52 protein-coding genes and 3 pseudogenes (1 of these 55 running past the window's edge) are annotated in these 55,691 nt (G+C 66.4%); 37 read left to right on the plus strand and 18 right to left on the minus strand.

The genetic code is table 11. The annotated features are described in order from the left end of the window. Positions 1-109, plus strand: a 109-nt coding sequence (locus AC5P8U_RS17355) for an IS3 family transposase (protein ID WP_308140878.1), incomplete at its 5' end; no start/stop codon positions are given. 132 nt (positions 110-241) lie between these two features. Here the strand turns inward: AC5P8U_RS17355 and AC5P8U_RS17360 are convergent. Continuing rightward, positions 242-1,762 carry a thioredoxin family protein gene (locus AC5P8U_RS17360; protein ID WP_447896959.1) on the minus strand — a complete coding sequence of 507 codons (1,521 nt, stop codon included), beginning with the start codon at positions 1,760-1,762 and terminating at the stop codon, positions 242-244. 120 nt (positions 1,763-1,882) lie between these two features. After that, entirely contained in the window at positions 1,883-2,332 is a 450-nt protein-coding gene (locus AC5P8U_RS17365; RefSeq protein WP_188240903.1) for a GNAT family N-acetyltransferase, read from the minus strand. A 66-nt stretch (positions 2,333-2,398) separates the two neighbouring features. Here AC5P8U_RS17365 and AC5P8U_RS17370 point away from each other — a divergent pair, with 66 nt between their 5' ends. The 10 genes from AC5P8U_RS17370 to AC5P8U_RS17415 all read left to right on the plus strand — a co-directional run bounded on the left by AC5P8U_RS17370 (position 2,399) and on the right by AC5P8U_RS17415 (position 14,046). Then, complete coding sequence (locus AC5P8U_RS17370) at positions 2,399-3,334, plus strand: TIGR03571 family LLM class oxidoreductase (RefSeq protein ID WP_088496088.1); 936 nt, start codon at positions 2,399-2,401, stop codon at positions 3,332-3,334. A 125-nt stretch (positions 3,335-3,459) separates the two neighbouring features. Further along, positions 3,460-3,771, plus strand: coding sequence for a DUF3817 domain-containing protein (locus AC5P8U_RS17375; protein WP_032129991.1), 312 nt, complete (start codon positions 3,460-3,462; stop codon positions 3,769-3,771). A gap of 154 nt (positions 3,772-3,925) precedes the next feature. Beyond that, positions 3,926-5,122, plus strand: coding sequence for an MFS transporter (locus tag AC5P8U_RS17380; RefSeq protein WP_072167531.1), 1,197 nt, complete (start codon positions 3,926-3,928; stop codon positions 5,120-5,122). Beyond that, positions 5,119-6,312 carry an isochorismate synthase gene (locus AC5P8U_RS17385; RefSeq protein WP_072167532.1) on the plus strand — a complete coding sequence of 398 codons (1,194 nt, stop codon included), beginning with the start codon at positions 5,119-5,121 and terminating at the stop codon, positions 6,310-6,312. Before AC5P8U_RS17380 ends, AC5P8U_RS17385 begins: the two co-directional genes overlap by 4 nt. Then, positions 6,309-7,961: a (2,3-dihydroxybenzoyl)adenylate synthase gene (locus tag AC5P8U_RS17390; RefSeq protein ID WP_447896935.1), complete on the plus strand. Its 1,653-nt coding sequence runs from the start codon at positions 6,309-6,311 to the stop codon at positions 7,959-7,961. The genes AC5P8U_RS17385 and AC5P8U_RS17390 overlap by 4 nt, the downstream gene beginning before the upstream one ends. Then, the gene (locus AC5P8U_RS17395; RefSeq protein ID WP_151355294.1) at positions 7,961-8,593 is read left to right on the plus strand and encodes an isochorismatase family protein; all 633 of its coding nucleotides are present in this window, start codon (positions 7,961-7,963) and stop codon (positions 8,591-8,593) included. Before AC5P8U_RS17390 ends, AC5P8U_RS17395 begins: the two co-directional genes overlap by 1 nt. Further along, a complete protein-coding gene (locus AC5P8U_RS17400; protein ID WP_019659922.1) occupies positions 8,593-8,850 on the plus strand; it encodes a phosphopantetheine-binding protein in 258 nt (85 codons plus the stop codon). Before AC5P8U_RS17395 ends, AC5P8U_RS17400 begins: the two co-directional genes overlap by 1 nt. Beyond that, positions 8,847-12,737, plus strand: coding sequence for an enterobactin synthase subunit F (locus AC5P8U_RS17405; RefSeq protein ID WP_495214240.1), 3,891 nt, complete (start codon positions 8,847-8,849; stop codon positions 12,735-12,737). Before AC5P8U_RS17400 ends, AC5P8U_RS17405 begins: the two co-directional genes overlap by 4 nt. After that, positions 12,728-13,486: a 2,3-dihydro-2,3-dihydroxybenzoate dehydrogenase gene (locus tag AC5P8U_RS17410; RefSeq protein ID WP_088496086.1), complete on the plus strand. Its 759-nt coding sequence runs from the start codon at positions 12,728-12,730 to the stop codon at positions 13,484-13,486. Before AC5P8U_RS17405 ends, AC5P8U_RS17410 begins: the two co-directional genes overlap by 10 nt. A gap of 113 nt (positions 13,487-13,599) precedes the next feature. After that, complete coding sequence (locus AC5P8U_RS17415; protein WP_088496085.1) at positions 13,600-14,046, plus strand: REP-associated tyrosine transposase; 447 nt, start codon at positions 13,600-13,602, stop codon at positions 14,044-14,046. 398 nt (positions 14,047-14,444) lie between these two features. Here AC5P8U_RS17415 and AC5P8U_RS17420 read toward each other — a convergent pair whose 3' ends face one another. The 4 genes from AC5P8U_RS17420 to AC5P8U_RS17435 are packed head-to-tail and all read right to left on the minus strand — an operon-like array spanning position 14,445 to position 18,366. Beyond that, positions 14,445-14,813 (minus strand): DUF2894 domain-containing protein, encoded by a 369-nt coding sequence (locus tag AC5P8U_RS17420; protein WP_088496084.1) that lies wholly within the window; start codon positions 14,811-14,813, stop codon positions 14,445-14,447. Next, positions 14,803-15,441, minus strand: coding sequence for an OmpA family protein (locus AC5P8U_RS17425; protein WP_072167539.1), 639 nt, complete (start codon positions 15,439-15,441; stop codon positions 14,803-14,805). The genes AC5P8U_RS17420 and AC5P8U_RS17425 overlap by 11 nt, the downstream gene beginning before the upstream one ends. Then, entirely contained in the window at positions 15,438-17,702 is a 2,265-nt protein-coding gene (locus AC5P8U_RS17430; protein WP_088496083.1) for a DUF802 domain-containing protein, read from the minus strand. Before AC5P8U_RS17430 ends, AC5P8U_RS17425 begins: the two co-directional genes overlap by 4 nt. A gap of 10 nt (positions 17,703-17,712) precedes the next feature. Further along, the gene (locus AC5P8U_RS17435; RefSeq protein WP_438914533.1) at positions 17,713-18,366 is read right to left on the minus strand and encodes a DUF3348 family protein; all 654 of its coding nucleotides are present in this window, start codon (positions 18,364-18,366) and stop codon (positions 17,713-17,715) included. A gap of 146 nt (positions 18,367-18,512) precedes the next feature. Here AC5P8U_RS17435 and AC5P8U_RS17440 point away from each other — a divergent pair, with 146 nt between their 5' ends. Next, positions 18,513-19,436: a M14 family metallopeptidase gene (locus AC5P8U_RS17440; RefSeq protein WP_439426954.1), complete on the plus strand. Its 924-nt coding sequence runs from the start codon at positions 18,513-18,515 to the stop codon at positions 19,434-19,436. Positions 19,437-19,486: 50 nt separating this feature from the next. On the opposite strand, the gene AC5P8U_RS17445 is transcribed toward AC5P8U_RS17440, so the two are convergent. The 3 genes from AC5P8U_RS17445 to AC5P8U_RS17455 form a co-directional block, all read right to left on the minus strand. After that, positions 19,487-19,879 (minus strand): diacylglycerol kinase, encoded by a 393-nt coding sequence (locus AC5P8U_RS17445; RefSeq protein WP_439426953.1) that lies wholly within the window; start codon positions 19,877-19,879, stop codon positions 19,487-19,489. 82 nt (positions 19,880-19,961) lie between these two features. Then, positions 19,962-20,588 carry a hypothetical protein gene (locus AC5P8U_RS17450; RefSeq protein WP_439426952.1) on the minus strand — a complete coding sequence of 209 codons (627 nt, stop codon included), beginning with the start codon at positions 20,586-20,588 and terminating at the stop codon, positions 19,962-19,964. Positions 20,589-20,707: 119 nt separating this feature from the next. Beyond that, complete coding sequence (locus tag AC5P8U_RS17455; RefSeq protein WP_447896936.1) at positions 20,708-21,340, minus strand: YbbD-related protein; 633 nt, start codon at positions 21,338-21,340, stop codon at positions 20,708-20,710. A gap of 348 nt (positions 21,341-21,688) precedes the next feature. On the opposite strand from AC5P8U_RS17455, the gene AC5P8U_RS17460 reads away from it, so the two are divergent. Then, entirely contained in the window at positions 21,689-22,006 is a 318-nt protein-coding gene (locus AC5P8U_RS17460; protein WP_439426950.1) for a hypothetical protein, read from the plus strand. Between the two features lie 50 nt (positions 22,007-22,056). Here AC5P8U_RS17460 and AC5P8U_RS17465 read toward each other — a convergent pair whose 3' ends face one another. The 5 genes from AC5P8U_RS17465 to AC5P8U_RS17485 form a co-directional block, all read right to left on the minus strand. Then, on the minus strand, positions 22,057-22,404 hold the full coding sequence (locus AC5P8U_RS17465; RefSeq protein ID WP_021204235.1) for an RcnB family protein: 348 nt from the start codon (positions 22,402-22,404) through the stop codon (positions 22,057-22,059). Between the two features lie 134 nt (positions 22,405-22,538). Then, positions 22,539-23,975 carry an efflux transporter outer membrane subunit gene (locus AC5P8U_RS17470; RefSeq protein WP_447896937.1) on the minus strand — a complete coding sequence of 479 codons (1,437 nt, stop codon included), beginning with the start codon at positions 23,973-23,975 and terminating at the stop codon, positions 22,539-22,541. Continuing rightward, a complete protein-coding gene (locus AC5P8U_RS17475) occupies positions 23,972-24,856 on the minus strand; it encodes an HlyD family secretion protein (protein WP_334271361.1) in 885 nt (294 codons plus the stop codon). The genes AC5P8U_RS17470 and AC5P8U_RS17475 overlap by 4 nt, the downstream gene beginning before the upstream one ends. A 1-nt stretch (position 24,857) precedes the next feature. Then, positions 24,858-25,067 carry a DUF1656 domain-containing protein gene (locus AC5P8U_RS17480; RefSeq protein ID WP_005416886.1) on the minus strand — a complete coding sequence of 70 codons (210 nt, stop codon included), beginning with the start codon at positions 25,065-25,067 and terminating at the stop codon, positions 24,858-24,860. Between the two features lie 4 nt (positions 25,068-25,071). Next, entirely contained in the window at positions 25,072-27,042 is a 1,971-nt protein-coding gene (locus tag AC5P8U_RS17485; RefSeq protein ID WP_447896938.1) for an FUSC family protein, read from the minus strand. Positions 27,043-27,112: 70 nt separating this feature from the next. Between AC5P8U_RS17485 and AC5P8U_RS17490 the strand changes: the two genes are divergently transcribed. Beyond that, positions 27,113-27,907: an AraC family transcriptional regulator gene (locus AC5P8U_RS17490; protein WP_072167551.1), complete on the plus strand. Its 795-nt coding sequence runs from the start codon at positions 27,113-27,115 to the stop codon at positions 27,905-27,907. A 35-nt stretch (positions 27,908-27,942) separates the two neighbouring features. Here AC5P8U_RS17490 and AC5P8U_RS17495 read toward each other — a convergent pair. Next, a pseudogene (locus tag AC5P8U_RS17495) lies at positions 27,943-28,071 on the minus strand (alpha/beta fold hydrolase); the annotation flags it as partial. 278 nt (positions 28,072-28,349) lie between these two features. On the opposite strand from AC5P8U_RS17495, the gene AC5P8U_RS17500 reads away from it, so the two are divergent. From AC5P8U_RS17500 to AC5P8U_RS17540, 9 genes and pseudogenes are all read left to right on the plus strand, one after another. Further along, entirely contained in the window at positions 28,350-33,098 is a 4,749-nt protein-coding gene (locus AC5P8U_RS17500; protein ID WP_495214241.1) for an RHS repeat-associated core domain-containing protein, read from the plus strand. 10 nt (positions 33,099-33,108) lie between these two features. After that, positions 33,109-33,324 carry a hypothetical protein gene (locus tag AC5P8U_RS17505; RefSeq protein WP_326421582.1) on the plus strand — a complete coding sequence of 72 codons (216 nt, stop codon included), beginning with the start codon at positions 33,109-33,111 and terminating at the stop codon, positions 33,322-33,324. Between the two features lie 1,508 nt (positions 33,325-34,832). After that, a pseudogene (locus tag AC5P8U_RS17510) lies at positions 34,833-35,418 on the plus strand (RHS repeat-associated core domain-containing protein); the annotation flags it as partial. Positions 35,419-35,726: 308 nt separating this feature from the next. Then, the gene (locus tag AC5P8U_RS17515) at positions 35,727-36,011 is read left to right on the plus strand and encodes a hypothetical protein (protein ID WP_447896940.1); all 285 of its coding nucleotides are present in this window, start codon (positions 35,727-35,729) and stop codon (positions 36,009-36,011) included. Between the two features lie 39 nt (positions 36,012-36,050). Continuing rightward, positions 36,051-36,499 (plus strand): annotated as a pseudogene (locus AC5P8U_RS17520) (RHS repeat-associated core domain-containing protein); the annotation flags it as partial. Positions 36,500-36,675: 176 nt separating this feature from the next. After that, positions 36,676-37,116 (plus strand): YbbD-related protein, encoded by a 441-nt coding sequence (locus tag AC5P8U_RS17525; RefSeq protein WP_439426946.1) that lies wholly within the window; start codon positions 36,676-36,678, stop codon positions 37,114-37,116. A 312-nt stretch (positions 37,117-37,428) separates the two neighbouring features. Then, positions 37,429-37,758, plus strand: a complete 330-nt coding sequence (locus AC5P8U_RS17530; protein ID WP_111008031.1) for a hypothetical protein — start codon at positions 37,429-37,431, stop codon at positions 37,756-37,758. A 487-nt stretch (positions 37,759-38,245) separates the two neighbouring features. After that, positions 38,246-38,635 carry a hypothetical protein gene (locus AC5P8U_RS17535; RefSeq protein WP_447896941.1) on the plus strand — a complete coding sequence of 130 codons (390 nt, stop codon included), beginning with the start codon at positions 38,246-38,248 and terminating at the stop codon, positions 38,633-38,635. A gap of 244 nt (positions 38,636-38,879) precedes the next feature. Further along, positions 38,880-39,266, plus strand: a complete 387-nt coding sequence (locus tag AC5P8U_RS17540; protein WP_072167584.1) for a hypothetical protein — start codon at positions 38,880-38,882, stop codon at positions 39,264-39,266. 19 nt (positions 39,267-39,285) lie between these two features. On the opposite strand, the gene AC5P8U_RS17545 is transcribed toward AC5P8U_RS17540, so the two are convergent. Continuing rightward, complete coding sequence (locus AC5P8U_RS17545; protein ID WP_111008033.1) at positions 39,286-39,660, minus strand: hypothetical protein; 375 nt, start codon at positions 39,658-39,660, stop codon at positions 39,286-39,288. A gap of 566 nt (positions 39,661-40,226) precedes the next feature. Here AC5P8U_RS17545 and moaA point away from each other — a divergent pair. The 11 genes from moaA to AC5P8U_RS17600 all read left to right on the plus strand — a co-directional run bounded on the left by moaA (position 40,227) and on the right by AC5P8U_RS17600 (position 48,197). Further along, a complete protein-coding gene (gene moaA, locus AC5P8U_RS17550; RefSeq protein ID WP_111008034.1) occupies positions 40,227-41,207 on the plus strand; it encodes a GTP 3',8-cyclase MoaA in 981 nt (326 codons plus the stop codon). Positions 41,208-41,215: 8 nt separating this feature from the next. Next, positions 41,216-42,211, plus strand: a complete 996-nt coding sequence (gene moaCB, locus AC5P8U_RS17555; protein ID WP_447896942.1) for a bifunctional molybdenum cofactor biosynthesis protein MoaC/MoaB — start codon at positions 41,216-41,218, stop codon at positions 42,209-42,211. Further along, positions 42,211-43,464 carry a molybdopterin molybdotransferase MoeA gene (locus AC5P8U_RS17560; RefSeq protein WP_447896944.1) on the plus strand — a complete coding sequence of 418 codons (1,254 nt, stop codon included), beginning with the start codon at positions 42,211-42,213 and terminating at the stop codon, positions 43,462-43,464. Before moaCB ends, AC5P8U_RS17560 begins: the two co-directional genes overlap by 1 nt. Continuing rightward, positions 43,464-43,724 (plus strand): MoaD/ThiS family protein, encoded by a 261-nt coding sequence (locus AC5P8U_RS17565; protein WP_111008037.1) that lies wholly within the window; start codon positions 43,464-43,466, stop codon positions 43,722-43,724. The genes AC5P8U_RS17560 and AC5P8U_RS17565 overlap by 1 nt, the downstream gene beginning before the upstream one ends. Positions 43,725-43,727: 3 nt before the next feature. Continuing rightward, on the plus strand, positions 43,728-44,228 hold the full coding sequence (locus AC5P8U_RS17570; protein WP_111008038.1) for a molybdenum cofactor biosynthesis protein MoaE: 501 nt from the start codon (positions 43,728-43,730) through the stop codon (positions 44,226-44,228). Positions 44,229-44,335: 107 nt separating this feature from the next. Then, positions 44,336-44,878, plus strand: a complete 543-nt coding sequence (mobA, locus tag AC5P8U_RS17575) for a molybdenum cofactor guanylyltransferase (protein ID WP_111008039.1) — start codon at positions 44,336-44,338, stop codon at positions 44,876-44,878. Continuing rightward, positions 44,875-45,240: a hypothetical protein gene (locus AC5P8U_RS17580; RefSeq protein WP_111008040.1), complete on the plus strand. Its 366-nt coding sequence runs from the start codon at positions 44,875-44,877 to the stop codon at positions 45,238-45,240. The genes mobA and AC5P8U_RS17580 overlap by 4 nt, the downstream gene beginning before the upstream one ends. Positions 45,241-45,308: 68 nt before the next feature. Next, positions 45,309-46,085, plus strand: a complete 777-nt coding sequence (locus AC5P8U_RS17585; protein WP_065196412.1) for a helix-turn-helix domain-containing protein — start codon at positions 45,309-45,311, stop codon at positions 46,083-46,085. 23 nt (positions 46,086-46,108) lie between these two features. After that, on the plus strand, positions 46,109-46,852 hold the full coding sequence (gene modA, locus AC5P8U_RS17590) for a molybdate ABC transporter substrate-binding protein (protein ID WP_334271369.1): 744 nt from the start codon (positions 46,109-46,111) through the stop codon (positions 46,850-46,852). Between the two features lie 3 nt (positions 46,853-46,855). Further along, complete coding sequence (gene modB / locus AC5P8U_RS17595) at positions 46,856-47,539, plus strand: molybdate ABC transporter permease subunit (protein ID WP_065177657.1); 684 nt, start codon at positions 46,856-46,858, stop codon at positions 47,537-47,539. Further along, positions 47,529-48,197 (plus strand): sulfate/molybdate ABC transporter ATP-binding protein, encoded by a 669-nt coding sequence (locus AC5P8U_RS17600; RefSeq protein ID WP_111008043.1) that lies wholly within the window; start codon positions 47,529-47,531, stop codon positions 48,195-48,197. Before modB ends, AC5P8U_RS17600 begins: the two co-directional genes overlap by 11 nt. A gap of 93 nt (positions 48,198-48,290) precedes the next feature. Here the strand turns inward: AC5P8U_RS17600 and AC5P8U_RS17605 are convergent, their stop codons facing one another. Both AC5P8U_RS17605 and AC5P8U_RS17610 read right to left on the minus strand, forming a co-directional pair. Further along, the gene (locus AC5P8U_RS17605) at positions 48,291-49,820 is read right to left on the minus strand and encodes a diflavin oxidoreductase (protein WP_447896945.1); all 1,530 of its coding nucleotides are present in this window, start codon (positions 49,818-49,820) and stop codon (positions 48,291-48,293) included. Further along, on the minus strand, positions 49,817-50,245 hold the full coding sequence (locus tag AC5P8U_RS17610) for a PAS domain-containing protein (protein WP_069138376.1): 429 nt from the start codon (positions 50,243-50,245) through the stop codon (positions 49,817-49,819). The genes AC5P8U_RS17605 and AC5P8U_RS17610 overlap by 4 nt, the downstream gene beginning before the upstream one ends. 441 nt (positions 50,246-50,686) lie before the next feature. Here AC5P8U_RS17610 and glgA point away from each other — a divergent pair, with 441 nt between their 5' ends. The 3 genes in view from glgA to treZ are tightly spaced (each overlapping or abutting the next) and all read left to right on the plus strand, a layout consistent with a single transcriptional unit that may run on beyond the window. Continuing rightward, complete coding sequence (glgA, locus tag AC5P8U_RS17615) at positions 50,687-52,213, plus strand: glycogen synthase GlgA (protein WP_080352941.1); 1,527 nt, start codon at positions 50,687-50,689, stop codon at positions 52,211-52,213. Further along, a complete protein-coding gene (locus AC5P8U_RS17620; protein ID WP_447896946.1) occupies positions 52,210-54,444 on the plus strand; it encodes a 1,4-alpha-glucan branching enzyme in 2,235 nt (744 codons plus the stop codon). Before glgA ends, AC5P8U_RS17620 begins: the two co-directional genes overlap by 4 nt. Further along, a protein-coding gene (gene treZ / locus AC5P8U_RS17625; protein ID WP_072167572.1) for a malto-oligosyltrehalose trehalohydrolase crosses the window boundary here: on the plus strand, positions 54,441-55,691 show its 5' portion. 468 nt of this gene lie beyond the right edge of the window; the window shows 1,251 of its 1,719 coding nt (coding positions 1-1,251); its start codon is at positions 54,441-54,443; the stop codon falls past the right edge of the window. The genes AC5P8U_RS17620 and treZ overlap by 4 nt, the downstream gene beginning before the upstream one ends.

A 55,691-nucleotide genomic window follows, 5' to 3' on the forward strand; every position in this document is an offset into this window, starting at 1 on the left:
GGCCGGGCTGGTGGAGTACATCAAGTACTACAACCAAGAGCGAATCAGATTGAAATTGAAGGGGCTAAGCCCGGTAAAGTACCGGGAACAGGCCCAAGCAGCCGCCTGACCCCACCGTCCAAGTCTCGGGGGTCACTTCAAGGATGGGTTTACGGCGTGTCCCGGCCAGCCCCTCCCCCCGCCACAACCGGTATCAACAAAGGCGCCGGCAGGCGAACCAGCCGCCCGCGTTTTCATCAACTCAACTCAACCAGTCCTTGCACGCGCCATCCACCTGTTCACCGCACGCCTGCTGCATCCTCTGCTGCAACCGCGCCAGCGTCTCGGCACCCTGGTGCTTGCCGCTCCACGCCTTCAGCTGCCCGGCCAGGCGCTCGAAACGCTGGCGGGTGCGCTGGTGGTAACCCGACGGCTGCGCCTCCAGTTCGGCGATCAGCGAGGCGGTGGCCTGCTCGATGCGCGGCGCGTCGTTCGGCGCCAGCTTCAGCAACCCTTCCACGTACAGCACGCCCCATTGCACGCGGGTGGCCGGGCCCTGCGCACCGTCGTAGGCACGCTTCAACCACTCCAGCGCACCGGCAGTGTCGCCGCGCTGCTCGGCCAGTTCGGCCAGCTCGGGCATGTAGTAGTAGGGCTGCTCGCTGCGCTTCAGCTCCGCCAGCAACAACGCCTCGGCACCGGCGTCGTCACCGACCTGGCGCAGTGCGTAGACCGCGCTGCTGATCGTGGCCTGGCGTGCATGCGCATCAGTGGCGGTGGCGTCGGCCGCGGCCACGCGCTGCTTGACCCGATCAACCAGCGGCGCGGGCAGTGCGCCCTTCGGCTGCTGCTGGCGGGCCAGCGATACTTCCGTCAGTGCGCGCGACAATGCGTCGTCGGCGCGGTCGCCGCGCTCGGCATCTGCGCGCTCCAGCGCGACCAGCAGCTGCTGCCCCAGCGTGTTGCGGGTGGCTGGGCCGGCGCTGGCCTGCTGGACCAACTGTGCGCCTGCATAGCCCAGCAACTCACGGTTGCGGCGGACTTCGGCCGGCTGCGCCAGCACGGCCTGCAGCAGCTCGCGTACTTCGGTAGGCGAGCTGGCGGGCGTGTCGGCGGTGGCCAGGGCCAGCAGGGCGAAGCGGCGTTGCAGCGCCGCGTCGGGTGCGGCCTTGGACAGCTGGCGCAGTACATCCTGGCCCCTGCGCCCGCCAGCCAGACGGTTGGCGTCGACTTCCCAGCCGTAGTCGCCCAGTACCTGCCAGTCTTCGGCGGCCAATTTTTCCGGCGTGGCCAGTGCCGTCGCCAGGGTGGCGGCGATGGCGCTGCGGCGCCCGGCCGCGACGGTCAATGCCCGGGTCAGTTCGGCGGCGTCGTTGCCACCGGCCACGCGGGTAAGTTCATTGCGCTGTGGGTCCAGCACGATCAGGGTCGGGTAGCCGCGCACCCCGAAGCGTTCGCCCCAGGCCTGCGCACCTTCCTCGTCGCCATCCAGGTAGACCGGCACGAACTTGCCGGTCAAGGCGATGAAGGCCGGGTCCTTGAACAGGCCGGCCTTGAGCTGGTTGCACGGCGGGCACCAGACCGCGCCCCAGTACAGCAGCACCGGCTTGCCGCTGTCGGCGGCTTCGGCGAAGGCATCATCGACGTCACCCTGGCGCCACGCGATTCCCTTGGCCGGCGCAGGTGCCTCGGCGGAGTTGGCGGTGGAAACCGGGGCCGGGGTGCAGGCGCTCAGCGCCGAAGCCAGCAGCAACATGGAAAGCGCGACGCGCATCGGCAGCATCTCGAAGGGCAAGGTGACAGGGCATTGTAGGAACGCGCAGGGAACCCGCTGATTCAGTTTGCTTATGACGGGCATGCGGCGAGGCATGACGCCCCCCGGGCATTGCCGGGGGCCGTGCCTTCAGGCGGCCGCCCGCACCATCTGCTGGTAGACCAGTCCGTTGAACTCGCCGGCCTCACCGTCAACCACGAAGCCATAGCGCAGATAGGTGGGCACAGCATTGAGCGATGCGCGTACGGTCAGGACCGGCTCGCGTACCTGCGGCAGCACCGCCTCGAACAGTGCATGGCCGATGCCCTGTCCCTGGCAGGCGGGATCGACGAACAGCATCGCCAGGTGGCGGCCTTCCTTCAACTCGACCACGCCGACGATACGGCCGTCCTGCTCGGCCACCAGGAGATGGTTGTCGCCGTCCAGGCGTTCACCGAACGCATCGGCGGCGGCGACATTGCCGAACGTGGCGATGCCGGCTGCGCTGAGCGAGGGCGCCACCGCCGCAGTGAACGCGGCCAGGCACACCGCGCTGATCGCGGGCAGGTCATCGACGCGGGCAGGGCGGATCGTCGGCATGCAGTGTTCTTCCCGTGGCGGGCTGCGCGCCCTCGCTGCCCCGTGCCTGCACGCTAAGCTGCAGGCATGAGTGATTTCAATCCCGCGCACGCTGCGTTGTTTCCACGGCAGGGCTTGAGCCTGGGCCTGATGACGCCGGTGGCGTCGCAGGGGCTGGCCGATCCGCATGAGGCGCGGCGCATCGCGCGGTTGGCCGACGATCTTGGTTTCGCCGCGCTATGGGCGCGCGATGTGCCGCTGATGGTGCCGCAGGGGCCGGACGCGACAGCAAGTGCGCTGGACGATCCGTTCCTGTGGCTGGGCATGCTGGCCGCTGCGACCGAGCGCATCGTGGTCGGCAGCGCGGCCATCGTGCTGCCATTGCGGCAGCCGCTGCAGGTGGCGAAGTCGGCGTTGAGCCTGGACCGGATCAGCGGCGGGCGGTTCGTGCTGGGGCTGGGTTCGGGTGATCGCCCGGAAGAATTCGCTGCGTTCGGCGAGGATCTGGAGGGCAGGGCGGCGACCTTCCGTGAGCGCTGGACGTTGCTGCGCGCGGCGCTGTCACCGGAGACCGATGAGCGGACCGCCGTACTGCAGGCGACCGGTGGCTTCGACGTACTTCCGGCGCCGGCAACCCGCGTTCCGATGCTGGTGGTGGGTACCGCACGGCAGAGCCTGCAGTGGATCGCGCGCGAGGCCGAAGGCTGGGTCACCTATCATCGTGAGGAGGCCGCGCAGGAGGGGCGCATCGGCCTGTGGCAGCAGGCGCTGGCGCAGCGCGGCGGACCAGGCAAGCCATTCGTGCAGTCGATGCTGCTGGATCTGCAGGCGGATCCGCAGGCGCCCCCCGAGCCGCTGCCGCTGGGCCTGAAGGTCGGCCGCGATGGCCTGCGTGACTATCTGCTGCGCGTGCATGGGCAGGGCGTGGCGCATGTAATGTTCAATCTGGTCGACAACGGGCGGCCGATGGACGCGGTGCTGCGTGAGATCGGGGAGCAGGTTCTGCCGCATATGCTCGGGTAGGTGTCTACCTTGGTGGACACGCTCCAGCAGTCGAGCACGGCTCGACTCTACATGGGGTTCGCATCTGCGTATCATTCGCATTTGATACCCCGATGCCGGAGCCCCGTGTGACCCAACGTTCCCCCATGCACCCGACCGGACGCCTGTTCGCCGCGGTCGCCTTCATCGAGGCCGTGACCTGGGCCGGCCTGCTCATCGGCATGTGGATGAAATACGGCCCGATGGCCAACGTGGCGCTGGTGAAGCTGTTCGGGCCGCTGCACGGCGTGGCCTTCCTGGTCTATGTGGCGGTGACGCTGTTTGCGGCGGTGCGCCTGCGCTGGCCGTGGTGGGCCAGTGCCCTGGCCCTGCTGGCAGCGATCCCGCCGCTGGTGACGCTGCCGTTGGAGTGGTGGTTCAAGCGCCGTGGCCTGCTCGGCTTGCGTGCAATGCGCTGAACCCACTGTTGCGGGCCCATTCAAGAGAATGGGTATCAAATGCAAATACGAGCCGTTATCATTTAAGGGTGGCATCTGGCCCTTAGCAGGGTCGGTGCCGGGTGGGGCGCGCAGGCGCGTCCGGCCAATCCTTCCCTGTTACGGCTGGTGTTTCATGCACGCACGTCCCGTCGTTCCCGGCTTGCCGGCGCTGGTGTTGGCTGCCCTGATCGGCACCATGGCGATGATGTCCTTCGTCGCCGTGATCGGCCCGGTGGTCCGCATGCTCGGTTTGTCCGAGTGGCATGCCGGGCTGTCAGTCACCGCCGCAGGCGTGTTGTGGATGCTGGCCGCGCGCCCCTGGGGCAAGCTCAGCGACCGCATCGGCCGCAAGCGTGTGCTGATGCTGGCGATGAGTGCCTACACCGTGGTCTACATCGCGCTGGCGGTGTTCATCGACGTGGCCCTGCAGGCAGTGCCGCCGGTGCTGGTGTCAGTGCTGGTGCTGGTTGCTGCGCGCGGCCTGATCGGCCTTTTCTACGCAGCGGTGCCTCCTACCGCAGCTGCGCTGATCGCCGACAAGGCGCCGACTGGGCAACGTGCGAAGTTCCTCGCCCGCCTGGGCAGCGCCAACGCACTGGGCATGGTGCTGGGCCCGGCTGCCGCGGGTTGGCTGGCCTATACGAACCTGTCGCTGGCGCTGTATGTAGCCGCACTGTTGCCACTGCTGGCGTTGGCGCTGCTGGCCTGGCGACTGCCGGCCACACCGCCTGTGATGGGCGTTTCCGCCCAGCGCCGCGCGCCGATGAGGTGCCTCGACCCGCGCCTGCGCCTGCCGCAGCTGGCGGCGTTCACCGCCATGGTCTCGGTGACCATCGCGCAGGTGACGGTGGGCTTTTTCGCGATTGATCGGCTGGGACTGGATGCGGCGGCCGGTGCGCGCATGGCCGGCATCGCGCTGACGGCGGTCGGCGTTGGCCTGATCCTGGCGCAGGCGCTGGTGATGAAGCTGGAGGTTCATCCGCGGCGCTGGATCGTCCTCGGCGCCGTGATCTCAGGCATCGGCTTTGCTTCGGTGGCGGGCGTGCAGCAGGCCTGGCAACTGCCTGCGGCCTACGCACTGGCTGCATTCGGCATGGGCTTCGTATTCCCTTCGTTCCAGGCGTTGGCCGCCGACGCGGTGGAGGCGCACGAGCAGGGCGCCGCCGCCGGTACTGTCGCTGCCGCGCAGGGACTGGGCATGGTGGCCGGGCCGATGCTCGGCACGCTGGTGTATCGCGGCGGGCCCAGCCTGCCATACCTCCTGGTCGGCGCGTTGCTGCTGTTGCTGTGCGCGCTGGCTGCAGCGCATCGGATGAAGGAGACCCCATGAACGATTCCCTGATGCAGGGCGCGTGGCCGGAGGCCGCGCCCGCGCCGCAGGAGAGCAGCGACGACGCGTCGCTGTTCCTCCTGCGGCACGCTGGCCAGCACGTGCACGCACGCGGTTGCCGCGCCACGCTGCCGGCCGGTGCGCTGGCGACGTTGGCAGAGCGCGTTGCGTCCTTCTTCGAGCAGCAGCGCGGTGGGCCGGGCCTGCTGGTCGGCGCAGTCCCTTTCGAACCCCGTGCGGACGACGCGTTGTACCAGCCCGAGCGCCTGCTGCCGGCCCTGCCGTTGCAGCCACAGGCCGCGCCAGCGCTGGAGGGTGCCCTGCAGGCCGAGCCTTCGGCGCAGGCGTACGCGGCGTCGGTGGCTGCGGCGGTGCAGGCATTGCGCGCGCCCGAACTGGACCTCCAGAAGGTGGTGCTGGCGCGCAGCCTGCTGGCACGCACGCGGCAGTCACTTTCCCCGGAGGTTCTGCTGGCCCGCCTGGGCGCGGATCCTTCGGTGGCGACCTACGCGGTGCCGTTGCCGGTGGCGCCGGGTCAGGCGCCAGCCTGGCTGGTGGGGGCAACCCCGGAATTGCTGCTGCGCAAGCGCGGCGCCGAGCTGTTGTCGCACCCGCTGGCGGGCTCCGCGCGGCGCAGCACCAATGCTGCCGAGGACGAGCAGGCCGCGCAGGCGCTGCTGGCCTCGACCAAGGACCACGACGAGCACCGCCATGTGGTCGAGGCCATCGTCGACGGCCTGGCGCCGTACTGCAGCCACATCGATGCACAGCCGCGGCCGGCGCTGCATGCCACCGCCAGCATGTGGCATCTGGGTACCCGCATCCATGCCACCCTGAAGGATCCGCAGACATCGGCGGCCGAGCTGCTGGCGCAGCTGCATCCCACGCCGGCCGTCTGCGGTACGCCGCGGTTGGCGGCGCTGCAGCGCATACGCGAACTGGAACCGGTACCGCGCGGCTTCTATGCCGGCGCCGTGGGCTGGTTGGACGCGCAGGGTGACGGCGACTGGTATGTGGCAATCCGCTGCGCACGCCTGCAGGGAATGCAGCTGCGCCTGTTCGCCGGCGCCGGCATCGTTGCCGACTCGCAGCCCGAGGCCGAGGTGGCCGAGACCGCTGCGAAGTTCGCTGCCCTGCTGAATGCGTTGGGTGTCCATGAATCCGCGCCTGCGATCGAGCCTGCCGCATGACTACCTCCACTGACGCTTCCCGCCTGGCACTGCAGCAGGTGTGGCCGGATGACCTGATCGCGCGCTATCGCGAGGCCGGTCATTGGCGTGGCGAGACCTTTCCGGCGTTCCTGCGCGAACGTGCAGAACGCTATGCCGATGACATCGCGGTGGTCGCCGGCGACGTGCGCCTGAGCTATGCGCAGCTGTGGCACGAGGCCGGGCGGATCGGTGCAGGCCTGCTGGCGCTGGGCCTGCAGCCTGGCGAACGGGTGCTGGTGCAGCTGGGCAACACCGCAGGCTTCATCACCACGGTCTGCGGCCTGTTCCGGGCCGGCCTGGTGCCGGTGTACGCGCTGCCGGCGCACCGCATCACCGAGCTGGCGCACTTCGCCAACAAGGCCGAAGCCAGTGCCTACATCACCACGGCACTGCACGATGGCTTCGATCATCGCGGGCTGGCGCGGGCACTACAGGCCGAGGCCCCGGCAGTGCGCCATGTGGTGATCGACGGCGATGCGGCGGAGTTCATCGCGCTGGAAGCGCTGCAGGGTGACCGCAGCCAGCTGCCGCCCGATCCGGACCCGCAGTCGGTGGCGTTCCTGCAGATTTCCGGTGGGAGCACCGGGCTGTCCAAGCTGATTCCACGCACGCATGACGACTACATCTATTCGTTCCGTGCCAGCAATGAAATCTGCGGCATCGACCGCGACAGCGTCTACCTGGTCGCGCTGCCGGCCGCGCACAATTTCCCGATGAGCTCGCCCGGCTTCTTCGGCGCGTTGTATGCCGGTGCCCGCGTGGTGCTCAGCCCCGGCCCCGGGCCGGACGCCGCATTCCCGCTGATCGCCCGCGAAAAGGTGACCTGCTGCGGCCTGGTGCCGCCGCTGGCGCTGCTGTGGGCGCAGGCCGCCGCCACCAGCAAGTATGACCTGTCGAGCCTGCAGGTGCTGCAGGTGGGCGGTGCCAAACTGGTGCCGGAAGCCGCACGGCGAGTGATCGACGGCCTTGGCTGCACGCTGCAGCAGGTGTTTGGCATGGCCGAAGGCCTGGTCAACTACACGCGGCTGGATGATCCGGAGGACCTGATCGTGGCTTGCCAGGGTCGGCCGATCAGTCCGGACGACGAAGTGCGCGTGGTCGATGACCATGACCAGCCGGTGGCCGAAGGCGAGGTGGGGCATCTGCTCACCCGTGGCCCGTACACCATCCGTGGCTACCACAACGATGCGGTGGCCAATGCGCGCTCGTTCACCGATGACGGCTTCTACCGTACCGGTGACCGCGTGCAGCAGCTGCCCGGGGGCTACCTGGTGGTACAGGGGCGTGCGGGTGACCACATCAACCGGGCGGGCGAGAAAATCTCTGCTGAAGAGATAGAGGACCACCTGCTGGCACATCCGGGCGTGTTCGATGCGGCCGTGGTCTCGATTCCCGACGAGTACCTGGGCGAGCGCAGCTGCGCCTTTGTGATCCCGCAGGGCGAACCGTTCAAGGCGCCGGCACTGAAGGCCTGGATGCGCGGGCGCGGCCTGGCGGCGTTCAAGGTGCCCGACCAGATCGTGTTCGTCGACAGTTTCAATACCACGGCGGTCGGCAAGATCAGCCGCCGCGAATTGCGCGCGCAGCTGCGTGCGCGTCATCTGCAACAGACAGGAGGAACGCGCTGATGGCGCTGCCCCGTATCACCGACTATCCCTTGCCGACCGCCGCCGAACTACCGCAGGCGCGTGGCCCGTGGCGCCCGCAGCGCGATCGTGTGGCTTTGCTGGTGCACGACATGCAACGCTACTTCCTGGCGGCATTCGACGCCGGCAGCACGCCCTTGCGGCCGGCGGTGGACAACATCGTGCGCCTGCTGGCGCACTGCCGCGCGCAGGGCATTCCGGTGTTCTACACCGCCCAGCACGGTGACCAGGACCGTCGCGACCGCGGCCTTCAGGCCGACCTGTGGGGACCGGGCATGCGTCGCAGCGCCGATCATGAGCCGATCATCGAGGCGCTGGCGCCGCAGCCGGGCGAGCATGTGCTGGTCAAGCATCGCTATAGCGCCTTCCAGCGCAGCAACCTGGAGACGCTGATGCGGGTACGTGGGCGTGATCAGCTGCTGGTGACCGGCGTGTACGCCCATATCGGCTGTACCGCGACCGTCGTCGAGGCCTTCCAGCGTGACATCGAGGCCTTCATCGCCGCCGATGCGGTGGCGGACTTCTCGCGTGCCGATCACGATCAGGCGCTGCACTGGATCGCGCGCACCTGTGGTGTGCCGTTGACCACCGATCAGCTGCTGGAGGTGCTGTGATGGCTGCCATGGGTGAGGCGCTGGATCTGGAGCGGATGCGCGCCGACGTGGCGCGCGTGCTGGAGTGCACGCCGGCCGAGATCGGGGACGACGACAACCTGATCGACCTGGATCTGGACTCGATGCGCATGCTTGGCCTGGTCCTGGCCTGGGGCAACACTGGCCTGCCGCTGGAGTTCTCGCAGTTGGCCGAGCACACCACGCTGCGCCAGTGGTGGGGTGTGGTGCAGCAACTGCAGGCCGCGCAGAACGCATGAACGCCGCAGCGCTGGCCACGCCGGTGGCGTTGACCGAGGCCCAGGCGGGGCTGTGGTTCGCACAGCGGCTGGCACCGGACAATCCGTCATTCAATACCGCGCACGCGGTATGGATCGACGGCCCGCTGGACGTGGCCGCGTTCGTCGCAGCCGCAGACCAGGCTGCGCGCGAGGCCGAGGCTTTCGCATTGCGCTTTGCCGAAGGTGCCGATGGCCAGCCACTACAGTGGCATGACCCGGCACACGTGCCGTTGCTTTCGGTGCGCGATGTTTCTACCGAGGCGGATCCCGCCGCTGCGGCACGCAACCTGATGCACGCCGACCGGCTGAGCCCGGTCGATCCCGCCCGCGACCGGATCAGCCAGCAGGTACTGTTCGATCTGGGTGGCCTGCGCTGGGTCTGGTACCTGCGCGTGCATCATCTGGCGGCCGATGGCTACGGCATGGCGCTGTTCACTGATCGGGTGTGCGCGTTGTATGCCGGTCGTACCGGTGAGTCACTGCCGGGGCTGGCGGGCGTGCTGGCCGATGATGCCGCGTTTCGTGCCGATCCGCGCCGCGTGCAGGCCGGGCAGTGGTGGCGCGAGCACATGCAGGGCGCACCGGCAGGTGCAGGCCTGGCCGGCACGCTCGCGGCCAGTGACGACGCGCTGCGCTGGGTGCAGCCGCTCGATGCGGCATTCCGTGAGCTGTTGCTGCAGGCTTCGGTGCGTTGGCTGCAGCCCTGGCCGGATGTGCTGGTCGCGCTGGCGGCCGAGTACCTGCGGCGGATGAGTGGCGCCGATGAAGTGGTGCTGGGCGTGCCCTACATGGGGCGGTTGGGCAACGCGTCGGCGCGGGTGCCGGCGATGGTGATGAATGTGTTGCCGCTGCGCGTGGCGGCCGGCGAGGGCAGCGTCGAGGCCTTTGCCCGGGGCCTGGGTCGCCAGCTCAGTCAAGGCCGCAGGCACGGCCGCTACCGGGGCGAGCAGCTGCGCCGGGACCTGGGCCTGGTCGGCACGCAGCAGCGCCTGCATGGTCCATTGGTGAACGTGCAGCCGTTCTACAGGCCGCTGGCGCTGACCGACGTGCAGGCGACGCTGGAGGTGCTGTGCACCGGGCCGGTGGATGACCTGGCGCTGGGTTTCCGTGGCGATGGCCAGCACCTGCTGGATCTGGAGATCGAGGCCAATCCCGCGCTGTACAGTCGCGAGGATGTCGAGGCGCACGCGGTGAGGCTGCTGCATTTCGTGTCGGCGGCGCTGCAGGCTGACGATATCGAAACCGTACCCTTGGCGACGCCCATGGAGGCGCAACAGGTGCTGCAGGGTTTCAACGCCACCGCGCACGCGCTTCCTGAGACCACCTTGGTTGAATTGCTGCAGCAGGGCATGGATCGGGACCCGCACACGCCTGCGCTGGTGTTCGGCGATGCGACGCTGGATTACGCGACGCTGGAAGCGCGCAGCTTCGCGCTGGCGGCACAGCTGCGGGCAATGGATGTCGGCCCGGGCAGCGTGGTGGCGGTGGCATTGCCGCGCTCGCTGGAGCTGGTGATCGCGCTGGTCGCGGTGCTGCGTGCAGGCGCGGCCTATCTTCCGTTGGACCTCGCCCATCCCGACGAGCGGCTGGCGCGCATCTTCGCCTCGGCGCAGCCGGTGTGCGTTCTGGCTGCGGCGGAGATTTCGGCGCGCACGGCCGGCGTACCGGTGCTCGCGCCGGAGCAGTGGGCCGCGCTGAGCTTCGCTGCGCCCTGGGCCGATCCGGCGCCCAGCGATGCGGCCTATGTGATCTATACCTCCGGTTCGACCGGGGAACCGAAGGGCGTGGTCATCGAACACCACGCCATCGTCAACCGCCTGCTGTGGATGCGCGAGCACTACGGCATCCGCGCCGATGACCGCGTGCTGCAGAAGACCCCGGCCACCTTCGATGTGTCGGTCTGGGAGTTCTTCCTGCCGTTGCTATGCGGGGCAACGCTGGTGATTGCCGGGCCCGATGCGCATCGCGACCCCACCGAACTGGCGCGGCTGATCCGCGGGCATGGCATCACCACGGCGCATTTCGTGCCGTCGATGCTCGATGCCTTCCTCGCTGCACCGGCCTCCGAAGGCCTGCAGCTGCGACGGGTATTCACCAGTGGCGAGGCGCTGGACGCCGCGTTGCGCGACCGCTTCCACGCGCGCATGCACGCCGAGCTGCACAACCTGTATGGTCCGACCGAAGCCGCGGTGGACGTCAGCTACTGGCCGGCGTCGGCGCAGGATCGATCGCGGCCGGTGCCGATCGGCTTCCCGGTCTGGAATACCCGACTTTACGTGCTGGACGCGCGGATGCAGCCGGTGCCGGTCGGTGTGGCCGGTGACCTTTATCTGGGCGGTGTGCAGCTGGCGCGCGGCTATCTCGGTCGCGAGGACCTGACTGCCGAACGCTTCCTTGCCGATCCTTTCCTGGCGGGCGAGCGCATCTACCGCACCGGCGACATAGCGCGCTGGCGCAGCGATGGCGCGGTGGAGTACCTGGGCCGCAGCGACCATCAGGTGAAACTGCGCGGCCTGCGCATCGAGTTGGGCGAGATCGAGGCGGCTTTGCGCGAACTGCCGGGCATGGAGCGGGTGGAAGTGCTGCTGCGCCAGGATGCGCCCGGCGACGCGCGTCTGGTGGCGTATGTGCCGACTGCGCTTGCCGATGCCGTGATGCTGCGCAGCCAATTGGCCACGCGTGTGCCGGACTACATGGTGCCCTCGGCGTTTGTCGGCGTGGACCACTGGCCGGTGACCGCCAACGGCAAGCTCGACCGCAACGCGTTGCCGAAACCATCACAACATGAGGTCGCCGGATTGGCGCCGCGCACGCCGTTGGAACAGGAGCTGGCGTCGCTGTTTGCCCAGGCACTCGGGCGAGAAGCGCCGGTGGCGGTGGATGCGGATTTCTTCAGTCTCGGCGGTGACTCGCTGTCGGCGGTGCACCTGCTGCTGGCGATCGAACAGCGCTGGCGCTGCGATCTCGGTCTGGGGGCGTTGTTTGCCCAGCCCACCGTGGCCGCGCTGGCGGTTCGCATTGCCGAGCCACCCGCGCTGGCCGATCACGCACTGGGGCCGGTGATCGCGCTGGCCGCGACCGACGCTGCCGGGCCTACGCCGCTGTTCGTGCTGCACCCGGCCGGCGGCATCGCCTGGAACTACCGCACCCTGGCCCGGGCACTGCAGCCGGCACGCCCGGTATATGGCCTGCAGTCGCCGGCACTGGACGCGCGGCAGCCGCTGCCGAGCAGCATCGAGGCGATGGCCAGCGACTACGTACAGCGCGTGGTTGCATTGCAGCCAAAGGGGCCGGTACACCTGCTGGGCTGGTCGGTGGGTGGCATCCTCGCGCAGGCAATGGCGGTGCGACTGCATGAGATCGGGCGCGAGGTCGGCGAACTGGTACTGCTGGACGCCTATCCCAGCGAGTGCTGGCGGGCCGAGCCGGAACCCGATGCCATCGCCGCATTGCGGGCACTGCTGGCGATTGCCGGGCATGACCCGGATGCGCATCCGGAACTGGACAGCCGGGAGCGCATTCTCGCGTTCCTGCGTCGTGGTGGCAGTGCGCTGGGTAGCCTGCCGGATGTCGTGCTGGATGGCGTGGTGCGCGCCGTGACCGGCACCAATCGACTGATCCGTGAGCATATCCACCGGTCGTTCGATGGCACGCTGGTGCATGTGCGTGCGGGCCGGGATCACCAGGCGCGGCCACAGTTGCAGTCGGCGTTGTGGCGGGCACACGCGCGTAGGGTGCAGTCGTTGGAACTGCCGTTCCTGCATGCAGAACTGACCGGCCGCGATGCGGTGGCGCAGCTGGCGCCGTGGTTGTCGGCGCGGTTGCGCCAATGGGACGAGCAACAGGAGATCGCAACATGCAGTTGACCGGCTTTGAAGGCCGCGTGGCACTGGTCACCGGCGCTGCCGGCGGCATCGGCGAGGCACTGGTACGGTTACTGGCCGAGGCCGGTTGCACCGTGGTGGCGACCGATCGCGAGGCGCCTGTTACGGCAGATGTGCGTGTGCATACCTTCGCACTCGACGTGACCGACAGTGCCGCCGTGGACGGCTTGGTGGATCAGGTCGAGTCCAGCATCGGGCCGATCATGCTGGGCGCCAGCGTGGCCGGTGTGCTGCATGTGGGCGGCGTGACCGAGACCGGCGATGACGACTGGCGCCGGGTGTTCGCGGTGAACACCGACGGGGTGTTCCATGTCGGGCGTGCCCTGGCGCGGGTGATGTCGCCGCGCGGGCAGGGCGCGATGGTTACCGTCAGCTCGAATGCGGCCGGTGTGCCGAGGCATGGCATGGCCGCCTATGCGGCATCCAAGGCCGCCGCCACGATGTTCACCCGCTGCCTCGGGCTGGAGCTGGCGCCGTTGGGCATCCGCTGCAACATCGTCGCCCCGGGCTCGACGCTGACCCCGATGCAGACCGGCATGTGGCAGGACGAGCACGGCGCCGAACGGGTGATCGCCGGCAACCTGGAGACCTACAAGGCCGGCATTCCGCTGCGCAAGCTGGCCGCCCCCGAGGACATCGCGCACTCGGTGATGTTCCTGCTCTCCGAGCAGGCCGGGCACGTAGCGATGAGCGACCTGTACGTGGACGGTGGCGCCACCCTGCGCGGCTGAGGTCTGGTAGTGCCGGCCGCTGGCCGTCAACCTCATTCAACTTCAGACATCTCCCAACCCCCATCGAGGCTTGGCCTGACAGCCAACGCCCAATGATCGACCCACCATGGCGCATGAGCAGCCATCGCCTCCGCCTGGGCCGTCACTCGATCATCGGCCAGGCCTATGTCCTGACAACCACGACCCACCAGCGCCGCCGGCTCTTTGAAAGCGAAGCTGCAGCAGCATGTGTAATCGACCAGTTCCATTACATCGAACAGCGCGGGCTCGTACGGTCACACGCATGGGTCGTCATGCCGGATCACGTCCACTGGATGTTCGAGCTGCGTGCAGCTGACCTTCCCGACATCGCGCGCCGGATGAAGTCGTCGAGCGCGCTTGCCCTGAATCGCCTGGCGGGCCGTCGAAGCACGGTGTGGCAGCCCGGCTACTTCGATCATGCATTGAGGACCGAAGAGTCGCTGGCGCGGCAGGCGTTGTACATCCTGGGGAATCCGGTACGCGCCGGTCTCGCTGGACAGATTGGCGAGTATCCCTATGCGTGGTCGGCCTGGATGTGATGCCGGTCAGCGGCCGGCACTACCACAGCAGAACCGACGCGCAGCGTAGATCGCGTTCCGGCGCACAGAGCACCCTCGGTGGTAGTGCCGGCCGCTGGCCGGCAACCACATGACCCGCGCAGAGATGCGTAGCTGCCGGCCAGCGGCCGGCACCATCATTCAATGTTCAGCGCGACCATTCGCTGTTCAGCGCCGCCTGCGCGCGCTTCGGCCGTGGTCGGCCTGGATGTGATGCCGGCCAGCGGCCGGCACTACCACAGCAGAGCCGACGCGCAGCGCAGATCGCGTTCCGGCGCACAGAGCACCCTCGATGGTAGTGCCGGCCGCTGGCCGGCAACCACATGACCTGCGCAGAGATGCGTAGCTGCCGGCCGGCGACCGGCACTACCATTCAGTGTTCAGCGCGGCTTGCGCGTACGCTTTGGCTTTGTGGTATCACCGCCGCTGGCGGCGCTGTCCTGCAGCGCCTGCAGCCAGGACAAGGTGTCCACATAGTCGATGAAGTGGCGAAGGTAGCCGGGGCTGGCGGCCTGCATCATGTCGAGCATGCGTTGCACCAGTACCGCCGAGTTCAGCGGGCCGCCATCGGCCGGGGCCTCGGCGCGTAGCGAGCGGCGCACCTGCAGTTCGCTGCGCAGCTCCGACCATTCGCGCTGCACCTGTTGCAGCATCGGCACCTGCGGGTAATGCGGCAGCGAGCGCGACCCCGCATCGAGGTCACGCACCAATGCGCGCAGGCCTTCCAGGGCGGGCGGTTTACTTGCCATCCGCCGCCTTGGGCTTGGGAATCGGCGCGATTTCCACGCGGCGATTGCGCGCGCGGCCTTCCTCATTGGCGTTGGAACTGACCGGCTGCTCGCTGCCGAACGCGGCGGCGAACACGGCGTCGGCCGGTACGCCATCGGCGATCAGGGTGCGGGTCACGGTCAGCGAGCGCTGCGCGGACAGCTCCCAGTTGTCAGCAAAGCGGCGGTTGCCTTCGCGCACGGGCGCATCGTCGGTGAAGCCGCTGACCATCAGGATCTCTTCGCGGCTGCCCAGATAGGCGGCCAGCGGTGCGGCCAGGCTGCGCAGCAGCTCCTGGCCTTCCGGCTGCAGCTGGTCGGAGTTGAGCGCGAACAGCACGCTGCCGCTGATGCCGATGCGGCCATTCACCAGCGTCACGCGGCCGGCCGCCAGCGGTCCGGCCAACGCTTGCTCCAGCGTCTGCAGGCGCTTGGCCTCGGCCTGGCGCTGCTTCACTTCCTGCTCCAGCCGCTGCGACAGCTCCAGCTGCACCGCGACCACACCCACCAGGATCAGCACGAACGCACCCAGCAGCACCGACATCAGGTCGCCGAAGGCGGCCCAGATCGGCGCGTGCGAGCCGCCATCGACCTCCAGCTCGTCGCTCATGCGCTGCCGGCCTTGCCGCGGCGTGTGGCCAGCTGCTGCAGTTCTTCCATCACCTGCTTCTGCGACAGCAGGCTGAGGTCGACCACCTCGCGCGCCTGCGCTACGTAGTAAGCCAGTTGCTCATCGCTTCGGGCCAGCGAGGCATCCAGTGCACCACCGATCTGTTCCAGGCGGCCGGAAAGCTCGGTGGCGGCACTGCCGAACTGCGCGACCGCTTCACCGAAGGCGCCGGCCAGCTGGCCGACGTCACCCGCGCTGCCGGTAAGTGCTGCCGCAATGCCATCCAGCTTGCCGGTCTCGGCGGCGATATGATCGGTAAAGCGGTTGCCGACACGCTCCAGCAGCTCGGCCGAACCGCCAACCAGTGCGTCCACCGCGGTGCGCTGTTCGTGCGATGCGTGGTTGATCGCATCGAGCAGGGTCTGCACGGTGGCCAGCAGGCGGCCGCGCTCTTCCAGCATTGCGTTGTCGCGTACCAGGCTCTCGGACAGCGTGCTGCGCAGCTCGTTGATGACATCGGCGGCAGCCTTCGGCGCGGCCGCGGCGGTCTGCAGCAGGGTGGACACTTCGGCCAGCGTGGCACTGGCCTGCGCGCGACCGTTCTCGCCGATCTGCTGTGCGGTGGCCGCCAGCGCGTCGCAGACCCGTTGCTGCTGTGCAGCCAGGCGTTCGCCATTGGCCTGCAGGCGCTCGGCCAGCTCGGTGGAAACGTGCTGCAGGGCATCGCTCCAGCGCTGCAGGCGCTGTTCGTCACCGGCCTGCAGTTGCGCCTGCAGGGCGGCGTGGGCCTGCTGCAACTCGGCGCTGACCGCGTCCCAGCGTGCCTGGCGCTGCTGCTCGCGGCTGTCCAGGCTGGCCTGCAGTTGGGCATGCGCAGTCGCGGCGGCGGCCTGGGCGGCTTGCCACTGTTGCGAGCGCTGCTGTTCGTGGTCCTGCAGCAGCGACTGGCTGGCGCTGTGGCGCTGTTCCAGTGCCTGCAGCAGTGCCTGCGCGTGCTCGTCCAGCTGCTGGCCGGCCGCCAGCAGCGCCTGCTGCTGGCGCTCGATCAGCGCGCTGTTCAGTGCCTGCTGCTGCTCGATGGCGGCGCGCCAGGCCTCGGCGTTGCCGTTGGCATCGGCCTGCAGGCGCTCGCCGATGCGCGCGATCAACGCTTCGGCATGCGTGCCCTGGCCATCGCTGAAGGCCTGCAGGTGCTGGCGCAGATCACTCACCAGCGCCTGCTGCGCCTGGGACTGTTCACTCACCACCTTGGCCCAGCTGGCTTCGGTGGCGACCCGGCTGCGTTCGAAACCGTCGCTCAGGCCCGCCAGCTGCTGTTGCACGGCCCGCTCGACACGGGCATGCAACGCTTCGCCATGGTGAGCCAGACCGGCCAGGGTGGTCTCGGCCATCGGCTGCAGCGCGCCACCGATGGCCGCGGCACTGGCTTCGGCACCTTCGCGCAGCGACTGCTGCAGCGACAGGGCCAGGCGTTCCTGCAGCGCCTGGCTCTGCGTCAGGAACTCGGCCTGGCCTGCCAGCAGGCGCTCATTGGCGGCCGCACTGTGCTGTTCAAAGGTGCTGGTCATCGCCTGCAGGCGGTCGACCAGCGCCGGCAGCGCGGCGGACTGTGCCTGCAGCAGGCGCAGCGATTCGGCGCGCTGCCAGGCCTGCGAATACGGGTGCAGGTCGCCGGCAATGGCGCGGTCCAGCTGCTGCACGGCCTGCAGGCGGTCGCGGCGCAGCAGCGCGGCCAACAGGCCGAGCATGGCCGAGCTGGCCACGCCCGCGATCGAGGTACCGAAGGCCACCGCCAGGCCCTGCACCGGCGAGGCCAGCGAGCCGCGGATCGCGGCCATGTCGGTGGCGCTCTGCAGGGCCAGGCCAGTGCCGCGCAGGGTATCCATCATGCCCAGCAGGGTGCCGAGCATGCCGAGCAGCACCAGCAGGCCGACCAGGTACGGGGTCAGCACCGGCGCGGGCAGGGCAGTGCGCTCGCCTTCCACGCGCAGGCGCACGGCGTTGCGCAGGCCCACCGGCACGCGCTCCAGCCAGGGGGCGAGGCTTTCCTTCGCGCTGGACAGGTCATTCAGTGCGGCGCGCAGGCCGTTGCTGGCCTGGCGGTAGCGGTACAGCTCCACGCCGCCGGCGATGTAGCAGGCCGCGATGATTGCCGCCACCGCTGCACCCAGCGGATGCACCGAAACGTAGCCAATGCCGATCCAGCACACGGCCAGCAGGCCGACAAGGAAAACAACGACATGGAGAGCAGTTCTGGACATGGTGTTCCGGTCAGTGGGAGCGCAGGGCGTCTTGCAGCCCTTCGATCGGGTGGAAGCGCAGCTGCAGCTCGGCGAGCAGCAGCGTGCGCATGTCATGGCGGAAGGCCGCGCGCCAGCCGGGCTGGCCATGCACGCGTTCAAAACGGGCGCCGAGCACCGCCGGCGCGGTGGCCAGCAGGCTGTGCTCGCGCGGGGTGAGGGTCTGTTCCATCACCGCATCAACCTCGGCCAGTCGCGCCAGCTCCGGCGAGACCTGTACCAGCTGGTCGCGCAGGCGGCCGCGCAGGCGCCCGGTGGCGGTCTGGATGGCCTGCTGCAGCACCCGGTAGCGCTGGCGCAGCGAAGCGAAGTTGGGTGCGGCAGCGGCCTCGGCCAGGTCCAGCAGGCGCTCGGCCTCGGCGTCCTCGCGGATCGAGGCCAGCAGGCTGGCATAGGCCTGGGCGCAGTCGGCCAGTACATCCTCGGCCCCCTCGGCAGCTTCGCCGGGCTCGGGCAGGCGTCCGCCCAACGCGCCGGACAGGGCCACGGCACGGCTCCAGTCCACCCACTGGCCGAGGCGATCGGTCAGAGCGGGACTGCTGGCCGGCATCGCGCCGTCGCTGAGACGGGCGAGCAGGCGGAGGAACTCCGGTCCACCCAGGACCGGCTGCGCTGCGTTCGCCATCAAGGGGTGAGGGGCCAAAAACCGCTGATTTTACAGCCAGATGACCCCGGCTGGATGAAGGCGGGGCTTGGGTGGCGGTACCCGCAGGCGCGACAAGGCTTAGAATGTCCGGCTGCATCCACCCGTTCGACCCCTGGAGTACCCCCATGACTGTTGCGCAGTTCTACCCGATCGGCACCCCCGGACAGCCCTGGGGCAACGTGGAACGCGCACAGTGGCGGGCCCGCCAGCAGCGCCAGCGCAGCTACCACGATGACGTGGTGGCCGCCCTCGAACGCCTGGACGACAGCGTTTTCGACGTGATCCAGTACGGCCAGCTGGACTATGCGCCGGACCATTATCCGCTGTTCGCGGTGGTCAACCACGACTGGAACCCGGCGCTGCCGACCGCGCTGATCACCGGCGGCGTACATGGCTACGAGACCAGCGGCGTGCACGGCGCCCTGCAGTTCCTGGAACAGCAGGCCGAGCGTTACCTGGGTCGGCTGAACCTGATCGTGGCGCCGTGCGTCAGCCCGTGGGGCTACGAGCGCATCCAGCGCTGGAACCCGGATGCGATCGATCCGAACCGCAGCTTCCGTGACGGTGGCCAGATCGAGGAAGCGGCCGCCCTGATGCGCTGGGTGGCCGAGCGCAAGCCGAACCTGCTGGTGCACCTGGACCTGCACGAAACCACCGACAGCGACCTGCACGAGTTCGATCCGGCGCGTTGCGCCCGCGACGGCAAGCCGTTCGAGCGCGACACGATTCCCGATGGCTTCTATGTGATCGGCAACAGCGAAGACCCGCAGGCCGAGTTCCAGAAGGCCCTGATCGCCGCAGTGGCGCCCATCACCCACATCGCTCCGGCCGATGCCGACGGCAACCTGGTCGGCCTGCCGCTGCAGTCGCCGGGCGTGGTCTGGGGCGAGTCGCGTTCGATCGGCGCCTGCGCCGGCTTCACCGACGCACGCTTTGCCACCACCACCGAGGTCTACCCGGACAGCCCGCGCACCAACCCGCAGGAATGCAACGACGCCCAGGTGGCGGCGGTGTGCGCCGGCCTGGATTTCGCCCTGGCGGCGCAGTAGCGCATCAACACGAGGTAGCGCCGGGCCCTGCCCGGCGGGTCGGGCGTGCGCTAGCCCAGCAGGATCACGCCCCACACCGTACCGACCATCAGCAGCGCGGTGGTCTGTGCGGCGCTGCCCATGTCCTTGGCGTTCTCGGATAGTGGGTGGTGGTCAAGCGAGATGCGGTCGACCACCGCTTCGATGGCCGAGTTGAGCAGTTCCACCAGCAGGCTGATGAAGCAGGCCGCCAGCACCACGGCGCGTTCGACCCTGCTGATGTCCAGCAGGAACGCGGTGGCGATCAGCAGTGCATGCAGCAGCAACAGCTGCCGGAAGGCTGCTTCGCCACGGAAGGTGGCAATGAAGCCATCGCGCGAATGGATCAGCGTATGGAAGATACGGCGAAGCCCGGTCTTGCCGTGCGGGTACTTGCCGCTGTCCCTGGGGTGAAGTGGCTGCATGCCGGTCCTGCCATGAGTTGACCTCACGACAGGATGTGCAGGCAGGCGTCGGGAAGGCGTCGGACGCCCGTTGGATTTTCCTTCAGCCGCCTTGGCGCTGCGCCTGGATGGCCTGGTCGAGGGCGTCCAGCTCATCCGTCGGCGAGGCCAACCATGCCGGGTACGCCTCGGTCTCGACGAAGGCGGAGGATCGCAGCACGTCATCTAACGCCGGATTGTCCTTCTCCGCATGGCGCAGCAGGCCGGACATCAGCCCGCAGATGCGGACTGCGGCCTGGAAGGCGCCCTGCAATGAACCGGCCGGCTCGGTGACCGTGTTGAGGAAGGCCGCATAGGCCGGCCCATCGAAGACGAAGTCCTCGCGCCGCTGGAAGGCATCACCGTTGAGGTTGGCTTCGCCAGAGACGTGCCGCGAGAATCCCCAGGACCAGATGTCGAGGAAACGCAGGTCATCCAGCATCCGGCGCGCATCGTCATTCAGTGGAACGGCGCCGGACAGGGCGTGCTCCAGCGTGGCCGCCGCGAAGGGCTCGGTGCCCTCGTGGGCCAGGAAATCGCTCAGGCAGCGCAGGGCACCGGGATGATGCGGGTCCAGCTGCAGCGCCCGGTAGATCACCCGCGCACCTTCGACGTGACGGCCCTGGGCGATGAAGATGTTGAGGGCATGGTGCGCGAGCTGGTCGGCGCTGAGGTCGGCAATGCGGGTCATCGGGTCTGGCGGGCATGGACGAAAGGTGTGCGCCAGTCTGACAGATCGCTCAATCGGCCGGGCTGCGTGAATCGCGGATCGAATAGATCACCGAGAAGTCCTGGGGTGCCGCTCGCGCATCAGCGCGCGTAGGTTCGCCAGAAAAGCACGTGGTCTTCGGCCGTGTTGACGGCGACGAAGACGGATTTTCGGGATTCGGGCGCGCAGCGAAAGACGCGGTACGACGACTTGAGCGTCCCGTCGCCCGGCCACCAGTATCGATCGAACGCAACAGGATCGCTGCTACTGAATGTCGTTGCCTGGCAATCCGCCGGCAGCTGCAGTGATACCGCAGGGCGTTTGGTGAAGGCCAGCGCGCTGGTGTTCGAGTCGAGGTCATGTACCTCCCGCAGATCGGTCGCCGCTTGCGGCACCCAGCCGGGAATCCACCCCTTGTTCACCCTGTCGGAGTCAAGCGCCTCCTGCAGGGTGTCGAACGAACTGTCCATCACCATACCGCAGGCGCATAGCGCGATACAGAACGTCACGACAATGGCGCGCCTGGCCCATGCAACGGGGCTGGTCATCCTCGTCATGCTCTGCGGAAAGCAGCCTACCCACTTCTTAGGGCGGCAAGCGCTTGAGCCGCGCTTCCAGCCCCGGTCGTACGGCCGGTCGCAGGGTTCTGCATGGCGCTGCGCCTTGCGCGCGTACTGCTGCATGAACAGGCCGATCTCCTGCGCGATCCTGTCCTTCCGGCTCTTGCCTGCCATCGACGGGCGTCCCTGTGTTCATCCTGAATCATCGGTCGGCGCACGCCAGCACGGATGACGGGCGCCGCAACAGGCCGGTTTGACGTTGAGGAAGGTCTGCGCGGATGATGCGCGGGCGCGCGGCGCAGGAGGGGATCTGTCAATGGGGCAACTTGACGTGGTGGAGCATGCCGGTGTTCCCTTTACCCGCTATGCCAGCCGTGAATGCAGTGGTCTCTGTGCGCAGCGATGGTGGTATGAGAACCGGTTGGGCCTGGATACCGAAGCCTGGTCGGTGGAATTGGATGCTTCCGATCGCGTGCTCGCAACGTCGCGCTTGACGTCACCCTAGAAGACCGCGACGAACGCATGCGCATCCATCGACCTTTCGTCTTCATCGCAAGCCTGGCCCTGATGGCGTTGTGCGGACTGATGGGCGTACTGGTGCTCATCCATGGCTTCAACGAGCAGGGCCTGCGCTGTGGCAGGCTGTGCTCACTGGAGGTCTCCATTCGCCTGCTCTTCGGTGATCGGGGATTCGAAATACTGGTGGCGATGGGACTGTTTGCCACAGCGCTGATGTGCGCGTATATCGCACTGCGGGAGGGCATGCATGCCGGGCGGCCGCGGAGGCAGGTGCAGCGTCGGGGGCGCAAGCGCCGCCGACCGTCACAGCCCCGGTCGTGAGTATCCCTCCACGTGGCGTGCTGCCGCGCGGAGGGACACCGCAGGAGGTCTCAGCGATGCAGCGCGTCGATGATCAAGCCGGTCGCGATCTCCACCAACAGATACTCGGTGTCGGACTGGCGCACCCAGCGCTGGCCGCGACCCGGATTGCGCAGGTCGTAGCGCGCGTAGTCGTCTACCCAGTAGCGGCGGTCCACTTCGGCCCAGGGCAGGCGGTCGCCACGACGCCAGGCCTTCTTCTGCCAGCCCGGCGGCGGCGCATCGCGGTTGTGCGGGCCGCCTGCATGCGGCGGCGGGCCGTTGCCGCGGGCGTGGTGCGGCGGATCGGCGAAGGCGGGGGCCGCAGCCAACGCGGTGGCGGTGGTCAAGGCGATGGCAAGCAAACGTGTGGTCTTCATGGAGATGCCTCCGTCATGGCCGCGGCATGCGGCGCTGTGGCGGGAATATAGGGCAGGCAGCGTGAATGAATACGGGTGTGCGCGGCACTTTCCTGAACACACGGCGTGACGTGCAGTCGCCGCCCCGGAACGGATCACCGGGTCCCGTCCCGGGCCGGATCCGTTGCGCCCCAACCACCGCCCAGTGACAGGAACAGATCCATCTGGCGATCGACCCGGTCCGCGCGCGATGCGGCCAACGCGGACTCCGCATCTGCCAGTGCGGCCTGGGCCGAAAGCACATCGAGAAAATCGATCCTGCCGAAACGGTAGAGCTGCTGCGCCTGCCCCGCGGCCCGCGCTGCGTCCCCACGCGCCTGTGCCAGGCTGCGCTCGCGTTCGAGCTCCTGCGTGCAGGCAGAAAGCGCAGTCTCGGTCTGGCGCAGTGCCTGCAGCACCGCGCCGTCAAAGGAAGCAAGAGCGGTATCTGCATTGGCACCGGCCGCTGCGATGCGGGCCTTGGCCACGCGGCGGTTGGGCCAGTGCCATGACAGCAGCGGCCCGACGCTCGCCCCGAAACCGTTGGCGGAAAGCAGCTGCCCTCGCATGCCCGCCGTGCCCAGGGACGCGCCCAGGGTGACCTGCGGATAGAGTTCCGCGGTCTCTACGCCGATCATGGCCGTGGCCGCGGCAAGGCTCCGCTCGGCGGCACGTATGTCGGGGCGCCGCTGGAGCAGCTGCCAGCCCTCACCGACCGGCAGCGCCTGCTGCAGCTCAGGGGGCTGGGGGCAGGCTTCGGCCTCCCTGGGATAGTCTGCCGGGACCCTGCCCATCAGTGCGGCCAGTTCGAACAGTGCGGCCTGGCGTTCTGCCAGCAGGTGCGGTACCGCCGCCGCGCTGCGGTTGACCGCGGCTCCGGCACGGCTGACATCGAAGTCCGTTCCACGCCCGCCTGCAGCCAGGCGACGGGTTGCCTCCAGCGTGGCGCGCTGTATCGCCAGCACATGCCGGGTCGCAGCGAGCGTGTGATTGCTTGTGCAGATCTGGAGATAGGCACGGGTGACAGCTGCAGCGACGACCACGCGGACCTGGTCCCGTGCCGCAGCGATGGCCTCCGCGTCCGCGTTGGCGGCTTCGATGCCGCGGCGGATGCCACCTGCAAGATCCAGTGGATAGGAGAGGTGGAGGCCCAGCGCGTACGACTGCGGCGCGGCCGACGCCTGGGTGTAGCCACCGGCATGGACGAGCGTGCCGGATGCATCCACGTCCCCTTGCACGGCACCGCGCGCGCGGTACTCCAGCACGGTCGCGGTGGCGCGCCGAAGGTTGGCATCGGCGGCGCGCAGGTCGGTATTGGCCGCCAGTGCCTCGCGTACGTAGGCGTCAAGCTGAGGGTCGCCATACAGTTGCCACCATCGATCCGGTGGCGCGTCGTGGCTGAACGGTGCGTCCTGGCCTGAGACGAACGCCCGCGCAGCCCGTTGTGAAGCTGCGACGGCATTCGCAGGCAGGTGATAGTCGGGGCCGGAGACGCAGGCCGTCATCGGCAGCAGCAGGGCAAGCAGCCCACCGCGTAGTGTTCGCAAGCTCACTTGCAGGCTCCCTGTGCCGAGGGCGTGATGGTCACACTCGCAGTGCGACCGACGATCAGGCGGGTATCCGGCCGCGCATCATCAATGCGGATGCGTACCGGGATCCGCTGTGCCAGCCTCACCCAGGTGTAGGTCGGCGCCACCGCCGGCAGCAGGTTGTGGGTGCTTGAGCGCTGATCGTCGGCAATGCCGGCGGCGATGGTATCCACGTGCCCGCGCACGTCGTGGTCGTCGCCCATCAGCCGGGCCACGGCGGCATCGCCCTCGGTGATGCAGGCCAGCTTGGTTTCCTCGAAATAGCCCTCGATGCGCAGGCTGCGGGTGTCGATCAGCGCCAGCGCCTGTGCCCCCGGCTGCAGGTAGTCGCCCGCGTGCAGGTCCAGGTTGGTGACGATGCCATCGGTGGTCGCACGCACCTCGGTGCGTTGCACATTGAGCCGGGCAACGCGCTGTTCGGCCCGCGCCTGCGCCAGGGCGGCCAGCTCGGTATCGACCTTGGCGGCATTGCGTTCGCGGGTTTCCGAAGCGACCAGGTTGCCCAGTGCGTCGTCCCGCGTCGATTCGCGGCGGGCCAGTGCCAGCGTGGCGCGTGCGCTGCTGGCCGCTGCGTCGGCCTTCTCAAGTGCGGCAGCGAAGCGCGGCTGGTCCAGCACCAGCAGCAGCTGTCCGGCGCTCACCCGCTGGTTGTCGTGCACCAGCACCTGGGTGACCAATCCCCCCATGTCCGACGCAACGCGCACCACGTCGGCGCGCACCCGCCCATCGCGCGTCCACGGGCGTGTTTCGTAGCGATGCCAGATGGCCAGTGCAGCGACGACGGCAATTGCGAACACCACCAGGGTTGCGCTCCAGCGCCCGATGACAGCAAGCGTGTGTTTCATCTCATTTCTCGAACAGGGGCGCGAGCCGGATCATCAGCTCCGCCAGGATCACGAACAGGGACAGACCCACCAGTGGCCACGCGGCGAACAACCGGTACAGACCGAGGCTGGCGAGGAAACGTGAGGTCAGTACCGACAGCGCCAGCGCGGCGACGGCCACCGCAAGCAGGCCGGGAATCAGCACGCCGTCAATCGAAAGATCAGGAAGCATGAGGTCAGCGCCGGTGGGTGAACAAAGGTACGAGAAGGTCGCGGCGCAACCCGCAGAGCAGGTGCGACAGATGCTCCCGATCAGCCCCACTGCTGGTAACCACTGCTTCGCGCATTCGGTCCAGCACTTCCAGAAGATGGGTGTCGATACGGCGCGGCGGGTGGGCACGAACCCTGAAATGCTCGGCGATGCGTTCGATCAGCAGTGCATGAAGCGCCCGGACCTGCGGATTGTCCAGGCACCTTTCCAGTGCGCGAAGTTGGCTGGATGCACGTGCCGCACGAACATCCGCAAACAATGCCCGCAGGTCGTGTCCTGCGCTGGAACGGCCCTGCAGCCTGGGAGCGAGCAGCCCAATTCGATCCAGCATGCGGCTGAGCCAGGCGCGTGTCACATCACCTTGTCCGGCGGCGTGTCGTGCGATGTCCCGGCGGATCGAACGCTCCAGCCGAGCGCGGTTGCGGCCCGCATCGGCGGTCTGGAACAGCTGCATGCTGCACAGTGCCACCGTCGTACCGATGAACAATGCAACGCTGTTGTTGAGTGCGCCGACGATGTTGACCGTATTGGTCGCGCCCAGTCCCGCGATGAGCGGAAACGTCAGCACCACGCCCAGCGCAGCCATGATGAAGGGAGGCCGGGCCAGGAACGATCCGCACAGCAGCAGCGCAGGCGCCAGCGCGGCAATCAGGCCGACGAAATCGGACAGCGCGGGGAAGATCAGCAAACCGTAGAGCAGGCCGACGGCAACGCCGATCAATGACCCCACCAGATAGCGCATGACATGCGGCGCAGGCGCTTCGATCGTGCCGAACAGCACGCACGCCGTGCCGATGATGGACACCGCCGTGGCGCCCTCCGACCAGCCGGTGACGATCCACAGAACGCAGCTCAGCAGGATGCCGACGAACGCGCCCAGCGCGCTGCGCAGGGCAAGCTGATGATCCCGGTGAAGCGCCGCACCACGCGCATGTCGCGCAAGGCGAGCAGGTACATGCAGGCGCCAGTCGGGCCGGGCAGTGTGCAGTTGCGCCTGCAGCACGCGGCAGTCGGCGTGGGCCAGGTCGAGCTCGGCCTGTTGCGTGGCGAGGCTGGCCTGCAGCAGATCGCGCCAGCCGCTTGCATCCATTGTGCCGGCCTGCGGTGAACGCAGCCGAGCGATGGAATCTTCCACCGCGCTGGACAGCATCAGGACGTCCAGCATCCGGTCATGCAGGGCGCGCAGGATCTGCACTTGGGCCACGCCGTGGGCGCTGTCGAAGGGCAGGTGGATCGACAACACGTGCAGATCAAGCAGGTCGGCTGCCACTTTCGAGCGGTCCGTCACCAGCACCGTGTCCGATGCACCGGCGCGCATGTCCCGTGTCCATCGTTCCGCATCATCCAGCACGGCAGCAACCCGTGCGTGCACGCGCGACGAAACCCGGCGCGGCAGCACCAGCCCATGTACCAGCGTAGCCGCCAGGATGCCGATGGCGATTTCCTGCACCCGTGTGATGGCAATGGTGAACACGTCTGCCGGCACCATCACCGCCGGAAACCCGATCAGGCTGGTGGTATAGCCGGCCAGCAGGAACGCATAGGCACGCGGCGTGCGGTCGAGCATCGCCAGGTACAGGCACAGCGCCATCCACGTGGCGAGTGCGGCGCTCAGCATCAGGGGGGCATTGGCGAAACGTGGCACCAGCGCGACGGTGGCGACGGCCCCGCCCACGGTACCGAGCAGGCGGAACAGGCCGCGGCTGAGTGTCGCCCCGGAAAGGGGCTGCGACACCAGATAGACCGTGCCGATCACCCAGAACGGGCGATTCAGGCCGATCCGCAGGGAGACATACAGCCCCAGCGACGCGGCGAGCAGGCATTTGAGCGAGAACAGCACCGCCTCCTGGTCGGTCCGGAGGGCAGGGCTTTTCAATCGGGCGAATGCCTGGAGCAGGTGGGGAAGGAAAGGTGTGGGGAGGTGCATGCGGCTCATGCTAGTGATCGGCCGCAACGACTAATTTCGCTACAATGACAATCAATCGCTAAAACCGGTCAATGTGAGAATGGCTCGCATTTCGCTCCCCGGCTTTGACCTGGACCCGGACGAGACCGACCGCCCGGCGGTTGCCAGCCGCCTGCAGGTGGCCGAGCACGACGCAGAGATTCCCGTGCATGAACACCGCAAGGGCCAGCTCATTCTTGCGCTGCATGGCGCGGTGACCTGCGAAGTGGCCAATGCGTTGTGGATCGTTCCGCCCCAGTGTGGCGTCTGGATCCCGGGCGGCATGCCGCACAGCAATCGCGCCACCGCCAACGCGCGCCTGTGCTACCTGTTCGTCGAGCCCGGCGTCGTCGACCTGCCGGCGCAGTGCGTGACGCTGGCGATCTCGCCGATGCTGCGCGAGATGATCCTGCACCTGGCCGACGCGCCGCTGGACTACCCGCATGGCAGCCACACCGACCGGTTGGCGCGGGTGTTGCTGGACGAGCTGGTACAGATGCCGGCCGAGCATCTGTCGTTGCCGGTCAGCCATCACCCGAAGGTGCGTGCGCTGGCGGCGGCGCTGTCGGCGGATCCGGCAGATCGCAGCACCATCAGCCAGTGGGCGGTGCGCCTGGCCCTGGGCGAGCGCACATTGACCCGGCTCATCGAACGGGAAACGGGCTTGTCCTTCGGGCGCTGGCGGCAGCAGCTGCACCTGCTCATCGCCATTCGGGAACTTGCCACGGGCGCACCGGTACAACGCGTTTCCGAGACGCTGGGCTATGAGTCGGTGACGGCCTTCATCACGATGTTCAAGAAGGCGCTTGGCCTTTCCCCGGCGCGGTACTTCGCGGTGCGCTTGCGTGGGCGGTAGCGGGGAACAACGGGCGAAGCCGTTGCCTGGAACTGCTACTTCGAGGTGTCGGAGACCGATTGAATCGCGGCCACCACCGCAGCGGGTTCCTCGCGCTGGAGGGTGAGGCCGGTTGCCAGGTAGCGGTGCGAGCCGCGCGTGAAGCCCGGGAAGAGCAGGGCGTGTGTGGGAGATTGTGCTGGTAGTTTTGTGAGCTATGAACACGGACTCCCTGTAGAGGAAGTCATGGGAGCCCGGCGTAGGCCGCTGAATGGCCACGGATGCTTGAATCTGTGACCGGTTACGCGACTCCACACTTGAATGTGCAAGCGTCCTCGACGATAAAGGCGGCATGTGGCACTGCCGCATTCCGGACCAGGGACGATCCGATGCACGACGCGTGGGCTCAGCTCCGCGTTCTCGTTCCCGCCGGCGCTGTGTTCGTCCAGGAAGGAGAACAGGGATGTTGGAACGACTGAAGACCCTCTCGCGTGCCGCGCTGGCGATTGTTGCCGCTGGCTGCATTGCGCCGGCTGTTGTACAGGCGCAGGAAAGCAAGATCACCTGGCGTATTTCGCAGCCCGGTGGCGATGCGACCCAGTACAAGACCCAGCAGGCGGCGGTGGCCGGCATCAAGAATCTGCCGGCGCCCAGCCCCTTCCCGCCGGAGTTCCAGTTCGGCTGGCAGTACGTCGACAAGATCAAGTCGAAAGTCGTGGACTTGAACGGAAACACGGCGATTACCTACTGGATGGGAAAGACTCAGCCCTCCGATCCTGACTGGACTTACTACGGCGCGGGTGATGGTGGCTTCCTGTCCGAAGAGGAAGTGCTGGAAGCGCTCATTGCAGACTTGCAGGACATCAATCCCCAGTGTCCTGGGGAAACTGCTGTGCCGGAAGGAGAATGGGGCCCAACTGCTCCAGGGATGGACGGAATTTCGGAGGTCAGGGAGTACCGGGTCACCGGCATGCTGGGCAGCAATTCGGCGGAGTCTCCGTGCGTGCCCTTCGACGCAGGAACGACAGGGCTTGCTCGCATGCGACGCTTGAACTGCCCGATCCCCTTCACGCAGTGGTCCAACACACACAACGCCTGCGTCAGCGAAGAATTCGTTGCAACCATCACCTCGAAGTCGCAGAAGTGCGACAAGGACGGCGGCAACGGTAGCTGCCCCATGTCCCGCAACGATACAGCGGCGAACATGAGTCCGATTCCCGACAAGGACCCGGCCTCCAACGGCGGTACCTGCGACGGCAATGTCGGCAACCCATGTGATGTCAAAACGGGCGAGAAGTACGAGATCGCGCCGGACTTCGATCTGGGCTGGATCGCGCTGACGCGCTTCTATCACTCCGGCATCTCCACCTCATCCGGTGGCTTCGGCTATGGCTGGACCCATTCGCTGGGCGCCCACCTGGCACTGGACGGCGTTGACAGCGTGGGCATCATTGAAAGCACCGGTTTCCAGCGTGCATTCAAGAAGACCGGCCAAGCCTATGAGGCGGACGACGACAGTGGTGACCGTCTGGTCCAGAACGGCAACTGGACACTGTACTCGGCGGATTCCATCTCTACCTTCGGCGCGGACGGGCGTCTTGCCGCCAAGCGCTTCCCGGATGGCACGTCGCTGACCTACATCTACGACGACAGCGACCGCCTTGCGGCGGTCACGCACAGCAGTGGCCGCACACTGGAGTTCGTTTACCAGTCCAACGACTATGAGGCGCTGATCAGTTCGGTGCTGGTCGAAGGCATTGCGCTCGCCACCTATACCTACACGCCGCAGAACCAGGTCGCCACGGTGACCTATGCGGGTGGTGGTGTGCGGACATATCACTACGAGAACCAGGACTTCCCCCAGCACCTGACCGGCATCACCGCCGAGGACGGTCGCCGCTACAGCACCTTTACCTACGATTCCATCGGTCGTGTGATCTCCAGTCAGCATGCCGGCGGTGCCGATGGCGTGACACTGGCCTACAGCCCCAATGGTGGTGCGGTGGTGACCGACGCGCTGGGGCGGCAGACCGACTACACCCTGACACCCGGCGGCGACACCGCGCCGTCGCGCAAGGTGACCGGCCTGACGGATTCGCAGGGAACCGTCAGCCGAACCTACTACGACCAGAGTGTCGACTTCCGCCGGCGCCTGGATACCTACACCGATCGCCGCGGCATCCAGACCAAGCACACCTATGCGCAGGGCACCGATCCGGTAAGCGGTCGTGCCGTCAGCATCCATACCGTGACCGAAGCGGTCGGCTTGCCCGAGCAGCGTGTTGTGACCACCGCGCGCGACGTCGAAACCAATGCGGTACTGACCACCCGGATCGGTAGCCGCGAAACCCGCACGGCCTTCAATTCCCGACGCCAGCCGACGGCCAACACGGTGACCGACACCGCTTCCGGTCAGACGCGCATCACCAGCTACACGTACTGCGAAGCCGCTGATGTGGCAGCGGCAGGCAGCTGCCCGGTGGAGGGGCTGCTGAAGAGTGTGGATGGCCCGCGCACGGATGTGGCCGATGTCGTTACCTATGCCTATTACTCGGCGGATGATGCAGGGTGCGCGATCGGAGGTGCCTGCACCTATCGCAAGGGCGACCTGCGCAGCGTGACCAATGCGCTGGGCCAGACGGTCGAGACTCTGGCCTACGACGCGTTCGGGCGGCCGTTGTCGGTCAAGGATGCCAACGGCGTGGTCACCGACTACACCTACCATGCTCGCGGTTGGCCAACCTCGGTCACCGCGCGTGGCGCGACCACTGCCGAGAATCGGGTCACCCAGATCAGCTACTGGCCGACCGGCCAGGTGCAACAGATCACCGAGCCCGACGGCAGCAGCGTTTCCTATGTCTACGATGCGGCGCTGCGCTTGACCGATATCGAGGACAACGCGGGCAACACGATTCACTACACGCTGGACAATGCCGGCAATCGCCTCAAGGAAGACACGCTCGATGCAGGCGGTACCCTGCGCCGTACCCTGGCGCGGACGTTCAACACACTCGGCCAGCTGACCGCACTGAAGGACGCAGGCAATCACGCCACCGGCTTTGCCTACGATGCCAACGGTAACCGGCAGACCGTGACCGACGCTCTGCAGCGCGTGACCAGCCAGCAGTACGACCCGTTGAACCGCCTGGCGCAGACCCTGCAGGATGTGGGCGGCGTCGCGGCGGAGATCCGCAGCCAGTACAACGCGCTGGACCAGGTCACCCAGGTCACCGACCCGAAAGGCCTGCACACCACTTATGCCTATAACGGTTTCGGTGATCTGACCGGGCAAGTCAGCCCGGACAGTGGCGCCAGCAGCTTCACCGTGGACGCGGCCGGCAATCGCAAGACGGCTACCGATGCGCGTGGCGTCACCGCCACCTATCAGTACGACGCACTCAACCGCCTGATCGGCATCGCCTATCCGGACCCCAATCTCGACGTGGGCTACAGCTATGACGTGGCGCCGCCCGCCTGTGCCGCCGACGAGCGCTTCGCCAAGGGGCGCCTGGGGCAGGTGCTGCACGCCAATGGCAGTACCCAGTACTGCTATGACCGTTTCGGCCAGGTCACCCGCAAGGTACAGACCGTCAACGGCGTTGCCAGCACGCTGCGCTACGCCTATAGCAAGTCGGGCCGCCTGACCGCGTTGACCTACCCCGACGGAAGCGTGGCCGACTACGTGCGCGATACCCAAGGGCGCATCAGCCAGATCGGTCTGACCCGCCCCGGCCAGGCGCGCCAGATCGTGGTGAACAACGTGACCTATGCGGCCTTCGGCCCGGCGACCGGCTGGACCTACGGCAACGGCCGCCAGCTGCAGCGTCCGCTGGATCTGGATTACCGCCCGCAGGCGGTGCATGACCCGGCCGCGGGCGGCCTGTCGCTGGGCTATGGCTACGATCCCGTCGGTTCGATCACCGAGCTGAAGAACGGCACAGGCTCAACGGTGCTGGCCAAGTATGCCTATGACGCGCTGGGTCGCCTGACCCAGACCCAGGACGGCACGACCGGCACCCCGATCGAAACCTATGCCTATGACGCCACCGGCAATCGCACCGCGCTGACCACCTCGGCAGGCACCGCCAGCTACACCTATCCCGCAACCAGCCACCGGCTGACCGCAGTGGATGGCGAAGCGCGCAACCATGACGCTGTGGGCAACACCACCCGAATCGGCAGCAAGACCTTCACCTACAACGATGCCAACCGCATGAACGCGGTGAAGCAGGGTAACGCCACACTGGAGAGCTACGCGTACAACCATCGTGGCGAGCGCGTGCTGCGTACTCCGGCTGGTGGCGCTGCTCAGATCACCCTGTATGACGAGACGGGGCAATGGCTGGGCAACTACTCGGCCACGGGCCAGGCGCAGCAGCAGGCCATCTGGCTGGACAATTATCCGGTGGCGCTGATCAACGTGCCGAGTACCGGCGTGCCAGAACTGGCCTACGTGCAGCCGGATCATCTGGGCACGCCGCGCGTGGTGATCGATCCGGTGCGTGATGTGGCGATCTGGGAGTGGAGCAACAAGAGCGAGGTGTTCGGCAACCAGATCCCAAGTGCCGATCCAGATGGCGATGGTGTGGCGTTCGAACTGGCGCTGCGCTTCCCGGGCCAGCAGGCGACGGATGCGAGTGGGCTGTTCTACAACTACCAGCGGGAATACGACCCTGCAGTGGGGCGGTATTCGCAGAGTGATCGCATTGGACTCAGGGGCGGGATCAGCACATACGGATACGCAGGTGGCGTCCCGTCGTCTTTGATAGATCCACTTGGTTTGTGTCCCTGCGAGTGCGTCGACTACTTAGGCATGACGTTCGGTGTGGCAGACGTCACCTTTGGAGGCTTGGAAGCTGTGAATGGCGCAGGAGCCACCATTGCCGGTGTTTTGTCTCTGCAGCCCGAAGTTGCAATCCCCGGATTCCTGGTAATGGTGAATGGTGGAGCAACGGCGTACGATGGAGTGTCAGCGATACAAACCGCTCAAGATGGAAAGGAAAGAGAATCCATCTACACCGAGGTGGGCGGGGAGTTGCTGGGGCCAGTTGGCGCGAAGACGGGAGAGCTGTTGTCGTTTGGCTTGACGTTCAGCGGTCACCTTAAGGCCACACGGAAACTGTTGCAACGCGTAGCCACTGACAAGGATGCACTGGATGCCATGAAGGCGGTGAAGGATGTTTCGGGTGGGTCCGGGTGCAATTGCAAATAATGGAGATGATATGCATATGCGCAAGAAAATATTTAATTGGCTTGGTTTGTTGTTCTTTGCACTAATCTTCTTGAGGTCCTCGTCCTATCTTGTATTGAAGGCGTATGCGATTGGCCACCTTGAGAGGGGCGATTATTTTGTAATGTTGCCAATGGCGCTGGGGGCGCTCCTGATCTGCGGCATGTTTATGGCAATTATTATTAAAGGAGTGAAAGCCAATCGGTAAGCTCCGCCTGGAGGCTCACGCGCGACGTATGGTTGCGGCAGATTGTATGGGTATCACTTTCACGATTTACAGCTAGCTGGAATTCGTCTTGATCCGGTGTCAGGTGTGAATGGTTATCTGTTCGATTGCAGGATCTTGCGAGAGCGCTCAGCGAGAACCTGCTGATCGACTCTCCGGTGATCCGCCGGATTCTTAATGTGTGAGACATGAAACATGAAACATGGAGCTCCTCAGCCCTCCAGGAAGGTCCGTGGCATAGCATGAGAGCGTTTGATCTGCGGTGTTTGAAAAAGGACGCCGAAGCAAAACCATAAGGCGTTATTGGAAAAGAGGGTTCCTAATGCCTGCGTGGGTAGGCCTAAAGGTGCAAGCGCATTCCCATAGGACTGGGTATGGCGGGATCGAGCATCGGCAGCTGGCTAATGAGCTTGAGTGTCGCGCATATCAAGAGTGGATGATCTGCGCAACTCGGCTGCGCGATGGAGGACTCGGAGGCGCCGCAGTAGACAAGGCCTACAGCAGGGCAGTAAAGGAAGGAGCAACAGGCAATGCGATGCATTCGGATACTGGCCATCTTCTCGCTCGTTCTGGGCCAGCTGGGGTGCCGGGATGATGCTGAGAGTTCAACGTACCCCATGGGTCAGACTGGAAAGACTTGCACTGCCTTCAAAGGCTTTGATCGCCAGCCTCCCGAAGCGGTTGTTACCGAACTGGCCAGACGGGGGTTGGACAGTCGCAGGTTGATCCATAAAACAGTTTGCGGCTCGATCACCAGCTGGGAGATCCTTCCTGCAGGGGCGTCGATCAATCGGATACCTCCCCCAGATACCTACGTGAACGTCTGGCTTAGCGAAAACGGCTCTGTTTCCGTCAGTATGGACAGCCCTTGATGTCGGCGTTGCCCCTGATGCTCACGCATGGGCCAGCGCGCCTGCGCAATAGGTCAGCTAGGGCGAAGTTGCGCTCATTCGATTTCAAGCTTTGCGCACGTTGGTGGGGATCCGATTTCACAGTCCGTCTCTCTGAGATTGTGCGAAGACGATAATGATTCTGATGCGCCCATTCATAAAAAGACCTGTGGCAAGTACTTCAAGTCATGCATGTCCTACGTCCAACCTCCGACATGGTTGACTTTGCCGGTGTCTGGTGCGTCCGTTCTGACGTTGTTTGTTGAAGTGCCCTTTGTTGCCGGTGTTGCAACAGTGGGGGGAGGAGCGCTGGCGAGCTATTAGGTTGGAGCTGCTATCGTCTGCGCTATGGCTGGAATTCAAGCTCTGCAGTGAGCCCTATGAAACTGACACGCAGGTGGCTTCTTACATTCTCTGTGATTTGGCTCGCACTTTCGGCTTTGATGCTGTGGTTTTGACCGAATCTGGGATGTGTGTGGCGCGTTCCTGGCTGCGACAGCCTTCTATCTCGTTGCCTTGAGGAGGAAGCAGCATCTGGATGGTGGATCACAAGAGTAGCGTGCCTTTTCAACCCCCTCTTCGAAGAGGGGGCTTGAGAATTATGACTCCACCGGTAATCGCACCCCGCTGACCACTTCGGCAGGCACCGCCAGCTACACCTATCCCCCAACCAGCCATCGCCTGGCTGCGGTGGATGGCGAGGTAGCAGCCATGACGCAGCGGGCAACACTCCAGCTTCGGTAGCAAGACGTTCATCTACAACGATGCGAACCGCATGAACGCGGTGAGGCAGGGTGATGCCGTGCTGGAAAGCTACGGTTACAACCATCGCGGCGAGCGCGTGCTGCGTACCCGGGCCGGTGGCGTAGCGCAGATCACCCTGTATGACGAAGCAGGGCGGTGGCTGGGCAGCTACTCGGCCACCGGCCTGGCGGAGCAGCAGGCCATCTGGCTAGACAACTACCTAGTGGCGTTGATCAATGTGCCGGGCACCGGTGTGCCCGAACTGACCTACGTGCAGCCGGATCATCTGGGCACGCCGCGCGTGGTGATTGACCCGATGCGGAATGTCGCGATCTGGGAGTGGAGCAACAAGAGCGAGGTATTCGGCAACCAGATTCCGAGTGCCGATCCGGATGGTGATGGTGTGGCGTTCGAACTGGCGTTGCGCTTCCCGGGCCAGCAAGACGGAAGCCGCTACCTTGTGCTGCCAGGTCTGATAAAAGGAAATCCGATCAATCAGACCGTTGATCCTTGCGGGAGAACCATCAAGAATGTGGCTTTGCCAGGTCACCAATTTGGCGGATCGGTCACTATTTCAATTCAACAGAGGAGCGGTGTGGTGGGTGCGCATATCGTTGGAGCTGTTATCGGGCCGAATCCGATCATGAATCAGCTTATGGGGTCGATGATTTTTGAGTATCTCGGTTCCCGCGCTGCGAGGTCTTTGGGGCCATGAATAATGTGCTAAAGAAGGGCTCAAGGCGCCGATTGGTGTTCGCTCTGTTTCTGCTCGTATGGTTCGTAAAATCTATTTTGGGATTCATTGCTGTCGCAGGACGAGATGCTCCTGGCTACCCGGGTGCTGTGAGAGGCTTCCCATATCCGTATCTTGGAGGCGCGACATTTTACGTTGCAATACCGGCTATGTTTGTAGGGCTTAACGTGATCATGTTTTTGTTCGCGAGCAGGATTCCGAAATGGTTAGCCATCATCGTTGCGGCGCTGCAATTATTTATTCTGCTGATGCTCCTGTTTCTTGGTGCAGGAGGAATTTAAGTGAGCTGCATATCCGAAGCCCCGCTCACGCGGGGCTTCTCTTTCACCTGCAACGATGCCAACCGCATGAGCTCGGTGAAGTTGGGTGACGCCACAGTTGAGGGCTACGGTTACAACCATCGCGGCGTGCGCGTGCTGCCTACCTCGGGTTGTGGCGTAGCGCAGATCACCCTGTACGACGAAGCAGGGCAGTGGCTGGGCAACTACTCGGGCACCGGCCAGGCGGAGCAGCAGGCCATCTGGCTGGACAACTACCCGGTGGCGCTGATCAATGTGCCGGCTACCGGCGTGCCGGATCATCTGGGCACGCCGCGCGTGGTGATCGATCCAGCGCGTGATGTCGCGATCTGGGAGTGGAGCAACAAGAGCGAGGTGTTCGGCAGCCAGATTCCGAGTGCCGATCCGGATGGCGATGGTGTGGCGTTCGAACTGGCGTTGCGCTTCCCGGGCCAGCAGCCACGGATGCGAGCGGGTTGTTTTACAACTATAGTGGTTCGATCAAAACACCAAGGGCGACTCCACCGCTGACTCCGCTGCGGATCAGCTGGCAATCCGCCTCGGACGATCATCTGGGCAAATGAGCCGTACGGGGAGTTGCTCGCAGATGTGCGGGAGCTATCGACCCCGGTGGAAACTTCCCTTGCTGATGACTCGGATGCCTCAGATGTACGCTCCCAAGCTGCTCCCAATCGTGACGCTGTCAATCGCACTTTGTGGTTGCATGGAAGTTGCCAGCACAGAGTATGCAGACCGCAATCAAGCCGTCTCAAGGCAAGCAATCGGTGAATCGAAATGGTTGCCTTCATGGTTGCCTGAGGACGCAGTCAACATACGCGAGTCGCACGACATGGACACAAATGAGTCGTGGCTGGTTTTCCGCCTGACCAGCGGGGCTCTTGCTTTGCCCGAAGAATGTAGGCTGGTGAGCAGGCCGGAGATGTCCGACGCGCGAGTCATGCGGAGATTTCCTCAGTTTGCCCGCAACGCGTGGTCGCGAGCGTCAAGCTATGGCGGCAAGTTCTATCTGTGTCCGGAGGGAAATGTTGGCCGCTGGGTCATGCGCGATGAAGAGCTGGGCCTTGTTTACAGCGGAATAAAATTATAGTTGGCTGGGCGGTCTCACCCAGTAAGCGAGATGCGTGAGTGGCACGTGGCGGTCTCCTTTCCCGGTGCCTGATTCGGCACTTTCCGGCCGAGCGTCGTGTGGGTTCGGGTATGTGCCAAATCGACCTTGCCACTGGTCCGTGTTCACGAATGGGAGGGCCGTGTAAGAAGATCGGATGGTCCGGCAAGCTTTAAGCACCCTGGCGTTCGGCAGGAAGATTGCTGGGCCGCGGTGACGACTGTGCGGGAGGACCTATGGGATATCGGCTCCATGCTCTATTGTGGCTGCAGCGCAGGCGGTGGATAGAGGCGAATGGAAATGAAGGAAAGCCTGAGAGAAAGAGAGGCGCTGTCGCCAACTGGCTTCTATGACCGATACTATGCGGAGAGTGGCCTGGAACAGGAAACCGTAGTGGAGCTGCTGGAGCATGTTGCAGACGAGCTTCGTTTGCCCTCCGGGAAGCTCCGTCCTGGAGATCGATTTTCGAAGGAACTGTCGCCTGGTGAAGCTCATGGTTGGGACTCGGGGTATGGGGTGTTGATATTCGAGCTTCAATCGCTCGCAAAAGAACGTGGTATTGCAGTCGATCGGCGGGTGGATTCGCTCGACGACTATATTCGTATCATGGCGGGTATCTATTGATGAGATTGATGCGTCCCTGAATGGCTATCGGCGTGAGACGTCGCAGTGCGTACTGAGGATTCGGGGATGCCAAAGGTGAGGTGTGCCGCAGCTGTCGTTGCCGGTCTGGTTCTGGCCGGCTGTGCAACATTGGGTGGCGATATGATCGTGCGCGTCTCGGGAAGCGTGCCGCCAGGTCAGGGTGACGTTCGCGCTCTCGATTGTGAGCTGAGCATGCTCGGGGAGGGCGAAGGTGTAGTTTCGTCGAAACCGGTTGGAAGCACATTCTCGGTCCCCATGATGGTCGTTGCAGGGCCGGAACCCCAGAGCTACCAATTCGCCGTTGAATGCAGGGATGGCCGGAGGTTCGCATCCAAGCCGGTGCAGCTCAGTAGTCGGCGGTCCTAGGCCCGGGATCTCAATCTTGGGGAGCTTCAGGAGCGGTGAGAGAGAGGAAGGGGCGACCGGGGTCGCACCTCCGTGGTATGCATCTGACGGATTCCAGTGGATGAATGAAGATTTCAACTTGCTCGAATGGTGTGACGCCACGATGCTGGCCATCAACATTGATAGGAGCAAACCTGGCGTATGCGACGAGGTAAGGGTCCACGTGCGCTGGCCGGACGGCCGGCAGGCAAGCGTCTGCTTCTCGGAAGCCTACGGGTGCTCGGCGCTCATGAACTTCGGCGTACTGGGGGAGGAGGGAATAGAGTTCGCCAGGGTCGAGGACGACGAGCCGGGGCTTGCTCATCTTCTTGATCGTTGGAAGGCGGTCGGCTATCCGTTGTCCGGCCTGAAGTGTTTCCGTATCGAGACCACCTCGACCGGAAGCGTCATTCTCATCTACGCCAGGACATGGCGGATCGAGCATCTGCCGATGGCGGGTGCAGTGCCCTGAAGGACATTCCGTGCCAAGATTCCTCACCCCCGACAAGGTCTCCCTCATCCAAGGGAAGCGGCCTGAGAAGACCGAGCGGAGATGTGTTTGGGGTCATGATTTTTGGCCCTGCGGCGACGTTGTCCGCCACACTCTGCAAACTGGGGCCTTGATGATGGTGAGGATCCTGACAGCACTACTTCTGATTGGAGTCGGACTTGGATTCTCTGGCGGCGCATGGGCTGTAGGAAAGCGGCCCTTCAAGATGATCCAGTTCTGCGTGCATGACCAAGAGGGCGTGAATCGGTTCAAGCAGACCCTCAGCTCTATCGCCAAGGACGAAGGAATGCAGTACTTCGATGGCAGCGCTGAATTGGATCGCCAGCTTGCCAGGGCAAAGGTGGACGTGAAGCGCCCTGTCGTCTACGTCGGAGTGAAGCGGGAAGATGGCTCGGGACTGGAGGCGGGGAACCTCGGATTGGATCGCTTCGAGATAGCTATCGGCTTCTCTGAAGGGAAGATGCCCGCCGAGGCACGGTCATTTTCTGTCCGCGTCGAACGCACCTTGGCCGAGCGCTGGAATGCACTCGCGATTCCCTCGGCGAAGGGCGCTACGCCGCTGGCATGTCGGGTGGAAGGCGGTTCTCGTTGAAGTCCGTTGCACATGACATTCACCCTTCGGGCTGTAACCGCCCCACCGCGTGGGCGCACAACGACTGGCAGGCCATGACCAACCCCTCCATCACCCGGTCGCCCACGTACTGCCCGGGTTCGCCGTTCTGACGGGTGCGTTCGGCCGCCAGCAGCATTTCCAGCACCACCCGCAACCCGCTCAACGCGCAATCGGCGTCGGCCAGGGCCAGGCAGCGCCCGGGCAGCTGGTGACGCTCCGGCCAGGGTTGCCCGTCGGCCGCAGCACCGGAGCCGATGCGGCGGAGGTTGGCAATGAAGGTGTTCCTGTCCACTGTTGGCGCAGCCTGTGGCGCACCGTCGTCGCCGGCGGTGTTGCGGTAGGCGTGCAGATGCGGGAAGTCCGATTCGTTCATGGCAAGGCTCCGTGCAGGGCAATCGGTAGCCGCCACCCATAAAAGTGGCGGGCGGTACGTGGTTCGAACACCGGGTTGATGTCAGTCCGGCGGGCCCGAAGGCCCCCACGCACCGCCCGCCATAGCCGGCAGACGGATTGCCAGCCGGCGCCACGCTAAGGTGGCGCCGGCTGGCAAGCGCATACATCAACATCAACTCGGGTGTTCGAAGCCCGGCCACCTATTTCCGGTGGCACGCCATCTGAGCCCTTGGCGCTGTGCAATGCCAATCAGAAGAGTTGTAAACATCACTCGATTGGAGACGCTTTTGACATTGTCCTACGCTGTTAAGCCCCGCCGGTGCTGGCTGGCGTAGTGATCCGCCTGCAACGTGCAATCTGCGACAGGTGTCGAGGTTGTCACGGCGAACGGGACGGGCGAGGAGGGCCTATCACGACAGGCGGTGCCAATTCAGGCTGCGTGGCTCACGGGTTGACGCTTTCAACGCCCCAGCGCACTCTGCGGGCTGGGGTCGACAACCCGTTCAGGGGCAGGGCTGCAGGGTGGTACCAGGAGGCGGAACAGCCATGAGCCAACTCACCGACAGCTTCGGACGCAGCTTTCCGTACCTGCGCTTGTCGCTCACCGAAGCCTGCAACTTCCGGTGCAGCTACTGCCTGCCCGACGGGTACCAGGCCGACGGCCGCCCGCGTTTCCTGCAGGTGGAGGAGATCGGCCGCCTGGTGCGGGCCTTTGCGGCGCTGGGCATGAGCAAGATCCGCCTGACCGGCGGCGAGCCCAGCCTGCGCAGGGATCTGGACGAGATCATCGCCACCGTGGCGGCGGTGCCGGGAATCCGCAAGGTGGCCATCACCACCAATGGCACGCTGCTGCCGCGGCGCCTGCCGGGCTGGCACCGGGCCGGCCTGACCGCGCTGAACGTGAGCATGGACAGCCTGCAACGCGAGCGTTTCCACACCATCACCGGGCACGACCGCCTGCCGGAGATCCAGCAGGGCCTGGCGCTGGCGCAGGCGTTGGGCCTGCCGGCGATCAAGCTCAACGCGGTGCTGCTGCGTGGCCTGAACGACGACGAGCTGCCGCAGTGGATGGACTACCTGCGTGACCGCCCCTTCAGCGTGCGCTTCATCGAACTGATGCGCACCGGCGACAACGAAGCCTATTTCCAGCGCCACCACCTGCGCGCCGATCGGGTGATCGAGCAGCTGCTGGCCGCTGGCTGGCACGAGCGCCCGCGCGCCGCCGATGCTGGCCCGGCCCGTGAGTTCAGCCACCCTGACCATCGCGGCAGCATCGGCATCATCGCCCCGTATTCGCGTGACTTCTGCAAGGGCTGCAACCGCCTGCGGGTGACCGCCAAGGGCGACCTGCGGCTGTGCCTGTTCGGCGAGTTCGGCGTGCCGCTGCGACCGCTGCTGCAGCGCGATGAGGACCACGACGCGCTGCTGGCACGCATCACCACCCAGCTTGGCCTGAAAGCGGCCGGGCATGGACTGCACCAGGGCCAGACCGGGCTGACCCCGCACCTGGCCTCCATCGGAGGATGAGCAACACGATGAGTGGGGAATTGAATGCGGCCTTCCATATGGCCGATGTCCGCGACAAGCGCATCACCCGCCGCCGTGCGGTGGCAGTGGGCGAGCTGCATGCCGGTCCGGTGGCGTATCCACTGATCGTCGAGCGCCGCCTGCCCAAGGGCGATGCGCTGGTGATGGCCGAGATTGCCGGCCTGCAGGGCGCCAAGATGGCGTCGATGCTGATGCCGCTGTGCCATCCGCTGCCGCTGGAACTGGTGCAGGTGTTCTGCGCGGCGGTGCCGGAGCGGCAGGCGATCCGCGTGTGGTGCGAGTGCGCCAGCGAGGCCCGCACCGGCGTGGAGATGGAGGCACTGGCCGGCGTCAACGCGGCGCTGCTGACCCTGTACGACCTGAGCAAGCCGGTGGAGCCGGCACTTAGCATCGAGGGCATCCGCCTGCTGTTCAAGGAAGGCGGCAAGCGCGGGGTCTGGCTGCACCCGGATGGCATGGACGAGGCCGAGCGCGCGCGTTTCAAGCCGCGTGCACCTAAGGGGTTGGAGGATGCGGCCTGCGCGGTGATCACGCTGAGTGATCGCGCCAGCGAAGGCACCTATGGGGATGTCTCCGGCCCGACCCTGGTGGCCGGGCTGAAGAAGCTGGGGGGCGAGGTGGTAGCCGCCGAGGTACTGCCCGATGGCATCGAGCCGTTGGCGGGCCGCCTGCAGGCCTTGGCCGCCGAGGGCGTGCGCCTGTGCCTGTGTACCGGTGGTACCGGGCTGGGCCCGCGTGACCTGACCCCGGAGGCGCTGCGTTCGTTGAATGCGCGGCCGGTGCATGGCCTGGCGCAGATGGTGCGGGCACTCAGCGCACAGCACACGCCGATGGCCTGGCTGAGCCGCGCCGAGGTGGTGCAGCTGGGCAACATGCTGGTGTTTGCATTGCCGGGCAGCCCGAAGGCGGCGGCGCAGTGCCTGGACATCCTGGCGCCGGTACTGGGCCACGCACTGGCAATGGTCGAGGGTGGTGGCCACTGATGATTGCCTATAGCGAAGCCTTGCAGCACCTGCTGGACGCGGCCATGCCGCTGCCGGCCGAACATCTGCCGCTGAATGAGGCCGGCGGCCGCACTCTGGCCGGTGACATCCACAGCGGGCAGTCGTTGCCGCCGTTCGACAATTCGGCAATGGACGGCTTCGCGCTGCGCGCCAACGGCGTGGCATTCGAAGCTGGTACCGAATTCGGGGTGCAGGGCTGGCAGGCGGCCGGCGATGCCGGTGCCGAAGGCGGCGAGGGTGCCTGGGAAATCATGACCGGCGCGCGCATGCCGGTCGGGCTGGACACGGTGGTGCCGGTCGAGAATGTGGAGATCCTCGCCAGCGAGGACGGCCGCCCGACCCGCATTGCCCTGAAGGCATTGGTGAAGCCGGGCCAGAACGTGCGCCTGCGTGGCGAGGATGTAAGCGACGGCGAGCGCGTGCTGCAGGCCGGGCAGGTGCTGGATATCAACGCGCGCACCCTGCTGCATGCGATCGGCGTGGGCGAGGTGGCGGTGGTGGCAAGGCCAAGGGCCGCAGTGATCGCCACCGGCAAGGAGCTGGTGACCGAGGCGGCGCAGACGCTGGCGTCCGGGCAGATTCGTGACAGCAACCGGCCGTACCTGGTTGGCCGCCTGCAGGCCGCCGGTGCCGAGGTGGTCTGGCAGGGCACGGTGGGCGACGACGTGGCCGCGTTCAATGCGGTGCTGGATGCAGCGCTGGATGCGGGTGCGCAGCTGTTGATCAGCACCGGCGCGGTGTCGGCCGGCCGGTACGATTTCGTTCCCGACGCGCTGCGTGGACGGGGTGCGCGCATCGTGTTCCACAAGGTAGCGATCCGCCCCGGCAAGCCGTTGCTGTTTGCGGTGCTGCCCAATGGCGTGCTGTATTTCGGCCTGCCGGGCAACCCGGTCTCCGCTGCCGTGGGCCAGCGCTTCTTCGTCGAGCCGGTGCTGCGCCGCCTGCTGGGGCTGGCACCGGAGCCGGTGCTGACGCTGCCGCTGCAGGCCGACGTGCGCACGCCGCCGGGCCTGCGCTTCCACGCGCGGGCGCGGGTGGAAGTGGACGCGCAGGGTCGCCTGAGTGCGCGCGTGCTGGCCGGGCAGGAGTCGTTCCGTTTGATGTCCATGCTGCAGGCCAACGCCTGGGTGGTGCTGGAAGGCGAGGGCGGTCTGGCCCCTGCCGGCACGCCGGTGCGTGTGCAGGGCTGGGGTCATCAGGACCCGGTGCAGCTGGCGAGCCAGGAGCCGTGATGAAACAGGTGAATCTGCAGTTGTTCGGTGCGTTTTCCGATCTGGATGCCAGCCGCGAGATCGCGGTGGAGGTGGCTGGCAGCACCGTGGCCGATCTGCGCCAGGCGCTGCGCGAGCTGCTGCCGGTGCGTTGGCCGGGATTCCGTGCCGGCCTGCTGGATTATTCGGCATTCGCCGACCAGCAACAGGTGCTGCGCGACCACGACGCGCTGCCGGACGATGGCCGGGTGGCGATCCTGCCACCGGTAAGTGGAGGCTGACCGATGAGCGAGAAGATCATCGCCAAGGTCGTGGACCGCGCGCAGGCGGCGATCGATCCGGCCGAGGGCATCGCCGCGGTCTCCGATCCGGGCTTCGGCGGCATCGATGTGTTCATCGGCAAGGTGCGCGACGTCAATGTGGGCCGGCGGGTGACCGGGATCACCTACGATCTGTTCGAACCGCTGGTGCTGAACGAGTTCAAGCGCCTGGCCGCCGAGGTCGAAGCGACGTTCGGGCCGAAGCTGAAGCTGTATGTGGCCCATGCCAAGGGCCGGCTCGGCATCGGCGATGTGGCGGTGGTGGTGGCCGTCGGCAGCCCGCACCGTGACGAGGCGTTCCGCGCCTGCCGGCAGTTGATCGAGGTGGTGAAGCACCAGTGCCCGATCTGGAAGCAGGAGCATTACGAGGACGGCGACAGCCAGTGGAGCGAAGGTTGCAGCCTGTGCCATGCGGACAGCTCATCCGCACATGCCGATGACCACACCCATGACCACGGGCATTGACCGCGCCCTTCGGGGGGCGTCGGGTCCAGTAGATCCACGCCGTGCGTGGATGAGGCTCTCCCGATGAATCCGGCCGACGCAGCCACGCATGGCGTGGCTCTACTGCGATGAGGATCAACGGCATCGTGCTGGCCGGTGGCCTGTCCGCCCGCATGGGCCGCGACAAGGCACTGCTGCCCTGGCAGGGCCGCACATTGCTGGAACACATGCGCGGCCTGTTGAAGCAGGCGGGCGCGCGCGAGGTATGGGTCAGCGGCAACTACCCGGCGTTTGGCGGAATCCCGGATCAGGTCGCACGCTGCGGCCCGCTGGGCGGCCTCTACAGCGTGGCGTTGCAGAGGCCCGACGGGCCGGTCTGGGTGGTGCCGGTCGATACGCCGCGGATGACGCCCGCGCTGTTGCAACGTCTGCAGGCCGATCAAGGGCGCGCCTGCACGGTATTCGACGATGAACCGTTGCCGATGCGGTTGCAGATCGATGATCATTGCCGCCGCGTGCTGGGGGACTTGATTGATGATCCGATGGCGCGACGTTCACTGCGCGCCCTGCAGGAATGCCTGGGAGTGACCCGGTTGCCATTGGCACCCGAGGATCAGGCGTTGCTGCTCAACTGCAATACGCCATCAGAGTGGGAGTCCATCACAGCATGAAGGTCCAGCTGCAACAGCAATCGATGCGCCTGCGCGTGGATGAGGAAGAGCTGGCACGCTTGCTGGCCGGCGAGTCACTCGAGAACCTGACCCGCTTCGGCGGCAGCGGCGGCTGGGGCGTAGCGCTGTCGCTGCATGCCGGCGATCAGGCAGTGCTGCTCGATGGCGGGACATTCTGCCGGTTGGTACTGCCGCGCCAGGCCGTTGAGTCGCTGGCGGGCAGGCTGCCCTGCCGGGATGGCTTGGGCTTCGGTATCGCGCTGGATGACGACAGCATGTTGCAGCTGCAGTTCGATGTGGACGTGCGCGACAGCATGCGGCAGCGTGGCCCGCAGCGACGCGCTGAACCTGCGCCGGAGTAGGCGCATGATGCGCAGGGCCGGCTGGCACGCTGTCGTATGATGGGCGCCTTCGTTCCTGCGTTGCTGCAATGCCCCTGAACCCCTCCGCACCCTCTGCGTCCCGACCGGCCACGCCCAATCCGGCAGCGGCCGATGACGGCGACGCGCTGCACTTCTGCAGTACCTGTGCGTTCTCCGACGCCTGCATGTCGCAGGGCTACGACAAGGCTGCGCTGGGCGAGTTGCATGTGCTGGTCGACCACGTCGGTCCGTTCCAGGCTGGCGACTATCTCTTCCGTGCAGGCGATCCGTTCGACTCGATCGCAGCGGTCCGCGCCGGCATGGTCAAGACCTTCGTCGATGACAGCCAGGGCAACGAGCAGGTACTGGGGTTCAGCCTGCCCGGCGAGGTGATCGGGCTCAACGCCATCCATGGCGCGCGCTTCCCCTGCAATGCGGTGGCACTGGATACGGTCTACCTGTGCCGGATCTCGTTTCCGCGATTGAGCCTGCTGGCCACGCGCATGCCGGGGTTGCAGGCGCGGCTGTTCAGCCTGCTCAGCGCCGAGATCGGCAAGGTCGCCACGCTGGCGGCCAACCATCGCACCGAGGAGCGCATGGCAGCGTTCCTGCTGGATCTTTCCGAGCGCTATGCCCGGCGCGGTTTCTCTGCCACCCGTTTCAACCTGAGCATGGCCCGTACCGAGATCGCCAACTACCTGCGGATGGCGCCGGAGACGGTGAGCCGGGTGCTGCGCCGGCTGAGCGACGAGGGTGTGATTGCGGTGAACCAACGTGAGATGCTGTTGCTGCAACCCGAACGGCTGGCGGCGTTGGCCGTGGCCCGGGAATCCGGACTGGACTGATCAGGCAAGCGAGGGGCCGACCCATGATGCGAGCGGGGCTGTTGTTGCTGGGACTGCTGGCCACGGTGCCGGCCTGGGCGGCCACGCTGACCGTTTCGGCGGCATCGAGCCTGACCGAGAGCTTCCGTGAACTGGGCGCGGCCTACGAAATGGCGCATCAGGGAACCAAGGTCGATTTCAACTTCGCCGCGTCCGGCGTGCTGCTGCAGCAGATCGGCCGTGGCGCGCCGGTGGATGTGTTCGCCTCGGCCGACGAAACCACCATGGACCAGGCCCAGCAGCGGGCCCTGCTCGCGCCCGGCACTCGTGAGGTGTTCGCGGTGAACGCGCTGTGGGTGGTGGTGCCGCCGCAGGCCAAGGCGGCGCCGCGTACCCTGAAGGACCTGGCCGGTGCCGGTGTGCAGCGCATCGCACTGGGCAACCCGGACAGCGTGCCGGTCGGCCGCTACGCCAAGGGCGCGCTGGAAGCGGCCGGGCTGTGGCCGTTGGTACAGGGCAGGATCATCACGACGCAGAACGTGCGTCAGTCGCTGGATTACGTGGCGCGCGGTGAAGTGGATGCCGGCTTCGTCTATGCCACCGACGCGCAGGCGATGCCCGAACGGGTGCGCCGTGCGTTCGCGGTGCCGGTGTCCGGGCGCATTGCGTATCCGCTGGCGGTGACCAGGGCCAGTACGCAGCCGGCAGAGGCACGGCGCTTCGCTGCCTTCGTGCGTTCGCCGCAGGGCCAGGCGATTCTGGCCAAGCACGGGTTCGGCAAGCCCTGAGGCATGGATCTGGACTGGACCGCGCTGGGGTTGTCGCTGAAGGTGGCCGGCTGGGCCACCGCGATCAATCTGGTGCTGGGCGTGGCGCTGGGCGCGTTGCTGGCCCGCCGTCGCTTCCCCGGGCGCGAGCTGCTGGATTCGCTGCTGACCCTGCCGATGGTGCTGCCACCGACGGTGCTGGGGTACTACCTGCTGGTGTTGATCGGTCGCAATGGTCCGATCGGTGCGTGGCTGCAGTCGTGGTTCGGCATCAACCTGGTGTTCACCTGGCAGGCGGCCGTGATTGCTGCGGCGGTGGCCTCGCTGCCGCTGGTGTTCAAGCCGGCACGCGCGGCGTTCGAGGAAGTGGACGGGCAGCTGGAGCAGGCCGCACGCACGCTGGGTGTGTCCGAAGTGGCGGTGTTTTTCCGCATCACGCTGCCACTGGCGTGGCGCGGCATCCTCGCCGGCCTGCTGCTGGCGTTTGCGCGCGCGATGGGCGAGTTCGGCGCGACGCTGATGGTGGCCGGAAGCATTCCGGGCCGGACGCAGACGTTGTCGATCGCCATCTACGAGGCGGTACAGGCCGGCCAGGACGGCAAGGCCAATGCGCTGGTGATCCTGACCTCGGTGGTCTGCATCGTGATCCTGTTGCTGGCCGCGCGGCTGGTGGGCGGGCGTCGCCGGGAGCTGCGCGATGTGGCTTGACCTGCAGGTGCAGCGTCGCCTGCAGGCGGCCGGCCAGGAGTTCGTGTTGGACGTATCGCTGCAGTGCACGCAGCGGCAGGTGGTGTTGTTCGGGCCTTCGGGCGCGGGCAAGAGCCTGACCTTGAAGGCGGTGGCCGGGCTGCTGCGGCCGGGCCAGGGTCATGTGCGCGTGCAGGGGCAGACCCTGTTCGATGCGGCCACCGGTGTGGATCTGCCGCCGCAGCACCGCCAGCTGGGCTATGTGTTCCAGGATTACGCGTTGTTCCCGCACCTGAGCGTGCGCCAGAACGTGGCGTTCGGGCTGGAGAAGGGGTGGTTGAATCCGCGCGTGGGCCAGCGCTTCGATGCGGTGGAGCAGTGGTTGCAGGCATTCCGCATCGACACCGTGGGTGATCTGCTGCCCTCGCAGATTTCCGGCGGGCAGCGCCAGCGCAGCGCACTGGCGCGGGCGCTGGTGACGCAACCGCAGGCGTTGCTGTTGGATGAGCCGTTCTCCGCGCTGGATCATGACCTTCGCCAGCACCTGCGCCAGGAGTTGGAGGCGGTGCTGGACAAGACCGGCATCCCGTTGTTGTTGATCAGCCACGACCCGCAGGACGTGGCCATGTTCGGCCAGCAGGTGGCGCGCATGGTGGACGGGCGTATCGTCGGCGATTGACCTGCATCTGTAGAGCCGAGCCCATGCTCGGCTGCTGTTGGCGGTGTTGCGAAAAGCAGCCGAGCGTGGGCTCGGCTCTACAGGATCTACGGATCAATACAGTTCACAGTGCGTGCGGCCTTCATTGCGCAGCGCGTCCCAGCGCCCTTCGCCACCGATGGCATCGATGGCCGCGCGCACCGCGCCTTCCAGGTGGCGCTTGTTGCCGCACAGGTACAGATGCCCACCGCGGGCCAACACGTCGCGCACTTCGGCGGAACGCTGCTGCAGCACATGCTGCACATAGACCTTTTCGACGCCATCGCGCGAGAACGCGGTATGCAGGCCAGCCAGAACGCCACGCGTGTGCCAGTCCTGCAGCTGGTCGCGGTACAGATAGTCGTGCTGGCGGTGCTTCTCGCCGAACACCAAGTGCACTTCGCGTTCGCAGGCATTGGCCTGCAGTTCCTGCATCAGGCCCATCAACGGTGCGATGCCGGTGCCGGTGCCGACCAGCAGCAGCGGTGCCTGGCCGGTATCGGGCAGGTGGAAGCCAGGGTTGGAACGGCAGTACACCCGGGCGTGGTCGCCGCCATGCAGCAGGCTGCCGGTGGCAGTGCCGAAGCGCTCGCGGCCGCGCAGGGTGTAGCGCACTTCGCGCACGCACAGGCTCAGCTGGTCGTGGCACGGGTGCGAGGCGATGGAATAGGCGCGCGGCAGCCGCGGTGACAGCAGCTCGCGCAGCCGGGCCAGCGGCACGCCGTCCGGCGTGGCGTGGTGCTGCAGCACGTCCAGCAGGTCCAGGCCATGCAGGTAGGCGTCGAGCTCGCGCTTCTGGTTGACCTTCAACAGGCGCTTCAATCCCTCGCTGCCGCTGAGCCTGGCCAGTTCGCGCAGTACGCCCTTGCTCAGCAGGCGCAGCTCGCGGTCGTGCAGGGCGGCCACGGCGGTGCTGTCGCCGTACCAGGTGGCCAATGCCTGCAGCAGGGAAGGATCGTTTTCCGGCACCACGTGCAGGGTGTCACCCGCGCGGTAGGCCATGCCACTGCCGGCAATGTCCAGCTGCAGGTGCCAGGCAGCGGGGTCGCTGCTGTTCAAGCGGCGACGTTCGAGAATGCGGGCGGCAAAGGCATTGTCTTCGCCATAGGCGGTGACCTGCAGGTGCAGGTCGTGGCCAGCGTTGAGGTCGCCCTCCAGCACCTGGCCCAGCACCGGCCGCCATTGCTGGAAGAACTGCTCGTAACCCAGGTCGGCGTCCACCCGATGCAGCAGCGGCTGCGCCTGGCGCTCGCTCAGCGCAGCATCCAGCGCCTTGGTGAAGCCACAGAAGTTGGGGTAGCCGGTGTCACCAAGGCCGAACACCGCATAGCGCAGGCCAGCCAGCGTCGGCGTCTGGCGCAGTGTTTCGAAGAACTGTTCGCCGTTGGCTGGCGGTTCGCCATCGCCGAACGAGCTGGAAATCGCCAGCAGCACATCGCCGTGGCCGAGACTGGCCACGTCGATGTCGTTGAACGGGAGCACCTGCGGCCCGTGCGGCTGCAGGCCCGCGCCCAGGCGCTGGGCCAGGGCGCGGGCATTGCCCGACTCGGACGCGAATCCCACCAGCAGGCGGCTGAAGGGCGTACTGGTCGGGAGGGCGTTCACGCGGCCTCGTAGAAGTCGTCGAACTTTTCCTTGCTGAACTCGACCAGGTCGTAGTTCTGCATCAGGTCGTTCACCACGCGGCGGATGCTGATGTAGGAGGTGATGTTGCCGTCGCCGTCGAACAGCGGTTGCACGGTGGTGTCGACTACGTAGAGCACGCCGCCCTTGCCGAGGTTGGGCACGATGCCGGTCCAGGTCTTGCCGGCCTTGATGGTGTCCCACATGTCCTTGTAGACCGCCTTGGGCACGTCCGGGTGGCGCACGATGCTGTGCGGCTGGCCGATCAGTTCCTCTCGGGCGAAGCCGGTGAGCGTGCAGAACAGGTCATTGGCGTAGGTGATGTTGCCCTGCAGGTCGGTGGTGGAGATCACCATGACGTTCTGCAGCGCATTCACGAGCTGGGCGTTGTCGGGGGAGTAGCTCATCGCAGAGTCCTTGTAGAGGCCGGCAGCGCCGGCGTGTTCGGGTTCTGCATAGGAATACGCCCGCGTGGCAGCGGGCGGTTTGACATTGGTCAAGCGCGTAGCGCGAAGGCCTGCGACCGGGTGTCGCAGGGTGAGTCTCTTTAGAGATCAACCCAGCCCGGCTCAGGCGGCACGCGGGATTGCCAGCAGCCGGGCGTGGGCTCGGCCCCATCGCAGGAGACACGGGCAGGAGGCGGGCGCATGTCATGTGTACTGAGCTCATGACGTGTTGTCACAAAGAAATCGCCATGGCTTCACGGTTGATTGATCGCATGCAGGGCTATTGTCGTCCTGAGCCTCTCGCTGGCGTCCCCCACGTCCTGCGTCGACTTCCTTCCCAGCATCAGCGCCCGTCCGGGCGCCGCTGGCGTCTGTCTGCCTGAAGCATCCGAGATCATCCCCATGGCCCGCGCCGCCCAGTCCGCTTCACCCGTTGCGATCTCTCCCGTCACGCCCGTGCCGATCGGCACGCGCCGCGGCCATTCGCAACCGTTGGATCTGCCGGAACTGGTGCAGCGCGTGTTGTTCGTTGCCACAGAGATGGCGGACTTCGTCAAGGCCGGTGGCCTGGGCGACGTCGCTGCGGCCCTGCCGCGTGCGGTGCGCGGTGCGTGTGATTCGCGCGTGCTGCTGCCCGGCTACCCGGAGGTGCTGCAGCGCCTGCCACAGCTGCAGCGGGTGGGGCAGGTCAGCGCGCGGGCCGGCTTGCCGGCGTGCACGATCGGCATGGCGGTGCAGGCCGACGGCCTTCCGATCTACGTGCTGCTGTCGCCGGAGCTGTACGAGCGTGAGGGCTCGCCCTACGTGGACGGGCAGGGGCAGGAGTGGAAGGACAACGCGGTTCGCTTCGCGACGCTTTCGCATGCGGCTGCGGAGATCGCGGCAGGGCGTGCCGGGCTGGACTGGTCGCCGCAGCTGCTGCACCTGAATGACTGGCCGGTGGCCATGGCGGCCGCCTACGTACGTTGGGACCGGACCGCCGTGCCGACCCTGCTGACGATCCACAACCTGGCTTACCAGGGGCTGTTTCCGTACGCGCTGGCACCTGTGCTGGGCGTGCCGGCCGAACACCTGGATGAGCTGCACTTCCACGGTCAGATGTCGTTCCTGCAGGGCGGCATCACCAATGCCACGCGGCTGAACACGGTCAGCCTGCGCTACGCGCAGCAGATCACCGCCCCGGATGACGGCTGCGGGTTGCATGACCTGTTGGCACGGAGGGCGGCCGGCGGGCACCTGAGTGGCATCGTCAACGGTATCGATGCCAGCTGGGACCCGCGCCGCGATATCCATCTCAAGGCCCACTTCGGCATTGGTGAGTGGACCGGGCGCGCCACCAACGCCCATGCGGTGCGCAAGGCGTTCGGCCTGGCACCGTCGACCGGCCCGCTGTTTGCGGTGGTCTCGCGGCTGGTGCACCAGAAGGGCCTGGACATCACCTGCGACGTGGCGCCCCAGATCGTGGCGGCCGGCGGCCAGCTGGTCATCATCGGCGGTGGCGAGCCGCAGGTGGAAGCCCAGGTGCAGGCGCTGGCCCGCCGCTACCCGGGGCGGGTGGGCGCCTTCATCGGGTTCGAAGAAGCGCTGGCCCGCCAGATGTTTGCCGGCGCCGATTTCCTGCTGATGCCTTCGCGCTTCGAACCCTGCGGGCTGAGCCAGATGTACGCGCAGCGTTTCGGCTGCCTGCCCATCGCACACGCGACCGGCGGACTGGTGGATACCGTGGAGGACGGCGTGACCGGTTTCCTGTTCCATGGCGCCAATGCCGATGGCCTGCGCCGCTGCGTGGAACGGGCGATGCGCACCTTCCGCCTGCCGGGGCTGCTGCAAGCCATGCGCCGCGCGGCCATGCTGCGGCCAGGTGGCTGGGATGCGGCGGGGCGCGCCTACCTGGCGTTGTACCAGCAGACCTGCCAGGTGGCCGCATGAGCCACGACAGCCTGCATCTGGCCGCCCTGGAGGATGAAACCATCGCGGAGATGGGATTGGATCAGCGCATCGCGCCGGCGCTGGAGGACCTCGTCCATGCACGCCCGGCCGACGCATTCGCCTGGCTGGGCCCGCATCGCCAGCCAGAAGGCGGACGCCAGCTGCGCGTGCTGGTGCCGCATGCGCAGCGCGTGGAGGTGATTGCAGACGATGGGCGGCGCTGGGACCTGTCCCCTGGCCCGTTGCCCGGCCTGTTCGAGGGCGCGGCCGGCGACGCGGCGATACCGCTGCTTGCCCTGCATTTCGAACAGGGCGTGGAGCAGGTGCACGATGCCTATGCGTTCGGTCCACTGTTGGACGAAGCCCTGCTGCAGCGGTTCCATGCCGGTGATGCCGATGCGGCGCGGCAGCTGGGGGCGGTGCCGATGCAGGTGCAGGGCATCGCGGGCGTGCGCTTCGCGGTGTGGGCACCCAATGCCCAGCGGGTCGCGGTGGTTGGCGATTTCAATGGATGGGATGGCCGACGTCATCCGATGCGGCTGCGTCACACCGCCGGCGTGTGGGAACTGTTCCTGCCGGGCGTGCAGGCCGGTGCCCGCTACAAATTCCGCATCGTCGGCGCCGACGGCCGGGTGATGCCCGACAAGTTCGATCCGATGGCGCGCTGGGCCGAGCTGCCACCGGCCACCGCTTCGCGGGTGCCTTCGGCGGCGCCGACGCAGTGGCACGATGACGCATGGTTGGCGGCCCGACGCCAGGCCGGAACCAGCGCACCGCTGTCGATCTACGAAGTGCATGCGGGCTCCTGGCAGCGCAGCGACGAGGGTGCGCCGCTGGACTGGGATGCCCTGGCCGACCGGTTGATTCCGTACGTGGCCGGGCTGGGCTTCACCCATATCGAACTTTTGCCGGTCAGCGAGCATCCTTTCGGTGGTTCCTGGGGCTATCAGCCGCTGGGCATCTACGCGCCGACGGCGCGCCATGGCACGCCGCAGGCCTTCGCGCGCTTCGTGGACCGCTGCCACCAGGCCGGCGTGGGGGTGATCTTGGACTGGGTGAGCGCGCACTTCCCGAACGATGCGCATGGCCTGGCCGGGTTCGATGGCACTGCGCTGTACGAGCATGCGGATCCGCGCGAAGGGGTGCACGCCGACTGGGACACGCTGATCTACAACTATGGCCGCAATGAGGTGGCCGCCTACCTGATCGGCAGTGCCTTGGAGTGGGTGGAGCGGTTCCACATCGACGGTCTGCGCGTGGATGCCGTGGCGTCGATGCTGTACCGGGATTACAGCCGGGCCGAGGGGGAGTGGATACCCAACGAGCAGGGCGGGCGCGAGAACCTGCAGGCGGTCGCGTTCCTGCGGCGGATGAACCAGACGCTGCGCGAGCGCTTTCCGGACGTGCTGGTGATCGCCGAGGAATCCACCGCGTGGCCGGGCGTGACCGCGCCGGTGGAAGCGGGCGGGCTTGGCTTCACCCATAAATGGAACATGGGCTGGATGCACGACACCCTGCAGTATATGGGGCGCGACCCGATCCATCGCCCGCATCACCACAGCGAGATCAGCTTCGGCCTGGTCTACGCCTTTTCCGAACGGTTCGTGCTGCCGCTTTCGCATGACGAGGTGGTGCACGGCAAGGGGGCGCTGCTGGCCAAGATGGCCGGCGAGCCGGCGCAGCGGCTGGCCCAGCTGCGCGCGTACTACGGCTTCATGTGGGCGCACCCGGGCAACAAACTGCTGTTCATGGGCGGCGAGTTCGGCCAGGGCCACGAGTGGTCGCACGATGCGGCACTGGACTGGGCACAGGCGGCCAGCAGTGAGGGCCAGGGCCTGTCGCGCCTGGTGCGAGACCTCAACGGCGTGCTCCGCGCCGAACCCGCGTTGCATCGCGACGAGCGCGACGAACGCGGTTTCGACTGGAGCGTGGCCGATGACAACCGCAACAGCGTTTACGCGTTCATCCGCCGGGATCCTGCCGGCAGCGGCCGCACCCTGCTGGTGGTGAGCAACTTCACCCCGGTGCGGCGCGAGGCGTACCGGGTCGGCGTGCCGCACCCGGGGCGTTGGACCGAACGACTCAACACCGACAGCGTGTACTACGGTGGCGGCAATAGCGGCAACCTCGGAGCGGCGCTTACCGAGCCCGGGCCGATGCATGGGCACGCCCAGTCGCTGCGGCTGACGCTGCCGCCGCTGTCCACGCTGTACCTGCAGGTTGATGCATGACGGCAGTGACGCCGCGCCTGGGCGCATGGCCTGTGGCCGGTGACGGGGTGGAGTTCCGCGTGTGGGCACCGGACGCAAGGACGATGGCGCTGAGCCTGCACGGCACGCAGCGGCCGATGCAACGCGACCCGGACGGCTGCCACTGGCTGCGAACACCGGCATCGCATGGCGACCGCTACTGTTTTCGCCTTCCTTCCGGCCTGGACGTGCCCGACCCGGCCTCGCGCTGGCAGCCGGACGGCATCGACGGCGACAGCGCGGTGGTGCTGGACAAGGACATGGTGCAACCCACGTGGCGCGGGCATGCCTGGCAGGACCTGGTGATCTATGAAGTACACATCGAGGCCGGCGGCGGCTTCGCGGCGCTGACCGCGCAGCTGCCGATGCTGGCCGCGATTGGCATCACCGCCATTGAGCTGATGCCGGTCGCGCAGTTTCCCGGCCAGCGCAACTGGGGCTACGACGGCGTGTTCCCGTATGCGCCGGCCCATGCTTACGGTGGGCCGGCAGAGCTGAATGCCTTCGTCGAGGCGGCACATGCCGCTGGGCTTTCCGTGTTGCTGGACGTGGTCTACAACCACTTCGGACCGCAGGGTAACCATCTGCGCCAGTACGCGCGGGGGTTCTTCCGTGATGACCGCAGTACTCCCTGGGGCGAGGCCATCGACTTCCGCCAGCCCTGGGTGCGGCGCTTCTTCATCGACAACGCGCTGATGTGGTTGCGCGACTACGGCTTCGATGGGCTGCGCCTGGATGCGGTGCATGCCATCGATGATGAGCGCTTCCTGCAGCAGCTGGCCGAGGAGGTACACGCGGTGGTGCCGCACGCGCACCTGGTGCTGGAGAACGAACGCAACCAGGCGCGATGGTTGCGCGGCGCCTACCAGGGGCAATGGAATGACGACTTCCACAATGCGCTGCACGTGATGCTGACCGGCGAGCAGGAGGGCTATTACGCGGCCTATGCCGGTCGCGCCGAAGCACTGCTGGCGCGCTGCCTGGCCGAAGGATTCGCCTGGCAGGGTGAACCGGACCTGCGCGGCGATCCCCGCGGCGAACCCAGCGCTGACCTGTCTCCCGCGCGTTTTGTGGCATTCGCGCAGAACCACGACCAGGTAGGCAACCGTGCTTTCGGCGAGCGCTTGTCGATGCTGGTGGATCCGGCGCGGCTGCGTGCGGCGCTGGCGTTGACCGTGCTGACGCCGATGATCCCGCTGCTGTTCATGGGCGAACCGTGGCAGGCGCAA

This window comes from Stenotrophomonas sp. YJH_SMC_81 (assembly GCF_059370875.1).

What these genes read in the sequence shown, in the direction of transcription:
- AC5P8U_RS17360 (WP_447896959.1), bottom strand. Translation starts at nt 1,762, where the DNA reads ATGCTGCCGATGCGCGTCGCGCTTTCCATGTTGCTGCTGGCTTCGGCG.
- AC5P8U_RS17365 (WP_188240903.1), bottom strand. Translation starts at nt 2,332, where the DNA reads ATGCCGACGATCCGCCCTGCCCGCGTCGATGACCTGCCCGCGATCAGC.
- AC5P8U_RS17370 (WP_088496088.1), top strand. Translation starts at nt 2,399, where the DNA reads ATGAGTGATTTCAATCCCGCGCACGCTGCGTTGTTTCCACGGCAGGGC.
- AC5P8U_RS17375 (WP_032129991.1), top strand. Translation starts at nt 3,460, where the DNA reads ATGCACCCGACCGGACGCCTGTTCGCCGCGGTCGCCTTCATCGAGGCC.
- AC5P8U_RS17380 (WP_072167531.1), top strand. Translation starts at nt 3,926, where the DNA reads ATGCACGCACGTCCCGTCGTTCCCGGCTTGCCGGCGCTGGTGTTGGCT.
- AC5P8U_RS17385 (WP_072167532.1), top strand. Translation starts at nt 5,119, where the DNA reads ATGAACGATTCCCTGATGCAGGGCGCGTGGCCGGAGGCCGCGCCCGCG.
- AC5P8U_RS17390 (WP_447896935.1), top strand. Translation starts at nt 6,309, where the DNA reads ATGACTACCTCCACTGACGCTTCCCGCCTGGCACTGCAGCAGGTGTGG.
- AC5P8U_RS17395 (WP_151355294.1), top strand. Translation starts at nt 7,961, where the DNA reads ATGGCGCTGCCCCGTATCACCGACTATCCCTTGCCGACCGCCGCCGAA.
- AC5P8U_RS17400 (WP_019659922.1), top strand. Translation starts at nt 8,593, where the DNA reads ATGGCTGCCATGGGTGAGGCGCTGGATCTGGAGCGGATGCGCGCCGAC.
- AC5P8U_RS17405 (WP_495214240.1), top strand. Translation starts at nt 8,847, where the DNA reads ATGAACGCCGCAGCGCTGGCCACGCCGGTGGCGTTGACCGAGGCCCAG.
- AC5P8U_RS17410 (WP_088496086.1), top strand. Translation starts at nt 12,728, where the DNA reads ATGCAGTTGACCGGCTTTGAAGGCCGCGTGGCACTGGTCACCGGCGCT.
- AC5P8U_RS17415 (WP_088496085.1), top strand. Translation starts at nt 13,600, where the DNA reads ATGAGCAGCCATCGCCTCCGCCTGGGCCGTCACTCGATCATCGGCCAG.
- AC5P8U_RS17420 (WP_088496084.1), bottom strand. Translation starts at nt 14,813, where the DNA reads ATGGCAAGTAAACCGCCCGCCCTGGAAGGCCTGCGCGCATTGGTGCGT.
- AC5P8U_RS17425 (WP_072167539.1), bottom strand. Translation starts at nt 15,441, where the DNA reads ATGAGCGACGAGCTGGAGGTCGATGGCGGCTCGCACGCGCCGATCTGG.
- AC5P8U_RS17430 (WP_088496083.1), bottom strand. Translation starts at nt 17,702, where the DNA reads ATGTCCAGAACTGCTCTCCATGTCGTTGTTTTCCTTGTCGGCCTGCTG.
- AC5P8U_RS17435 (WP_438914533.1), bottom strand. Translation starts at nt 18,366, where the DNA reads ATGGCGAACGCAGCGCAGCCGGTCCTGGGTGGACCGGAGTTCCTCCGC.
- AC5P8U_RS17440 (WP_439426954.1), top strand. Translation starts at nt 18,513, where the DNA reads ATGACTGTTGCGCAGTTCTACCCGATCGGCACCCCCGGACAGCCCTGG.
- AC5P8U_RS17445 (WP_439426953.1), bottom strand. Translation starts at nt 19,879, where the DNA reads ATGCAGCCACTTCACCCCAGGGACAGCGGCAAGTACCCGCACGGCAAG.
- AC5P8U_RS17450 (WP_439426952.1), bottom strand. Translation starts at nt 20,588, where the DNA reads ATGACCCGCATTGCCGACCTCAGCGCCGACCAGCTCGCGCACCATGCC.
- AC5P8U_RS17455 (WP_447896936.1), bottom strand. Translation starts at nt 21,340, where the DNA reads ATGGCAGGCAAGAGCCGGAAGGACAGGATCGCGCAGGAGATCGGCCTG.
- AC5P8U_RS17460 (WP_439426950.1), top strand. Translation starts at nt 21,689, where the DNA reads ATGCGCATCCATCGACCTTTCGTCTTCATCGCAAGCCTGGCCCTGATG.
- AC5P8U_RS17465 (WP_021204235.1), bottom strand. Translation starts at nt 22,404, where the DNA reads ATGAAGACCACACGTTTGCTTGCCATCGCCTTGACCACCGCCACCGCG.
- AC5P8U_RS17475 (WP_334271361.1), bottom strand. Translation starts at nt 24,856, where the DNA reads ATGAAACACACGCTTGCTGTCATCGGGCGCTGGAGCGCAACCCTGGTG.
- AC5P8U_RS17480 (WP_005416886.1), bottom strand. Translation starts at nt 25,067, where the DNA reads ATGCTTCCTGATCTTTCGATTGACGGCGTGCTGATTCCCGGCCTGCTT.
- AC5P8U_RS17485 (WP_447896938.1), bottom strand. Translation starts at nt 27,042, where the DNA reads ATGAGCCGCATGCACCTCCCCACACCTTTCCTTCCCCACCTGCTCCAG.
- AC5P8U_RS17490 (WP_072167551.1), top strand. Translation starts at nt 27,113, where the DNA reads ATGGCTCGCATTTCGCTCCCCGGCTTTGACCTGGACCCGGACGAGACC.
- AC5P8U_RS17500 (WP_495214241.1), top strand. Translation starts at nt 28,350, where the DNA reads ATGTTGGAACGACTGAAGACCCTCTCGCGTGCCGCGCTGGCGATTGTT.
- AC5P8U_RS17505 (WP_326421582.1), top strand. Translation starts at nt 33,109, where the DNA reads ATGCATATGCGCAAGAAAATATTTAATTGGCTTGGTTTGTTGTTCTTT.
- AC5P8U_RS17525 (WP_439426946.1), top strand. Translation starts at nt 36,676, where the DNA reads ATGTACGCTCCCAAGCTGCTCCCAATCGTGACGCTGTCAATCGCACTT.
- AC5P8U_RS17530 (WP_111008031.1), top strand. Translation starts at nt 37,429, where the DNA reads ATGGAAATGAAGGAAAGCCTGAGAGAAAGAGAGGCGCTGTCGCCAACT.
- AC5P8U_RS17535 (WP_447896941.1), top strand. Translation starts at nt 38,246, where the DNA reads ATGAATGAAGATTTCAACTTGCTCGAATGGTGTGACGCCACGATGCTG.
- AC5P8U_RS17540 (WP_072167584.1), top strand. Translation starts at nt 38,880, where the DNA reads ATGATCCAGTTCTGCGTGCATGACCAAGAGGGCGTGAATCGGTTCAAG.
- AC5P8U_RS17545 (WP_111008033.1), bottom strand. Translation starts at nt 39,660, where the DNA reads ATGAACGAATCGGACTTCCCGCATCTGCACGCCTACCGCAACACCGCC.
- moaA (WP_111008034.1), top strand. Translation starts at nt 40,227, where the DNA reads ATGAGCCAACTCACCGACAGCTTCGGACGCAGCTTTCCGTACCTGCGC.
- moaCB (WP_447896942.1), top strand. Translation starts at nt 41,216, where the DNA reads ATGAGTGGGGAATTGAATGCGGCCTTCCATATGGCCGATGTCCGCGAC.
- AC5P8U_RS17560 (WP_447896944.1), top strand. Translation starts at nt 42,211, where the DNA reads ATGATTGCCTATAGCGAAGCCTTGCAGCACCTGCTGGACGCGGCCATG.
- AC5P8U_RS17565 (WP_111008037.1), top strand. Translation starts at nt 43,464, where the DNA reads ATGAAACAGGTGAATCTGCAGTTGTTCGGTGCGTTTTCCGATCTGGAT.
- AC5P8U_RS17570 (WP_111008038.1), top strand. Translation starts at nt 43,728, where the DNA reads ATGAGCGAGAAGATCATCGCCAAGGTCGTGGACCGCGCGCAGGCGGCG.
- mobA (WP_111008039.1), top strand. Translation starts at nt 44,336, where the DNA reads ATGAGGATCAACGGCATCGTGCTGGCCGGTGGCCTGTCCGCCCGCATG.
- AC5P8U_RS17580 (WP_111008040.1), top strand. Translation starts at nt 44,875, where the DNA reads ATGAAGGTCCAGCTGCAACAGCAATCGATGCGCCTGCGCGTGGATGAG.
- AC5P8U_RS17585 (WP_065196412.1), top strand. Translation starts at nt 45,309, where the DNA reads ATGCCCCTGAACCCCTCCGCACCCTCTGCGTCCCGACCGGCCACGCCC.
- modA (WP_334271369.1), top strand. Translation starts at nt 46,109, where the DNA reads ATGATGCGAGCGGGGCTGTTGTTGCTGGGACTGCTGGCCACGGTGCCG.
- modB (WP_065177657.1), top strand. Translation starts at nt 46,856, where the DNA reads ATGGATCTGGACTGGACCGCGCTGGGGTTGTCGCTGAAGGTGGCCGGC.
- AC5P8U_RS17600 (WP_111008043.1), top strand. Translation starts at nt 47,529, where the DNA reads ATGTGGCTTGACCTGCAGGTGCAGCGTCGCCTGCAGGCGGCCGGCCAG.
- AC5P8U_RS17610 (WP_069138376.1), bottom strand. Translation starts at nt 50,245, where the DNA reads ATGAGCTACTCCCCCGACAACGCCCAGCTCGTGAATGCGCTGCAGAAC.
- glgA (WP_080352941.1), top strand. Translation starts at nt 50,687, where the DNA reads ATGGCCCGCGCCGCCCAGTCCGCTTCACCCGTTGCGATCTCTCCCGTC.
- AC5P8U_RS17620 (WP_447896946.1), top strand. Translation starts at nt 52,210, where the DNA reads ATGAGCCACGACAGCCTGCATCTGGCCGCCCTGGAGGATGAAACCATC.